The organism is Coprobacter fastidiosus (assembly GCF_982245605.1).
Genome location: NZ_CEVCIF010000027.1, coordinates 1 through 50,552, shown reverse-complemented (window position 1 = coordinate 50,552; position 50,552 = coordinate 1). Strand labels below are relative to the sequence as shown.

The 50,552-nt window shown below is 39.6% G+C and carries 45 protein-coding genes and 1 tRNA gene; 25 read left to right on the top strand and 21 right to left on the bottom strand.

Annotated elements, in window-relative coordinates:
• Positions 1-87: 87 nt before the first annotated feature.
• Together ribH and AC0UMU_RS08455 are read right to left on the bottom strand one after the other, a co-directional pair.
• Positions 88-579 carry a 6,7-dimethyl-8-ribityllumazine synthase gene (gene ribH, locus AC0UMU_RS08460; RefSeq protein ID WP_122303818.1) on the bottom strand — a complete coding sequence of 164 codons (492 nt, stop codon included), beginning with the start codon at positions 577-579 and terminating at the stop codon, positions 88-90.
• Positions 580-669: 90 nt separating this feature from the next.
• Complete coding sequence (locus AC0UMU_RS08455) at positions 670-1,356, bottom strand: tetratricopeptide repeat protein (protein ID WP_022390252.1); 687 nt, start codon at positions 1,354-1,356, stop codon at positions 670-672.
• Between the two features lie 207 nt (positions 1,357-1,563).
• Here AC0UMU_RS08455 and recF point away from each other — a divergent pair, with 207 nt between their 5' ends.
• From recF to AC0UMU_RS08440, 3 genes are read left to right on the top strand one after another with little or no spacing between them, the layout of a single operon-like run.
• On the top strand, positions 1,564-2,667 hold the full coding sequence (gene recF, locus AC0UMU_RS08450) for a DNA replication/repair protein RecF (protein ID WP_278714869.1): 1,104 nt from the start codon (positions 1,564-1,566) through the stop codon (positions 2,665-2,667).
• A 2-nt stretch (positions 2,668-2,669) separates the two neighbouring features.
• Positions 2,670-2,960: a DciA family protein gene (locus AC0UMU_RS08445; protein ID WP_009318104.1), complete on the top strand. Its 291-nt coding sequence runs from the start codon at positions 2,670-2,672 to the stop codon at positions 2,958-2,960.
• A gap of 4 nt (positions 2,961-2,964) precedes the next feature.
• Positions 2,965-3,417, top strand: a complete 453-nt coding sequence (locus AC0UMU_RS08440) for an acyl-CoA thioesterase (RefSeq protein ID WP_022603013.1) — start codon at positions 2,965-2,967, stop codon at positions 3,415-3,417.
• Between the two features lie 45 nt (positions 3,418-3,462).
• On the opposite strand, the gene AC0UMU_RS08435 is transcribed toward AC0UMU_RS08440, so the two are convergent.
• The 4 genes from AC0UMU_RS08435 to AC0UMU_RS08420 form a co-directional block, all read right to left on the bottom strand.
• Positions 3,463-4,572, bottom strand: a complete 1,110-nt coding sequence (locus AC0UMU_RS08435) for a WG repeat-containing protein (RefSeq protein WP_169721147.1) — start codon at positions 4,570-4,572, stop codon at positions 3,463-3,465.
• A 102-nt stretch (positions 4,573-4,674) separates the two neighbouring features.
• Complete coding sequence (locus AC0UMU_RS08430) at positions 4,675-5,388, bottom strand: phosphatase (protein WP_022603010.1); 714 nt, start codon at positions 5,386-5,388, stop codon at positions 4,675-4,677.
• Positions 5,389-5,465: 77 nt separating this feature from the next.
• The gene (locus AC0UMU_RS08425) at positions 5,466-6,410 is read right to left on the bottom strand and encodes a glycine N(alpha)-acyltransferase GlsB (protein WP_022603008.1); all 945 of its coding nucleotides are present in this window, start codon (positions 6,408-6,410) and stop codon (positions 5,466-5,468) included.
• A gap of 22 nt (positions 6,411-6,432) precedes the next feature.
• Positions 6,433-7,257 carry a lyso-glycine lipid O-acyltransferase GlsA gene (locus tag AC0UMU_RS08420; protein WP_278714880.1) on the bottom strand — a complete coding sequence of 275 codons (825 nt, stop codon included), beginning with the start codon at positions 7,255-7,257 and terminating at the stop codon, positions 6,433-6,435.
• Between the two features lie 312 nt (positions 7,258-7,569).
• Here AC0UMU_RS08420 and rsmH point away from each other — a divergent pair, with 312 nt between their 5' ends.
• From rsmH to serS, 14 genes are all read left to right on the top strand, one after another.
• A complete protein-coding gene (rsmH, locus tag AC0UMU_RS08415) occupies positions 7,570-8,478 on the top strand; it encodes a 16S rRNA (cytosine(1402)-N(4))-methyltransferase RsmH (protein WP_122329726.1) in 909 nt (302 codons plus the stop codon).
• Positions 8,479-8,512: 34 nt separating this feature from the next.
• Positions 8,513-8,920, top strand: coding sequence for an FtsL-like putative cell division protein (locus tag AC0UMU_RS08410; protein ID WP_022390260.1), 408 nt, complete (start codon positions 8,513-8,515; stop codon positions 8,918-8,920).
• Positions 8,907-11,030, top strand: coding sequence for a penicillin-binding protein (locus AC0UMU_RS08405; protein ID WP_278714871.1), 2,124 nt, complete (start codon positions 8,907-8,909; stop codon positions 11,028-11,030). The genes AC0UMU_RS08410 and AC0UMU_RS08405 overlap by 14 nt, the downstream gene beginning before the upstream one ends.
• A gap of 26 nt (positions 11,031-11,056) precedes the next feature.
• Positions 11,057-12,526: a UDP-N-acetylmuramoyl-L-alanyl-D-glutamate--2,6-diaminopimelate ligase gene (locus tag AC0UMU_RS08400; protein WP_009318113.1), complete on the top strand. Its 1,470-nt coding sequence runs from the start codon at positions 11,057-11,059 to the stop codon at positions 12,524-12,526.
• Between the two features lie 15 nt (positions 12,527-12,541).
• Complete coding sequence (gene mraY, locus AC0UMU_RS08395; protein ID WP_009318114.1) at positions 12,542-13,801, top strand: phospho-N-acetylmuramoyl-pentapeptide-transferase; 1,260 nt, start codon at positions 12,542-12,544, stop codon at positions 13,799-13,801.
• A gap of 26 nt (positions 13,802-13,827) precedes the next feature.
• Positions 13,828-15,165 carry a UDP-N-acetylmuramoyl-L-alanine--D-glutamate ligase gene (murD, locus tag AC0UMU_RS08390; RefSeq protein WP_278714873.1) on the top strand — a complete coding sequence of 446 codons (1,338 nt, stop codon included), beginning with the start codon at positions 13,828-13,830 and terminating at the stop codon, positions 15,163-15,165.
• A 16-nt stretch (positions 15,166-15,181) separates the two neighbouring features.
• Positions 15,182-16,414: an FtsW/RodA/SpoVE family cell cycle protein gene (locus tag AC0UMU_RS08385; protein WP_009318116.1), complete on the top strand. Its 1,233-nt coding sequence runs from the start codon at positions 15,182-15,184 to the stop codon at positions 16,412-16,414.
• A gap of 12 nt (positions 16,415-16,426) precedes the next feature.
• Complete coding sequence (gene murG / locus AC0UMU_RS08380; RefSeq protein WP_278714344.1) at positions 16,427-17,551, top strand: undecaprenyldiphospho-muramoylpentapeptide beta-N-acetylglucosaminyltransferase; 1,125 nt, start codon at positions 16,427-16,429, stop codon at positions 17,549-17,551.
• Positions 17,538-18,908, top strand: coding sequence for a UDP-N-acetylmuramate--L-alanine ligase (gene murC / locus AC0UMU_RS08375; protein ID WP_278714342.1), 1,371 nt, complete (start codon positions 17,538-17,540; stop codon positions 18,906-18,908). The genes murG and murC overlap by 14 nt, the downstream gene beginning before the upstream one ends.
• Positions 18,905-19,639, top strand: coding sequence for a cell division protein FtsQ/DivIB (locus AC0UMU_RS08370; RefSeq protein ID WP_288640441.1), 735 nt, complete (start codon positions 18,905-18,907; stop codon positions 19,637-19,639). Before murC ends, AC0UMU_RS08370 begins: the two co-directional genes overlap by 4 nt.
• 6 nt (positions 19,640-19,645) lie before the next feature.
• Complete coding sequence (gene ftsA / locus AC0UMU_RS08365; protein ID WP_278714339.1) at positions 19,646-21,007, top strand: cell division protein FtsA; 1,362 nt, start codon at positions 19,646-19,648, stop codon at positions 21,005-21,007.
• A 67-nt stretch (positions 21,008-21,074) separates the two neighbouring features.
• Complete coding sequence (gene ftsZ, locus AC0UMU_RS08360; RefSeq protein WP_423767119.1) at positions 21,075-22,424, top strand: cell division protein FtsZ; 1,350 nt, start codon at positions 21,075-21,077, stop codon at positions 22,422-22,424.
• A 29-nt stretch (positions 22,425-22,453) separates the two neighbouring features.
• Positions 22,454-22,903 (top strand): GatB/YqeY domain-containing protein, encoded by a 450-nt coding sequence (locus AC0UMU_RS08355; protein ID WP_122303809.1) that lies wholly within the window; start codon positions 22,454-22,456, stop codon positions 22,901-22,903.
• Between the two features lie 28 nt (positions 22,904-22,931).
• Positions 22,932-24,203, top strand: a complete 1,272-nt coding sequence (serS, locus tag AC0UMU_RS08350; protein ID WP_278714337.1) for a serine--tRNA ligase — start codon at positions 22,932-22,934, stop codon at positions 24,201-24,203.
• Between the two features lie 274 nt (positions 24,204-24,477).
• Here the strand turns inward: serS and trxA are convergent, their stop codons facing one another.
• From trxA to rplS, 6 genes are all read right to left on the bottom strand, one after another.
• Positions 24,478-24,963 carry a thioredoxin gene (gene trxA, locus AC0UMU_RS08345; RefSeq protein WP_022390268.1) on the bottom strand — a complete coding sequence of 162 codons (486 nt, stop codon included), beginning with the start codon at positions 24,961-24,963 and terminating at the stop codon, positions 24,478-24,480.
• A gap of 19 nt (positions 24,964-24,982) precedes the next feature.
• On the bottom strand, positions 24,983-25,348 hold the full coding sequence (locus AC0UMU_RS08340) for a MarR family transcriptional regulator (RefSeq protein WP_009318125.1): 366 nt from the start codon (positions 25,346-25,348) through the stop codon (positions 24,983-24,985).
• A 6-nt stretch (positions 25,349-25,354) separates the two neighbouring features.
• A complete protein-coding gene (locus AC0UMU_RS08335) occupies positions 25,355-27,808 on the bottom strand; it encodes an FAD-dependent oxidoreductase (RefSeq protein ID WP_278714335.1) in 2,454 nt (817 codons plus the stop codon).
• Between the two features lie 198 nt (positions 27,809-28,006).
• Positions 28,007-28,591, bottom strand: coding sequence for a DUF3109 family protein (locus AC0UMU_RS08330; protein ID WP_022390270.1), 585 nt, complete (start codon positions 28,589-28,591; stop codon positions 28,007-28,009).
• Between the two features lie 82 nt (positions 28,592-28,673).
• Positions 28,674-30,191: a 2,3-bisphosphoglycerate-independent phosphoglycerate mutase gene (gene gpmI / locus AC0UMU_RS08325; RefSeq protein WP_022390271.1), complete on the bottom strand. Its 1,518-nt coding sequence runs from the start codon at positions 30,189-30,191 to the stop codon at positions 28,674-28,676.
• A gap of 259 nt (positions 30,192-30,450) precedes the next feature.
• Positions 30,451-30,798: a 50S ribosomal protein L19 gene (gene rplS, locus AC0UMU_RS08320; RefSeq protein ID WP_009318129.1), complete on the bottom strand. Its 348-nt coding sequence runs from the start codon at positions 30,796-30,798 to the stop codon at positions 30,451-30,453.
• Positions 30,799-31,069: 271 nt separating this feature from the next.
• Between rplS and AC0UMU_RS08315 the strand changes: the two genes are divergently transcribed.
• The 5 genes from AC0UMU_RS08315 (at position 31,070) to AC0UMU_RS08295 (ending at position 37,132) form a co-directional block, all read left to right on the top strand.
• Positions 31,070-31,912, top strand: a complete 843-nt coding sequence (locus AC0UMU_RS08315) for a bifunctional metallophosphatase/5'-nucleotidase (RefSeq protein WP_022390272.1) — start codon at positions 31,070-31,072, stop codon at positions 31,910-31,912.
• Between the two features lie 9 nt (positions 31,913-31,921).
• Positions 31,922-32,683, top strand: a complete 762-nt coding sequence (locus AC0UMU_RS08310; protein ID WP_022602980.1) for a 5'-nucleotidase C-terminal domain-containing protein — start codon at positions 31,922-31,924, stop codon at positions 32,681-32,683.
• A 12-nt stretch (positions 32,684-32,695) separates the two neighbouring features.
• Positions 32,696-35,677: a serine hydrolase domain-containing protein gene (locus tag AC0UMU_RS08305; protein WP_278714334.1), complete on the top strand. Its 2,982-nt coding sequence runs from the start codon at positions 32,696-32,698 to the stop codon at positions 35,675-35,677.
• 6 nt (positions 35,678-35,683) lie between these two features.
• On the top strand, positions 35,684-36,559 hold the full coding sequence (locus AC0UMU_RS08300) for a TlpA family protein disulfide reductase (RefSeq protein ID WP_022602977.1): 876 nt from the start codon (positions 35,684-35,686) through the stop codon (positions 36,557-36,559).
• A gap of 105 nt (positions 36,560-36,664) precedes the next feature.
• Complete coding sequence (locus AC0UMU_RS08295) at positions 36,665-37,132, top strand: flavodoxin family protein (protein ID WP_022390276.1); 468 nt, start codon at positions 36,665-36,667, stop codon at positions 37,130-37,132.
• Between the two features lie 153 nt (positions 37,133-37,285).
• Here AC0UMU_RS08295 and AC0UMU_RS08290 read toward each other — a convergent pair whose 3' ends face one another.
• The 5 genes from AC0UMU_RS08290 to AC0UMU_RS08270 all read right to left on the bottom strand — a co-directional run bounded on the left by AC0UMU_RS08290 (position 37,286) and on the right by AC0UMU_RS08270 (position 44,717).
• Positions 37,286-39,058, bottom strand: a complete 1,773-nt coding sequence (locus AC0UMU_RS08290; protein ID WP_278714332.1) for a family 43 glycosylhydrolase — start codon at positions 39,056-39,058, stop codon at positions 37,286-37,288.
• Positions 39,059-39,247: 189 nt separating this feature from the next.
• Positions 39,248-41,509: a GH92 family glycosyl hydrolase gene (locus AC0UMU_RS08285; protein ID WP_278714331.1), complete on the bottom strand. Its 2,262-nt coding sequence runs from the start codon at positions 41,507-41,509 to the stop codon at positions 39,248-39,250.
• A gap of 337 nt (positions 41,510-41,846) precedes the next feature.
• On the bottom strand, positions 41,847-43,427 hold the full coding sequence (locus AC0UMU_RS08280) for a C25 family cysteine peptidase (protein ID WP_278714330.1): 1,581 nt from the start codon (positions 43,425-43,427) through the stop codon (positions 41,847-41,849).
• Positions 43,428-43,440: 13 nt separating this feature from the next.
• A complete protein-coding gene (locus AC0UMU_RS08275; protein ID WP_278714329.1) occupies positions 43,441-44,394 on the bottom strand; it encodes a hypothetical protein in 954 nt (317 codons plus the stop codon).
• 249 nt (positions 44,395-44,643) lie between these two features.
• Positions 44,644-44,717, bottom strand: a tRNA-Ile gene (locus AC0UMU_RS08270).
• A 348-nt stretch (positions 44,718-45,065) separates the two neighbouring features.
• Here AC0UMU_RS08270 and AC0UMU_RS08265 point away from each other — a divergent pair.
• Entirely contained in the window at positions 45,066-45,680 is a 615-nt protein-coding gene (locus AC0UMU_RS08265; RefSeq protein WP_122304706.1) for an HAD family hydrolase, read from the top strand.
• Positions 45,681-45,688: 8 nt separating this feature from the next.
• Positions 45,689-46,636 (top strand): bifunctional riboflavin kinase/FAD synthetase, encoded by a 948-nt coding sequence (locus AC0UMU_RS08260; protein ID WP_122304705.1) that lies wholly within the window; start codon positions 45,689-45,691, stop codon positions 46,634-46,636.
• Between the two features lie 11 nt (positions 46,637-46,647).
• Here AC0UMU_RS08260 and AC0UMU_RS08255 read toward each other — a convergent pair whose 3' ends face one another.
• From AC0UMU_RS08255 to AC0UMU_RS08240, 4 genes are all read right to left on the bottom strand, one after another.
• Positions 46,648-47,118 carry an Lrp/AsnC family transcriptional regulator gene (locus AC0UMU_RS08255; protein ID WP_278714327.1) on the bottom strand — a complete coding sequence of 157 codons (471 nt, stop codon included), beginning with the start codon at positions 47,116-47,118 and terminating at the stop codon, positions 46,648-46,650.
• Between the two features lie 125 nt (positions 47,119-47,243).
• Positions 47,244-47,990: a BamJ family beta-barrel-assembly machinery protein gene (locus AC0UMU_RS08250; RefSeq protein ID WP_278714325.1), complete on the bottom strand. Its 747-nt coding sequence runs from the start codon at positions 47,988-47,990 to the stop codon at positions 47,244-47,246.
• 101 nt (positions 47,991-48,091) lie between these two features.
• A complete protein-coding gene (locus AC0UMU_RS08245) occupies positions 48,092-48,949 on the bottom strand; it encodes an FKBP-type peptidyl-prolyl cis-trans isomerase N-terminal domain-containing protein (protein WP_278583495.1) in 858 nt (285 codons plus the stop codon).
• A gap of 17 nt (positions 48,950-48,966) precedes the next feature.
• The gene (locus tag AC0UMU_RS08240; protein WP_009318149.1) at positions 48,967-49,551 is read right to left on the bottom strand and encodes a BamJ family beta-barrel-assembly machinery protein; all 585 of its coding nucleotides are present in this window, start codon (positions 49,549-49,551) and stop codon (positions 48,967-48,969) included.
• Positions 49,552-49,798: 247 nt separating this feature from the next.
• Here AC0UMU_RS08240 and AC0UMU_RS08235 point away from each other — a divergent pair, with 247 nt between their 5' ends.
• Positions 49,799-50,488: an SIR2 family NAD-dependent protein deacylase gene (locus AC0UMU_RS08235; protein ID WP_278714322.1), complete on the top strand. Its 690-nt coding sequence runs from the start codon at positions 49,799-49,801 to the stop codon at positions 50,486-50,488.
• The last annotated feature ends 64 nt before the right edge of the window (positions 50,489-50,552 follow it).

Sequence of the window (50,552 nt, the reverse complement as noted above, 5' to 3'; positions counted from 1 at the left end):
GTCGTAAGACAGCAGATTTACAGTCTGCCCCATTTGGCCACTCTGGTATTCGCCCCTTTTCTTAATTGCGGAGCAAAGGTAGTCAAATTATTTTAATCTGCAAGCAAAAGCATGCATTTTTATTGCTGTTATTGCTGCTTCATCTCCTTTATTCCCATATTTCCCTCCTGAACGGTCTATTGCCTGCTGCATATTTCCGGTAGTTAACACTCCGAAAATCACGGGAATATCCAATATCTCATTTAAATGAGTTATACCCGATGTCACTCCCTGACACACATAATCAAAATGAGGGGTATCTCCCTGTACGACACATCCCAATACAATTACGGCATCCGGATGATAAAAAGAAGCCATACGTTGAGCACCAAAAGTCAGTTCAAATGTCCCGGGCACACGACCGACAAATATATTGTCGCTTTTCACACCATGCTTCTCAAGCGTATTACAAGCTCCCTCAAGAAGTTTCTCGGTAATATTCGCATTCCATTCAGCACAAACGATCGCTACTCGCATATTACTTGCATCAGGGACTGTAGCCGGATCATAAGAGGATAAATTTTGATAAGCTGTCGCCATATATCTTCAAAATTTTTATTTATATATTCAACTTGTTAAAAAAAGCCACCCGAAAAAGGCGGCTTTTCATTTATAATATATGATTCAGGTTTATTTTACATGAGCTTTAGCTCTTTCTATATATTTATCAATATCACGACCGATCATAGATTGTGAGTATTCATCTTTGATCTTCTGATAAAAATCCAGAGCTTTCTTATAATTTCCCATCTTTTCTGCTACGGTAGCGGCTTTTTGTAAAAATATAGGTGAAGCCATTTCATTATCCGCCTTTTTTGCAGCCTTTTCAAAGGCCTTGATTGCATCATCATATTGGTCCATATTGGCATAACAATTACCGATCATAGCTTCAATATTCGGAGACAAAAATGCATCGTCACCATCAAATTTTTTCAAATACGCCAAAGCTTCCGCATCTTTGCCCAAGTTATAATAACAAATACCGGCATATGCCGCAGCCAAATTTCCCGCTTTTGTAGAGGAATAATCATCGGCAATTGCCTCAAACCCTACAAAATCTGCACCATTTCCTTTCAAAGCTAATTCAAAAGAATCCTTAGCGAAATATATTTCACCTTTGTACATCGCAGCCTGAGCTTTCACTTCACGGGGCTGAAAATAAAAATGCCGTACCGAAAGGAAACCGGCTACCACAAGAATAATGATCAATACGGTAACCAACAAAGGCTTTTGATATTTTTCTACAAATTGTTCGGAGGACGACAAAACCTCATTTACCTTATCAAGTTCGTCGTGTTCAAGTTTTTCTTTTGACATATGATTTTAATTTTATTTCGCGTATAAATTTTTAAGCATGTGTTTTTAGGTTGACAAAAGTAATTTAATTATATTTATAAATGAAATTTCCATCTCATTTTTTTACATCTACCCCCTTAATATCTTGTTTTTTATCGGGTTTTAACCACCAAATTCCCTTTAGAATAAAAAAGTTTATGTACGTTTGCATCTCAAACGTATATACGAATGATCTTATCACGGTTATCCATTATAAATTTCAAGAATATCGCACAGGCAGACCTTTCGTTCTCCCCGAATATCAACTGCTTTTTAGGGAATAACGGTATGGGGAAAACAAATCTGCTGGATGCGATCTATTATCTTTCGTTCTGCAAAAGCTACTCTCACATAGCCGACTCGCAAATCATCCGCCATGACGAAGACTTTTTTATGTTACAAGGGTATTATGATAATAACGGAAATGAAGAAGAGGTATATTGCGGGATGAAAAAACGTCAAAAAAAACAGTTCAAAAGGAATAAGAAAGAATACGGCAGGCTATCCGACCACATCGGATTCATTCCTTTGGTTATGGTTTCGCCATCCGACTCAGATCTTATTTTGGGAGGAAGTGACGAACGACGACGCTTTTTAGACCTTGTAATTTCCCAATTCGACAAGAACTACCTCGATACGCTTATTCGTTATAACAAAGCTTTAGCTCAACGGAACGCTTTGCTTAAGCAAGAGATCAAAGATGCCGCTTTATATGAAATATGGGAAGAACAGATGTCTGTTACGGGAGAAGAGATTTTCAAACAAAGGAGATCGTTTTTATCTACGTTCATACCTGTCTTCCAAGAATTTTATACATATATATCCGATGGTAATGAAACGGTCGGATTATCTTATCGGTCACATCACGAGCATGGAGAATTGTTCACCCAATTGGCAGAAGTAAGAGAACGTGATCGCATTTTAGGTTATTCCACTCGAGGTTCACATAAAGATGAACTGGAAATGACATTGGGTGAGTATCCCATGAAACGAATCGGATCACAAGGTCAGAATAAAACTTTTCTGATCGCTTTGAAACTTGCCCAATTCGATTTTCTGAACCGGAACGGATTCACGTCTCCGATTTTACTATTGGACGACATTTTCGACAAATTAGACTCCCAACGAATGGAACGCATCATTTCTTTAGTCTCAGAAGAGCGTTTCGGGCAAATTTTCATAACGGATACCAACCGTGAATATCTCGACGAAATTATCCGTAAAACCGGACATGATTTTCATCTTTATCAGGTAATACAGGGAAATATCGAGAGTCTAAAGGAGGAGAAATAAAAATGAAAAAGCAAGATGCCCAATCTATCGGAGAAATCATCGACCGAGTACTCAAAGAACAAAATCTCGATTTGAAATTAGATGAAACCCGCCTCATAAAGGCATGGAATTCTCTGCTGGGCGAACAAGTCGCATCTTATACGACCAAACTTTATATTCAACGGGGTGTTCTGTATGTACATCTCTCATCTTCCGTATTACGCAGCGAGCTCAGTATGTGCCGAAATATGTTGATGGACAGACTAAATAAGCAAGTAGGACGTCAAATTATAACAAACATAATATTCAGATAACTCTATGCAAGACATGATTTTCAAACATACGTTACCCGTACAACTCAGATTCAACGACATCGATGCCTTAGGACATGTAAACAATTCTATTTATTTCACATTCTATGATTTGGGGAAAGCCCGTTATTTTGAAGACGTAAAACGCAGCCCCATCAACTGGAATGATGCAGATCTCGTCATCGCGAATATCAATGCCAATTTTTTACTACCGGTCTTCATGCACGAAAAAATAGCTGTGCAGACCGCCACAATATCTATCGGAAACAAAAGCCTGAAAGTTGCCCAACGAATCATAAATATCGAGACAAAAGAGATAAAAGCAACTTGTGAAACAATCTTGGTCGGATTCGACGTGAAAACATCTTCGGCAAAAGAAATTTCCGATGCATGGAGAGAGGCAATTTCGTTTTATGAAGAACGGGATTTCTCTAAAAAGCCACAAATCAGACCCGAATAAATTTAAACAAATCTTTTAAACCGGTAATTACAGACAAAAAGTTTTTTACTTTTTGCCCGTAGTAACACGTTCATAACAAGATTCTCCCCACACAGCATTCGCCTCATAGTCATGACTCAAGCCATTATATTGAGGATTTATCTCGTAACGGCCTTCTTTATTTATAAATCCTATATAATCCCCGACCCAAACTGCGGCTAAATTACCCACAAAAGGGAGAGCCCTATCGAATTGGGGTTTAATAACAACCATACCTTTTCTGTCGATATACGCCCATTTCTCCTCAAGGAGTACAGGAGCCCTGTCTCCGTCAAAAAAGCCGAATGCTTTCTCAAAACGGGGAGAGATTACTATTTCCCCGCTAAGGTCACACCAACCCCACAAGTTTTCTTCAGACTTCACCTGAAACCATTTTCCATCACTACACATCATCTCAAACTGAGGGTCAACAACATATTTACCCTTCTCATCAATGGCTCCCCACAATCTGTCCTCTCTCACCAAAGCTACACCCCGATCATTAAAAGGCATTGCTTCATCATAACGGCATTCAATAACCGCCTCCCCGCCTTTATCTATAAAACCCCATTTCCCTTTAGCATCCCGAACTGCGGCTTTACCCCGAGAAAAAGACATTGCCCCGGAAAAAACCGGTTCTATTACCGGTTCTCCTTTTTTATCGACATATCCATAACGAAGTTTCCCTTTTTCACGGATCGAATAGAGTGCCATATCTTCATGATAAGTCTCCACACTTTCTGCATCCCGAAGTGTAAATTTCAGCTCTCCCTTTTGATTAATGGCACAAGGTGCTTCTCCCGGACGAACGACAAAAGCCATTCCTTCACGAAAAACCGTTGCCTGTGTATAAACAGCCGGCAGAACAAATTCTCCGGAATTGTCGATAAACCCGATACGAGCACCACGCCCGGCCGTCTGTACCAAAGCAATATCCTCACGGAAAAGCGAAACCGAAGGATATAGTCCGTTAAACTCCATTTTATCTTCAGCGTTTATATATAAACAGCTATCTCCATGCCAAACCGGAATAAGAGTAACAGATTCGATACGTCCCGATTGTGAATTACAGGCAGAAAAAACAAACAGCGATACCAAAACCGCTCCAAGACAATACTTAACTTTCCGTGCAACCATCTGTCTACAACTTTTATGTATAACTACAAATATACGGTTTTGTTTCATATTTTTCATCGAAAAAATTCAGGCAGGCTCTTAAAACAGCAAGAATACAAAAGTCTATACCCGTTTCAACCGAGCTTTAAATTCATCTACTTTATCATTCATCACCAATGCTTCCGGAAACTCGGTTTCCCTCAATAAATCATACAGCCTGTCATAACAGGCTATATCGAATGATATATGGGCATCGCTCCCGAGAATAACAGGGACTTCATACTTTTTACACAGCCTTAAAATCTCCAAGTTATTTCTACGTGCAGCACTCTTATTACGGACAGGATTTAAAGAACTGTTGTTTATTTCAAGCAATGTACCGTATTCTTTAGATGCCAATACAATCGGTTCAAAATTCAAAAGAGCAGTTCCATCTCCGGGATGACTTATGATATCGATATGCGGATTGCTTATAGCTCCGATTACCGCATCGGTATTTTGATCTGCCGTTCCGGAAGAATAACAAAAAGAATGAATCCCTGCGATACAAATATCCAAAAAAGAAAAATATTCTTCCGGCAAATCCACATTTCCTTTATAATCAACGATATTGGTTTCCGCACCTAATAACAACTCCACTCCATACATTTTCCGGGGAACTACGTGCAAATTCCTGAAATAAATCAAATCGCACGTTCCCGGAATGCCGGGAGTATGCTCTGTTATTCCCAATAACCGCAATCGTTTTTCCGCAGCGCTTTTCACCATCTCCTGCAAAGAACTGAACGCATGACCGCTCGCAATCGTATGAGTATGTACATCCAACAATATATCCATAAACATTTTTAAATATAAAAGCAAAAAGGACATCTTGATAAGATGTCCTTTTACAGACCTATTTCATACAACTTCGATTATACTATCTTTATATTTGATTTATCATATGTTTCGATATGCCGGCTTCTTTTTTCTTCCAGAATTTCATCTACGGCAATCAATATTCCCGACTCCTCCACATCTCCGAATTCATCATTAATAGCCGTCCCGAACATCCTCATCGTAGGAGATAAACTCATATAAGCATTTACTAAAGGCGGAATATTGAATCCCAAAGATCTTACATACTGATTCAAGACTTTATAATCTTCTTTAAAATCGTCGTTTCTAAACAGTCCGGACATTTTTTCATAATCCATGTTGGTCTCCAAAGGCGTTCTCGGCCAGACTAAATGATCAGGATCCGGGAAATGCTTATTCAAGAAATAAAGAATCATATTGCGTCCCTCTGCAGAGAAAGTAGGATACATCGTCACCTTACCAAAAAAATATCTGATTTGCGGATATTCTACGGTCAAAGCACCCAAACCGTCCCAAAGATTATCTAACGCAAACAAACCCTTAGAACCCGAACGGGTAGATTGATACTCCAATGTCACAAACGATCGCCCCAGCTCCAAAGTGCTGGGCATATATTCATCAATAAATTTCTGAGAAAAATCAAACATATGAGAAGTCGCGATTATTGGATGTCCGGATTCATCATAACGGACATTTTCTCCCAATATAAACCGATAACCGCCCAATATTTCCTCAGCATCCGGATTCCATACCAAAAGCTGCTGGCACGGCTCATCCATCAGATCATACCTGTCTACATCGACCTCCTTTCCTGTCCCACCACCGGCATGACGAAATGCTATCTCCCGTAACCGTCCTATCTCTCTCATCGTATGAGGAGCATTAAAACAGTTGACGATATATATATCATTTCCCCCTTTACGAGTATGGCGAAGAAAGCGTTCCGGAGTAAGTTCGGCTTTGATCAGGTCTCTATCTATCGGCGCTATAATTTCTTCCATAATATCACTGATGAATTTCTTATCATTTTTTTAATTCGTACACCTTATCTTTCACAAACTGAGCCCATTCAAAAAGGCTTTTCGATTTATCAAAAGTTTGCCAAGGTATAGGCTTACCGATATGTATCACAAATGTTTTGTTTTTACTTTTAAACATTTCACTCGGCAAATATATCATTTCTATATTAAATTTCAATCCCAGTTTCTTACGAATACGAGCAAACCGATAAAAAAAACTGGAATTTAATCCCTCGAAATATATAGGAATCACATCCCTCTGAAACTGGATAGTCTTAGAAATAAAAGCTTTTTTCCATTCCAAATCGCAAATTCGACCTTTTTGTCGTCGGGATACCAATCCTGCAGGAAAAACGAACATTTGATCATCCGATTCATAGGCATTCTTCAATACATCGGCTGCATCTTTCGCCTGACGTCCATGCTTATTTATCGGCAAAAACACAGGAGCTAAAGGTGCTACATTCATCAACAGATCATTTACCTGAACCTTAATATGAGAATTGTATTTTTTCCCGAACACAGACACCAAAGAAACACCGTCCAAGCCCCCCAAAGGATGATTCGATGCAAACGTAAATTTACCTTCAGCAGGAATGTTCTCCTCTCCCTCCAACTTCACCTTTACATTCAACTCCGACAACAAAGCATCTGCAAAATCAACGCCTTTGCAATCGGCATATTCCCGCAGAATATAATTCATCTGCTCCTGACAAATCGTTTTTTCTAAAAAACGATATACAAATCCGGGAATTTTTTTCCCGACCTCAGGAGCTTTTTTCTTAATAACCTTTTCAATATCAATCTGTATAGGCTCTTCCTTTTCCATTTTATCCATAAAAAGAGAAACAAAAATAGCATATATTTCTTTAACTCCCTTGAGCTTCATTCTTATTTTTTTAATTTTTATTCCTTATCTCTTAAAATTTTCAATATCGAATGCCGTTTTTTCCGAAGATTTTACATCAAAAAAAACAATTTTCACATATTGTTTAACATTACAATAACCCACTATCCGACAAACCCTTGCAAAGCCATATTTTGTTGATAACTTTTGATAAAAAAATAAAGCTCCTATAAATAATTATTCATACCTTTATCGTCTAAAAACTATTTCATATTTATCGGCGATCAAAAACTTATGCAAAACACTGTATATCACATACCTGCATTACTCAATGAATGTATCGAAGGATTGAATATCCGACCAAGCGGAATATATGTCGATGTTACGTTCGGAGGAGGTGGACATTCTAAAGCGATACTAAACTGTCTGGATGATGACGGACACCTATACGGATTTGATCAAGATGCCGATGCAGAGCAGAATATCTTACACGACAGCCGATTCACTTTTGTCCGTAGCAATTTCCGTTTTCTTAAGAATTTCATGCATTATTATAATGTCGAAAAAATCGATGGACTATTAGCTGATTTAGGTGTTTCATTTCATCATTTCGATGATTCTGAGCGAGGCTTTTCTTTTCGGTTTGGCGGAAAACTGGATATGCGGATGAACAATCGGGCAGGAATTTCTGCCATTGATATTTTAAATAATTATGATGAAGAAAAATTATCGGGCATATTTTCTCTTTACGGAGAATTAAAAACCGCCCGGAAAATAGCTGCAGCAATTGTTCAAAAAAGAACAGTAGGAAAAATAACGGATATTGAAAATTTTTTAGAGATAATACATCCGTTCATAAACCGGAAACAAGAAAAAAAAGAATTGGCCCAATTATTCCAAGCTTTACGCATCGAAGTAAACCACGAAATGGACAGCCTCCGTAAAATGCTGACACAAGCAGCCGAGTTATTAAAACCCGGAGGACGTATTGCTATTCTGACTTATCATTCTCTTGAAGATAGATTGGTGAAGAATTTTTTCAAGACCGGTAATTTCGAAGGGAAAGCCGAAAAAGATTTTTTCGGAAGAATTAATACTCCTTTTAAACCGATAAACAACAAAGTGATCGCCCCGTCCGATGCAGAAATAGAACGAAATCCAAGGTCAAGAAGTGCAAAATTGCGTATTGCGGAAAAAATATAATAGATAAATTTTCTAAAGAAAATTATCCACTCAAATGGAAGAAAATATAAAAACGGAGAAAAATCAAGAAGTTCAGGAAGACAAAAAAGGATTTCGTATCGGAGATCTTTTTCAGGGACTTCATGTAAAAGATATTTTTCTGGGACGATTCATTTCCAATGACATTCTTATACGCCAATGGAAACGCATTCTGGTAATTGTCATATTACTTTTCATTTATATCAGCAACAGATATACCTGCCAGCAAAAAATCACCCAGATCGGTGAATTACAAAAACATCTGGTCGATGTCCGTTATGAGGCCCTGACATTGTCTTCTAAATTAATGGGAAGCAGCCGTCAATCGCAAGTCGAGAAATTAATAGAATCGAAAGGTCTTGATCTGCATGAGTCAAAACAGCCCCCGTTTAAACTTGTAAAGAAAAATCATGGCAACCGATAGAGGAAACATCATATTTCGATATATTATCATTACCTTATTAATCGTATTCATTTGCTGTGCAATACTTTATAAGGTAGGCCGCACTGCTTTTATCGATAGAGAGCACTGGCAACGAAAAGCAGATTCTCTCAAAATCGAAAATATAACGATTCTGCCAGAACGAGGCAATATTCTGGCAGAAGACGGACGATTAATGGCTAGTACCGTTCCTCAATACTATTTGTACATAGACTTCAAAGCCGACGGATTGAAACGGGACACCCTCATGAAATACATCACACCTTTGAGCAAAGCTCTTTCAGAAAAACTCGGGGATCGTACTCCTGCCGGATATGAAGCCCATTTATTGAAAGGATACCGTTCTAAAAGCCGCCAATATCCCGTTTATCGAAAAAGGGTTTCCTATACAGATTTGAAAGAGATAAAGCAGTTCCCGCTCTTCAGAATGGGACCTAATAAAAGCGGATTTTATACGAAGCAAATGGTCCAAAGAATAAAACCTTTCGGATCATTAGCTTCCCGTACAATCGGAGATATTTACGGAGAATATGAAAAAGGCGGAAAAAACGGGATAGAACTTGCCTATGACTCTTTATTGCGTGGGACTCCAGGTCGCGGAACAAAACAAAAAATACGCGGACGTTGGGTAAACATGACTAATATCGAACCGATAAACGGGGCAAATATCCGCACGACAATAGACATAAAAATTCAAGATATTACAGAAAAGGCTCTTGTCGAAAAACTCTCGGAAATTGAGGCTGAATCAGGCACGGCAATTGTGATGGAAGTTGCTACCGGAGAGATAAAAGCAATCACAAATATCGGACGCATGCCGGACGGGACATACGCAGAAACTCGCAACCACGCTGTTGCAGATGAAGTAGAGCCGGGGTCAACATTTAAAACCGTCTCTATGATGGTAGCCTTGGATGCCGGCATCATACAACCCGATGATACCGTAGATGTCGGAAACGGTATCTTCATGTATGCAGGCTCTCGAATGACCGACCACAATGCTCACAGAGGCGGGTATCATCGCATCAGTGCAGCTCAGACAATTTGGTACTCGTCTAATATAGGAATCGCAAAAATCATCCTGAAAGGGTTCGAAAAACATCCGCAAGATTTTGTCGACAGGCTATATGCTATGGGACTGAATACACCTGTAAACCTCAATATCCCCGGTGAAGGACGACCCAAAATCAAACATCCGATCAAAGACAAGAACCGATGGTATAAAACGACCTTACCATGGATGACATTCGGTTATGAGATACAAATACCGCCTATATACACTCTGATGTTCTATAATGCCATTGCGAACGGGGGGAAAATGATCAAACCTATTTTCGTTAAAGAAATCAGTAAAGACGGGGTTATTATCGAAACGAAAAAAACAGAAACCGTCAACCCTCAGATTTGTACACCCAAAACATTAGCACAGATACAGCAAATGCTGACCGATGTCGTTCAAAAGGGAACAGCAGGTCCTGTAAAATCGGATTACGTAAAAATTGCAGGAAAGACAGGAACGGCTCAAATAGCCCAAGGAGCAGCCGGATACCGGGGTAATGGGAAACAGCACAGGGTCTCATTCTGCGGATATTTTCCGGCAGACGGGACACCAAGATATACATGCATGGTCTTAGTAAGCAACCCTCATAAGGGTTATCCGTCGGGAGGCTCTATGTCCGGAGCTGTAGTTCGGAGTATTGCAGAACAAATATACGCTCAAGGATTATACCCTTCTGTCGTCGTACAGCATCCCGATACGCTCCACCCCCTCATCCCATATATCAAAAACGGGAATTTTCAGAAATTGACATTTGCTTGCGATTTATTGAAAATTCAATATGAGGATTATGCTAAAGAGTGTTCATGGGTAGAAACGGCAAACCATTCAAATAAAATTATTTTAAACGGGATAAAAACACCAGAAGAATCGATTCCTTCTGTCAAAGGGATGGGAGCTCGAGATGCCATATATTTGTTGGAGAAAGCCGGACTTCATGTAACAATTTCCGGAAAAGGGAAAGTCGTCGGACAATCGATTCCGGCAGGAGCTCGTTTAATTAAAGGTCAAAGAATCACGTTGACATTAAAATAGTGTCGGATAAAAAAACAGAAACAATTATGAAATTAGAATCATTGATACAAGCAATTCCGGTCAAACAAATATCAGGAAATACAAATAAAGAAATTTCCGGTTTAGATTCCGATTCAAGAAACATACAACAAGATTTCCTTTTTGTCGCCGTAAAAGGCACTGCCGTCGATGGGCACCAGTTTATCGACAAAGCAATCGAATCAGGAGCGACAGCAATAGTCTGTGAAGAAATGCCGGAAAACATAACTCCGACAACAACTTATATTCAAGTATCCGACAGTAAAGAAGCATTAGGATTATTAGCCTCCGAATGGTATGCAAATCCGTCTCGGCAATTGACATTGGTCGGAGTTACCGGCACTAACGGCAAAACAACTATTGCGACACTGTTATACGAGATGTTCCGCTTATTCGGAGAAAAAGCAGGTTTGCTCTCGACCGTTTGCAATTATATAGACGAAAAAGCCGTCCCGGCCACACATACGACACCCGATCCTATCACCCTGAACAAACTATTACGGGAAATGGTAGACGCCGGATGCAGATATGCATTTATGGAAGTAAGTTCTCATTCTGCCGATCAAAAACGTATAGCCGGATTAGATTTCGACGGCGGAATTTTTACAAACCTCACACGGGATCATCTCGACTACCATAAAACCGTAGAGGCTTATTTAAAAGCAAAAAAATCGTTTTTCGATCATCTGCCGAAAAACGCATTCGCTCTTACCAACTTGGACGATAAGTCCGGCATGGTCATGCTGCAAAACACAAAAGCCGCAAAACACACATACTCGCTAAAAACTTTGGCCGATTATAAAGGGCGCATCATAGAAAGCCGTTTGGACGGAACGACTCTCGAAATAAACGGAAGAGAAGTTGAAGTTCAATTTGTCGGCAAATTCAACGCATATAACTTATTGGCTGTATATGGAGCAACTTGCCTATTAGGAGAAAATCCGGAAAAAGCACTGATAAAACTCAGCATGCTTATACCCGTAGCCGGACGTTTCCAAACCATTCATTCCCCTGAAAAATATACGGTAATTATCGATTATGCTCACACTCCGGACGCATTAGCCAACGTGCTCGGCTCAATACGTGAGGTCGTCGGTAAAAAAGGCCGGATCATTACAGTCGTAGGAGCAGGCGGTAACCGGGATAAAGGCAAACGCCCTATAATGGCTCAAGAAGCTGTTAAAATAAGTGACCGTGTAATCTTGACATCCGATAATCCCCGATTCGAAGAACCGGAAGATATTCTTTCGGATATGCGGGCCGGACTCTCTCCTCAACAACTGCGCCAGGTTCTGTCTATCTCCGACCGAAGAGAAGCGATAAAGACGGCAACTCAATTTGCTCAGCCGGGAGATGTCATACTTATCGCAGGAAAAGGTCACGAAGACTATCAGGAGATTAAAGGTGTGAAATACCATTTCAACGACAAAGAAGAAGTAGAGAAAATTTTTAAAGAATACGATCAATCAGAAAAATAAGAAATCCGACAAACAATGCTTTATTACTTATTTCAATATCTCGACCAATTAGACTTTCCCGGAGCAGGGATGTTTAAATATATCTCCTTCCGATCCGGATTGGCGCTAATTCTATCCCTGTTCATCTCAACGATCATAGGTAAACGGATCATAGACAAATTACAATACTTACAGATCGGAGAGATCATTCGAGACCTCGGGCTCGAAGGTCAAATGAGTAAAAAAGGGACTCCGACGATGGGAGGCATTATCATTATCATCGCCATTATCATTCCATGCTTGTTAGTAGGAAAGCTCGAAAACATCTATATGATACTGATGCTGGTCACGACATTGTGGTTAGGGACACTCGGATTCCTGGACGATTACATCAAGGTATTTAAAAAAGATAAAGAGGGGTTGCATGGGAAATTCAAAATTATCGGCCAGGTAGGATTAGGGCTTATCGTCGGATTGACCCTTTACCTCAGCCCGAATGTCGTAATCAGAGAAAATGTACTTATAAAAGATGCCAATAATCAAGAAGTTGTCGGATATATGCCCGAAAATATCAAATCGACACAAACGACTATCCCATTCCTAAAAAACAATAACTTTGATTATGCCGATTTAGTTTCTTTCATGGGAGATCATGCTCAAACTGCCGGATGGATCATTTTCGTGTTAGTAACTATTTTTATTGTTACAGCAGTTTCAAACGGTGCAAATCTGACAGACGGACTCGATGGACTGGCTACCGGGAGTTCGGCAATCATAGGTGTCACATTAGGCATTCTCGCTTATCTATCAGGACATATCGCTTATGCCTCTTATTTGAACATCATGTATATCCCGGGAACGGAAGAGTTAGTGGTCTTCGCCAGTGCGTTCATCGGAGCGACGATCGGATTTCTATGGTACAACGCATATCCTGCCCAAGTTTTCATGGGAGATACGGGTAGCCTCACTTTAGGCGGTATCATAGCAGTATTCGCAATTATTATACACAAAGAACTATTAATACCCATTCTCTGCGGGATATTTCTTGTAGAAGAATTATCGGTAATGATTCAGGTCGCCTATTTCCGGTTTACAAAACGGAAATACGGAGAAGGGAAACGCATATTCAAGATGACCCCGTTACACCATCATTTCCAGAAACCGGGAAATGCAGGAATCATAGCGTTGATACAAAAACCTTTTCGTCCGGTTCCGGAATCAAAAATCGTTGTCCGGTTTTGGATCATTGGCATTATACTTGCGGTCATTACCATCGTAACTTTAAAAATGCGATAAAACATATATTAAAATAATATATATCAATGAATAAACGAATTGTAGTTTTAGGAGCCGGAGAGAGCGGTGCAGGAGCTGCCGTTTTGGCAAAAGTAAAAGGTTTTGACGTTTTTGTCTCGGACATGTCCCTGATCAAGGATGCCTACAAGGCGTTATTAAATAAATATGAAATAGAATGGGAAGACGGTCGTCACAGTATCGAAAAAATTCTCAATGCTGACGAAATAATAAAAAGTCCCGGAATACCCGATACCGCACCGGTTATTCGAGAAATACAAAAAAAAGGAATTCCTATAATTTCCGAGATCGAATTCGCAGGAAGATATACTCATGCAAAAATGATTTGTATCACCGGGAGTAACGGAAAAACGACAACAACATTATTAACATATCACATTCTTAAAAATGCAGGACTAAATGTCGGCCTTGCCGGAAATGTAGGCAAAAGTTTGGCATTGCAGGTAGCAACAGAAAATTTCGACTATTATGTAATCGAACTGAGCAGCTTCCAACTCGATAACATGTATAAATTCAAAGCCGATATCGCAGTTTTGCTAAACATTACCCCCGATCATCTTGACCGGTACGGATATGACATGCAAAATTATATCAACGCCAAATTCAGAATTACGCAAAATCAAACCCCCAATGATGCATTTATTTACTGGAATGATGATCCGATTATAACCAAAGAACTAAAGGCCCATGACCTGAAAGCTCGTCTCTACCCCTTTTCGGAAGAAAAAGAGGAAGGTGTAAAAGCTTACACGGAAAACAACCAAATTGTCATCGATGCTCCGAACGATACTTTGACAATTACTGAAGATGATTTAGCATTACAAGGACGACATAATTTATATAATTCCATGGCAGCAAGTATTTCGGCAAAAGTTCTCGATATAAAAAAAGAAGACATACGGGAAGGGCTTAAAGATTTCAAAGGGGTGGAACATCGTCTTGAAAAAGTCGCCCGTGTACGAGGTGTAGAATTTATCAATGATTCGAAAGCGACAAACGTAAATTCCTGCTGGTATGCACTCGAAAGCATGCGTACCAAAGTTATATTGATACTTGGCGGAAAAGATAAAGGTAACGACTATTCCGAAATTGAAGAGTTGGTAAAAGAAAAGGTAAATGCAATCATTTGTTTAGGTGTCGACAACAGCAAACTACACGCATTTTTTGAAGGGAAAGTTCCGCATATAGAAGATGCCTCATCAATGAAAGAAGCCGTAGATAAAGCTTTTGCTTGTGCTCAAAAAGGAGAAACCGTGCTGTTGTCCCCTTGTTGTGCAAGCTTCGACTTATTCAAAAGTTACGAGGATCGAGGAGAACAATTCAAAGAATGCGTACGCAATTTATAACTAAATAAAAAAAGTTATGGATACTGTAAAATCGATTCTGAAAGGAGATAAATATATCTGGGGGGTATACCTGATGCTCTGTATGATTTCAATAGTAGAAATGTATAGCGCCACCAGCACACTGACCTTCAAGATACAAGATTATCTAGCACCCACGATCAGACACACACTCATTCTTTTTTGCGGGACAATCGGGGTCATCATTATTCATAATTTTCACTATAAATGGTTCAAACTGATACCGGTAGTATTGTTGCCACTATCGTTCATTCTGCTCGTTTACGCTATGTTTTTCGGAGAAGAAGTAAACGGGGCACAGCGTTGGCTGACAATCTGCGGAATTCCGTTACAGCCATCCGAATTAGCTAAAATGGCGGTAGTCATCACCGTATCATTCATTTTGGCAAAAAAACAAGTACCGGGAGGGGTGCAACCCGACACATTCAAAACGATACTCATCATAGTCAGTATCTTCTGCATGTTGATCCTGCCCGAAAACTTTTCCACATCGGCGCTATTAGGACTGGTCTGTTTTTGCCTAATGCTGATCGGACGTGTAGAATTAATAAAACTATTCAAGTTAGTAGCAGTACTCGCAGGATTCGTTATCGTACTGTTCTCCATCAGTCCCTATATTCCTGAAAATACGCCCGTACTGGATCGTATTCCTACTTGGCGAGCCCGTATCCTTAATTTTTCTCATGGAAACGACGTCCCGGAATATGCAGTAAAAACAAACGACAAGAATTATCAGGTACACCATGCCCGCATGGCAATAGCCAATGGAGGAGCGATAGGGACATTTCCCGGAAACAGTCGGGAGCGCGATTTTTTACCACAGGCCTACTCCGATTTTATCTATGCGATTATCATCGAAGAAATGGGAGTTGTAGGCGGAGTTGTAGTAATGGCTCTTTATCTGTCCCTACTCATAAGAGCCGGAATGATTGCAAAAAAATGTACCCGGGCTTTTCCTGCATTCCTGATCATGGGTATTGCCATGATGATCGTATTCCAAGCTATAGTCAATATGTCGGTCGCATCGGGGCTCATTCCCGTAACCGGTCAGCCTCTTCCTTTGATAAGTCGAGGAGGAACATCGACGATCATTACTTGTGCTTATTTCGGGATCATGCTAAGTATCAGCCGATATGCGACCCAAGACGCTATTAAAGAAGAAAAAGAATTGACAGGAGAAGAAACAGAAATACCGGAAGACATTTCTGCTCCGAATCCTAATATGTTGTAAATAATGAATATAATGGATAAAAAAATAAAAGTTATTGTCAGCGGCGGAGGAACCGGAGGACACATCTTTCCGGCCATTTCTATTGCGAACGCCATTAAAAACAAATGTCCGAATGCCGATATTCTTTTTGTCGGGGCAGAAAATCGTATGGAAATGGAAAAAGTCCCCGCCGCAGGTTATCCTATTATAGGACTGCCGGTCAGCGGTTTTGACCGCAAGCATCTGCTAAAAAATATCAAAGTATTATTCAGATTATTCAAAAGCATCCGTTTAGCAGATAAAACCGTAAAATCATTTTCTCCGGATATTGCGGTAGGTGTAGGAGGGTATGCCAGCGGTCCTACCTTATGGGCTGCTGCACGAAGGGGCATTCCGACATTGATTCAAGAACAGAATTCTTATGCTGGTGTTACCAACAAATTACTTGCATCTAAAGCGAAGGCAATATGTGTGGCCTACGAAAATATGGAACGATTTTTTCCTAAAGACCGGATTATTCTCACAGGGAATCCGGTGCGGCAAGAATTACAAAACGATACGATAAGCAGGGAAGAAGCTATTCGTTTTTTCAATCTCGATCCCTCGAAAAAAACAATTCTTGTTATCGGAGGCAGCCTCGGAGCGCGTACAATCAATAACAGTATCGCTGCAGGAATAGAAAAAATCCCTCAGAATATACAATTAATCTGGCAAAGCGGGAAAGGATATGATACTCAAGCCCAAAAGGCTCTGGAAGAGAAAAAACCAGAGAATATAAAACAAATGCCGTTTATCTCTCGTATGGATATGGCTTATAAAGCTGCTGATTTGGTAATATCAAGAGCCGGAGCGAGTTCTATATCAGAACTTTGCTTATTAGGGAAACCCGTAATACTGATTCCTTCCCCAAATGTAGCCGAAGATCATCAAACAAAGAATGCTCAGGCCTTATCGACAAAGAATGCAGCTCTGATGATACGGGACTGCGATGCCCAAAATCTATTGATAGACACAGCATTAAAAACTGTTCAAGATGAAACGTCATTAAAAAACATGAGCGACAACATTTCAAAAATGGCGCAACGAGATTCTGCGACACGCATTGCCGACATTATTTTTGAACTGGTCACTAAAAACAAGAAAAATGGAAAACTATAAATCATTATACTTTATCGGAGCAGGAGGAATCGGCATGAGTGCCTTGATTCGATATTTCCTTGCCAAAGGTTATCCTGTTGCCGGATATGACAAAACTCCATCTCCCCTCACAGAAGAGCTTATAAAAGAAGGTGCGCAAATCGTATACGATGAAAATCCGAGGTTGATTCCCTCCGATTTCAAAGATCCGAAAAACACGTTGGTCGTATATACTCCGGCTGTTCCCGAATCCCATGCCGGAATGATATGGTTCAAAGAAAACGGTTTCGAAATCGTAAAACGCGCCCGGCTGCTCGGAATGATTACCCGTACAAGCAAGGGGTTATGTTTTGCCGGGACTCATGGAAAAACGACCACATCCAGCATGGCGGCACATATATTTGCACAATCTCCGATAGGATGCAACGCCTTTCTCGGCGGAATACTGAAAAATTACGGCAGCAATCTGATTCTTTCCGATCATAGCGATCTGACAGTCATCGAAGCTGACGAATATGACCGCTCTTTCCACCAACTAAGTCCGTATATGGCAGTAATTACTGCTGCCGATCCCGATCACTTAGATATATACGGAAACGAAGATGCTTATCTGGAAAGTTTCCGATATTTCACGACATTGATACGACCGGGAGGAGTCCTTATCATAAAAAAGGGGATAAAGATTCGGCCCGACGTCCAAAACGGAGTAACCGTTTATCATTATTCTATGAATGACGGAGGAGATTTTTATGCCCAAAATATCCGTATCGGAAACGGACAAATCATTTTTGATTTTGTAACTCCGAAAGAGACGATCAAAGATATAGAGCTTGGCGTCCCTGTAAAAATAAATATCGAAAACAGCATTGCGGCAATGGCCATAGCCTGGTTGAACGGTGTATCGGCAACAGATATAAAAAATGCCGTCGCATCATTCCAAGGAGCAAAACGGCGATTCGATTTTTGGATAAAACGAGATGATTTGGTAATGATCGACGATTATGCTCATCATCCAGATGAAATCAAAGCCAGCATCTCATCCGTTAAAGAACTTTATCCGGAGAAAAAAATCAGCGTCATTTTTCAACCCCACCTCTACACGCGTACCCGGGATTTTGCTCCACAATTTGCAAAAGCACTGTCTCTTGCGGACGAATTGATTCTGTTGGATATTTATCCGGCACGGGAAGAACCGATTCCGGGTGTCACGTCCGAAATAATTTTTGATAAAGTAACTTGCAGAAATAAAGAACTTTGTCACAAAGATATGTTGTTAGAAAAAATAAAACAACGTAACTTTGAAGTCTTAATTACATTGGGGGCCGGAGATATAGACCGCATGCTCCCTGAAATACGAGACACGCTGAACTCTAAATGAAAAAGCTTTTTAAATACATACTTGTTTCATTATTGCCGGCATATCTGATTGCCAGCCTTGTTTTTTATGCATCAGCACATGACGAGCAGAAATGTTCGCGCATAGAAATCACTTTGTTGGACAGCACCGATACCCATTTTACATCTGTTCAAGAAATCAAAAAACAGATCAAAGATGAAGGCATAGATCCTACGGACAAACCATTAGGAAGCATCAACACCGAAAAAATGGAAAAGATTCTCAAAAAGAATCAACTAATAGCCCGTGCCGAATGTTATAAATCTCCGTCGGGGATTATTCGCATAGACATAGAACAACGTGTACCGATTATGCGGATTATCAGCGGATTTGAATCGTATTACATCGATGAAAACGGAGATATTATGCCGACAACATCTTCGTTTACAGCATATTTGCCTTTAGCAACAGGATATATCACCCATTCCTACGCAAAATCGCAACTATATCCGATGGCCGTCTATCTGAAAAATAACCCGTTCTGGGATGCCCAGATCGAGCAAATATATGTTACGGAAAACAACGAGATAGAATTAATTCCTCGTATTGGGGATAACTTGATACTTTTGGGAAAAATTGATAACTTTGAACAGAAACTCGAGAATCTGCAATGTTTATACGAACAAGCACTTTCCAAAGTAGGATGGAACAAATATGACACAATCAACCTGAAATATAACAATCAGGTGATTTGTTCAAAAAGAGATAAATAAACCGTTATGGAAGCAGGGAAATACATAGTAGCAATAGAACTTGGGACATCAAAAATAGTCGGGATTGTCGGAGTTAAAAACGAAGACGGCAGATTAAATATTCTGGCTACGGAGAAAGAAGACTCCGCCGGCTGTATAAAGCGAGGATGTATCTTCAACGTCGAAGATACCGCCTCTAAAATACAGAAAATCATCAAAAAACTCGAAAACAGGCTTTCTCTCAAGATCACAAAAGTATATGTCGGTGTCGGCGGGCAATCGGTGCACTCGATCAGTCATTCCGTTTTCCGGCAATTGGCAGAGGATACTCCTATTACCGATATGATCATCAACTCCCTGCATGCCGAGAGCCGGAGTTTCCCGGTCGCCAATGCAGAAATTATGGACGTCATTCCCAATGAATATACAATCGACAATCATTTGGAAACTCAACCTAAAGGCACTTATGCCTCAGAAATCGAAGCCCATTTACAACTTGTAGTAGGACGTCCGTCTATAAAGAAAAATATAAACCGTTGCATCGTCGAACGGCTGAAACTTCCCATAGCCGGCTATATAATGTCGGTGCATGCAGATGCCGCCGCCTTATTAGACGATGAAGAAAAGAGTCTGGGGTGCGCCTTGATCAATTTCGGAGCAGGAACAACCACACTATCCATCTATAAAGACAATTTTCTGAGATATGTAGTGACGATTCCATTCGGCGGACGCAATATTACACAAGATATCAGCAGCCTGAATATTCTGATGTCGGAAGCCGAACGACTGAAATTGGCCTTCGGGTGCGCCATCAACAATGGAGAAGAACCCAAAGGTATCGGAATAGAAGGTATTGATTCTTCTAAAATCAATTATCAAGAATTATGCCGTGTAACAGAAGCCCGTATTGAGGAAATCGTTGCCAATATTGTCGAACAAATCAAAGAATCGGGATATAAAGACCAGTTATCGGCAGGTATCATTTTAACCGGTGGTGCATCGCTACTGAAAGAACTGCCCGAACTTCTTGCCCGAGAAACAAAAATGTCGGTACAACGGTGTAATCTTCAAAAAGGAATTACATTCTCAGGACATCAAGAAGGTGGTTTGACGGCTTATTCACAAGCGATAGGATTGCTTTTATTAGGTGAAGAGAATTGCGTAGAGAAACCTATCACCCCAAAAACAGAACCGACTGTAGAAGAACCGGAGAAGCCCGAAAATAAAGAAATCTCAGACGAAAAGGAAAAGAAAGAACATGAGAAAAAACCGAAAAAATCATGGAATATTTTCGGGGCTATTGAAAAAATGACCGATAAAGTCATCAGTTCTACTGAAAACTTTTTAACAGATGAGGAAGATGCAAACCCTCCTCGAAAAAAAAATTAATACGGAGTATTGATCTCAGACCATTCATGAAATTAAAATCACAACGGCTATGGATGAAACTATCGACATAAATAATACACTTCCCTTTGAGGGAGGGAACCCTTCTCCTTCGATCATTAAAGTGATCGGAGTCGGCGGTGGTGGCGGCAATGCCGTAAACCACATGTACAAAACCGGAATAGAGGATGTTACATTCGTTCTCTGTAATACCGACCGACAAGCTTTAGCAAATTCGGACATTCCCCGAAAATTGCAAATCGGAAAAGGCCGGGGAGCCGGATTGGGAGCTGGCGGTATTCCTCCTAAAGGAAGAGAAGCTGCAGAAGAAAGTATAGATGAAATTACCGAACTGTTCAATGACGGAACTCAAATGGCTTTTATTACGGCCGGAATGGGTGGAGGAACAGGAACAGGTGCAGCTCCGATCGTAGCCAAAGTCGCCAAAGATTTGGGTATTCTTACCGTCGGAATCGTAACGATTCCGTTCATTTTCGAAGGCCGGAAAAAGATACAACAAGCATGGGTCGGTGTCGAAGAAATGCGGAAAAACGTAGATGCACTACTCGTAATCAATAACGAACGACTCCGGGAAATTTATCCGGACTTGAACTTTATGAACGCTTTTGCCAAAGCCGATGATACATTGACTATCGCAGCAAAAAGTATCGCAGAAATCATTACGATAGAGGGGCGCATAAATCTCGACTTCGCCGATGTAAAAACCACATTGAAAAATGGTGGTGTAGCCATTATGAGCAGCGGATACGGTAAAGGGGAGAAGCGTGTAACCAAAGCGATCGAAGATGCATTGAACTCTCCTCTTCTAAACGATGACAATGTATTCGATGCTAAACGGGTACTGTTCAACCTTTATTTCAGCCCTGAAGACCAAGATCAGGTAAAAATGGAAGAGATGAACGAAGTAAACGAGTTCATGTCTAAATTTAACGATGATGTCGAAGTCATCTGGGGTGCGGCATTCGACAATTCCCTCAAGGATACGATGAAAATTACGATTCTGGCAACAGGATTCGGATCAAGTGCATTACCCGACCGACCGCAATACGCAGAGATAGAAAATCCTTGGGAGATTCCTTCGGATGAACATCCGGAAGAAAAAAACGAACAGATACCGAATAATAAAGAAAATATTATAGAGCAAATCTACGGGCAAAAGGCTGCCGATGAGATGAAACGTACCAAAGCCCGGGCTTCATTCGCCATCTTGTCGATAGACCAAATGGATAACGACACGATACTGGAAATGATCGATAAATCCCCAACTTACAACAGAACCCCGCAATTCAAATCCCAGCTGGAAAAAGCAATGGAAAATAAAACCGAAGAGCAGGAAAGCGTAATTTCGGTACAAACTTCCGAAAAGGATAATAACCCGAACGGGAGAATATTATTTTAAAATAAATTGAACTTAAATACTACAAACAAATGAGCCTATTTGATCAAATCAGCAGCGATATAAAAGCTGCTATGCTGGCAAGAGACAAACAGAGACTGGAAGCTCTGCGTGGTGTAAAAAAAGAATTTCTGGAAGCTAAAACGGCAAAAGGATCGGACGGAGATCTGCCCGATGAAACAGCAATGAAGATTTTAGTAAAAATGGTAAAACAGCGCAAGGACAGTGCACAAATATATATCGAGCAAAACCGTCCGGAATTAGCGGAAGGTGAATTAGCAGAAGCTAAAATCATAGAAGAGTATTTGCCGCAACAAATGACAGAAGAGGAACTGGAAACAGCATTAAAAGCCATCATAGCCGAAATCGGTGCTACTTCGGCAAAAGATATGGGCAAAGTCATGGGTATAGCAACCAAACAACTGGCAGGGAAAGCCGAAGGAAAAGCTATCTCGGCAAAAGTAAAAGAATTACTTGCCTAATCTATTCACGAACAAAACATTATGTTATATGTTAACACTTGCTGCTATTAAAGAAAATCCCGAAGAAATCATTCGGAAATTAGCAAAAAAACATTTCGACGCAAAAGACGCGATCGAAAAAGTGCTGGATCTGGACAAAACAAGACGGACGTCTCAAGCAGAATTGGATACTCGTCTGTCTGAATTGAAAACTCTTTCCGCCCAAGTAGGCCAGCTAATGAAAGAAGGGAAAAAAGCCGAAGCCGAAACGGTTAAAAATAAAGTTTCCGAACTAAAAGAACACAATAAAACGCTCGAAGCAAATATGAAAAATGCTGAAGCGGAAATTACGGAAATTTTGTTATCCGTACCCAATACTCCATGTGACATGGTTCCAGAAGGAAAGAGTGCGGAAGATAACGTTGTCGTACGAGAAGGCGGTCCTATGCCCGATTTAGGAGAAGACGCTCTCCCCCATTGGGAATTGGCAAAAAAATATGACTTGATCGATTTTGAATTAGGTGTAAAGATTACAGGAGCAGGTTTCCCGGTTTATAAAGGTAAAGGAGCACGTCTGCAACGGGCTCTGATCAGTTTCTTTCTGGATAATGCTCGGGAAGCCGGATATTTAGAAATACAACCGCCTTATGTCGTTAATGCGGCATCGGGATACGGGACAGGGCAATTACCCGACAAAGAGGGACAAATGTACCATTGTAACGAAGATGACTTATATTTGATTCCGACAGCAGAAGTCCCGGTTACCAATCTTTATCGAGATGTAATTTTCAACGAAGAAGATTTGCCGATAAAAAATACGGCATACTCTGCTTGCTTCCGCCGTGAAGCCGGCTCATACGGAAAAGACGTAAGAGGATTGAACCGTCTGCATCAATTCGACAAAGTCGAAATCGTACAGATACAACATCCCGACCACTCTTATGAAGCTTTAGACGAAATGATCGCTCATGTTCAAAGCCTGGTCGAAAAGCTGGAATTACCTTGGCATATCCTGCGTCTCTGCGGAGGAGATATGAGTTTTACTTCTGCCATTACTTATGACTTCGAAGTATTCTCTGCAGCCCAAAAACGATGGTTAGAGGTAAGTTCTGTTTCTAATTTTGAAAGCTATCAGGCAAACCGTCTGAAGTGCCGTTTCCGTACCAATGATAAGAAAACCCGATTGGTGCATACTCTTAACGGCAGTGCTTTGGCTTTACCTCGTATCGTAGCAGCTTTGCTCGAAAATAACCAAACTCCGGAAGGAATCCGCATTCCCAAAGCATTAGTTCCTTATACGAGCTTTGATATTATCGACTAAGAAATCAACACTCCTATTGAAAGGAGAAATCGAAAATATTTTCAAAACTGAAAATCAACAATCACAAAAGAGCCATATCAAACTCTATTTTTGAGTAAGGATATGGCTCTTTTCATTACAAAATTTCAGAGTCTTTTTACACTTCCCAATAAGAGCATTTTATCAGATTATCTTTTCGTTTTCTTTTGGACAGCTTTCCCGTTTTCACTCTCAGAAAAACATCCTTGAAAAAAGCTCTCAAACCCGATACGATCAAAATTAAACACTCTCTTAGTTATTCTTTCAAAAGAAATTCATCGATAATTTTCTTGAATTCTTCTTTCCCGATAGCTCCTTGTATCATCTGCGGTTGTCCGTTCATCGGGATAAATAACAGCGAAGGAATAGAACGAATGCCAAAATCGGCAGCCAACTCCTGCTCTTGATCTGTATCGATTTTATAAATATAAATCTGATCTTTATATTCCTTTGCCAAATCATCTAAAATCGGAGCAACAGCTTTACACGGACCGCACCAAGTGGCATAAAAATCTATGATTGCCGGCTTATCTCCACGATATACCCATGTGTCCGGATTCTTTTCATAATCCGCCACCTTATCCAAAAACTGTACTTTATTCAGGTGAACCGGAACATTTTCCGGCTCATTACTTAAAACGGATTGTGTCTCATCCGAAATATTCTCTTTTTCCGGCTTACTTTGTCCATTACAGGCCACAAATAAAGGAAACAGTAAAAATGCGAATACAAAATTTTTCATAACCAACCTTGTCTTATAATTACCTTCTGTTACAATTTTTTTCAAATATCGGCTGCAAAATATCCGGTACAGGAACACTTCCGCAAACCATTCCCTGCAAACATTCCCGACCTTTTACCGTCAAATGAAAATACATCTGACGCTTATCCCGTTCTCCTAAAACACGTTCTATCAATCCTTTTCCTTCAACCGAACCTATCATTTTCGAAGTATGGGAACAAGTCATTCCCGTACTTTCCGCAATTTCGCCGGACGATAGAGATGCATTTTCTAAACAACAAAGTACCATCGCTTCATTCAGCCCTACTCCATGTACTTTCTCAAAATCCCGTTCGAAGTCGTTTAACGCCCGGTATATATCCCGCATAATACATATATTTCTCATAACTCCTTAAATAAAAAGATTCACATTAGATTCATCCGCCTTAGCCATATATGTAGCTACTCCGCCTACAGAAACCTCATCCAACAACTCTTCGGGATGTATGCCCATAACATCCATAGACATTTGGCAAGCAATAAACTCTACTCCATTTTCCAAAGCCTGACGTCGCATAGATTCTAACGAATCCACTCCTTTCTTACTCATCAAAAAGCGCATCATGCGTCTACCCAATCCTCCCATATTCATTTTGGAAAGTTTGAGCTTCAAAGAGTCCGAAGGCAGCATAAATCCGAACATCCTGCCAAAAATATCTTTCTTAACCTTTGGTTTTATCTCCTTCTTTATAACATTCAGACCCCAGAACGTAAAAAACAAAGTCACCTTTCCTCCTGTTGCAGCCGCACCGTTTGCCAATACAAATGTAGCCAAAGCCTTATCCAAATCATCGCTAAACAGAATAAAAGTTTTCCCTTTGGGAGTACTACATACCGACTGAACGTCCACATCTTTCTTCACATTCTTTTCAATTACAGTCGAGAATCTTCCCGATGCTTCCGTTTGAGCGATAAGCTTATGCCCTGTCTGCTTACACCACGCAGCACTGTCTCTTAAGAAACCCGGATCAGAGGAAATCAACTCTACACGTTCTCCCGGCGCTATCTCATCGATACTTTTCTTCAGTTTGAGTATAGGCCCCGGACATTGCAATCCGCACGCATCCACAGTTAAGACGCCAACCGGCTTTTGCGCTTTCTGATTATCGATATCCTGAATAACCGCATCCGGTTCACACTGCGGAATTTCAGGAGAGAGAGAATGCATTACTGCGCTATAAGTTTTATATCCGCCCGAAAGATTTTTCACCTCTTGAAATCCGTTTCCTTTCAAAATACAAGAAGCCAAATACCCTCTTAAGCCGACAGCACAATATACATATACAGGCTTATTCCGAGGAATTTCATCCAAATGTTCTCTCAATTCGTCCAACGGTATATTTTTAGCCCCTTCAATAGGACACAATGCAAACTCATCTGCTGTACGGACGTCGAGCAACGTTACTTTATTTCGGTCAAGAGTCTTCAACTCTCTCCAATAAAACGGATTCATTTTTTTCTCCAAAATATTTCCGGCAACATATCCGGCAATAGCTACAGGATCTTTCGCTGAAGAAAAAGGCGGGGCATAAGCATGCTCCAGCGTCATTAAATCATACACCGTTCCATTATGCTTAATTACCTGAGCAAATTGATCTATCCGCTTATCTACACCTTGATATCCTACAATCTGAGCTCCATATAACTTTCCGGTCAGTCGGTCGAAAGTAATTTTTATCGACATAGGTGCTGCTCCGGGATAATAACCGGCATTAGACCCCGAATGGGTAATAGAAGAGCAATAATCAATGCTTTCCTGAGCTAAGCGCTTAGCCGGCAAGCCGGTAGTTGCTACCGTCATATCAAAGACTTTCGCAATTGCAGTCCCGACAGCGCCTTCATACATGACGACATTTCCTTTACTCATATTATCAGCAGCAATACGCCCCTGACGATTTGCAGGAACTGCTAAAAAATTCATCCAAGGCTTTCCGGTCAACGGATGCGGATACTCGATAACATCCCCTACGGCATACACACTCTCGTCCGAAGTCCGGAGAAATTTATCAACGACAATTCCTCCTCGTTCCCCGATTTTTAACCCGGCACTAACAGCCAACGAATTATTCGGACGAACTCCGATAGACAGAATTACCATATCGGTATCTATGACCCGCCCGCTTTTAAAATTCACTTTTAATCCGGAAGCAGTTCGTTCAAAAGAGATTACACTCTCATTCAACAACAAATCCACACCTTTTTGACGCAAATGTTCGTGTATTATAGCCGCAGTCGAATAATCGACCGGAGTCATTACCTGATCTGCCATTTCGATGACAGAAACACGTATATTATTATGCCAAAGATTCTCCGCCATTTCCAACCCGATAAATCCGCCACCGACAACAACCGCCTTTTTCACGTCTCGAGTCTGGAGAAATTTCTTAATGTCATCGGTATCATCGACATTACGCAAAGTGAATATACCCTCCGAATCGATTCCTGGAAGAGGAGGACGTACGGGTATTGCTCCCGGAGACAAAAGCAGCTTATCGTAAGATTCGGCATACTCTTCTCCTTTACCGTTACGCACCAGTACTCTCTTCTGACCGAGATCTACAGAAATGACCTCCGATTCTGTCCTGACATCCAAATTAAACCGTTTCCCGAATATTTCAGGGGTCTGCACAAATAATTTTTCTCTATCCTGTATTATGCCACCGATATAGTAAGGCAATCCGCAATTGGCATAAGATATATACTTACCTTTTTCAAACAATATAATCTCAGCCTGTTCATCATTCCGTCTAAGCCGAGCCGCTGCTGTCGCTCCACCGGCGACTCCTCCTACAATTAAATATTTCATATTATCCCTATTTATTTCCTGTAAAAATATTTTCTAAAAGAAAACAATATTGCAAAGATAGATATATTTTTCAATAAAACAAATTTCCATTGGAAAATATTTAATTCATAAGATAAATACAAGATTATAAAAATAAAAATCCCTCATGCCACTTTCTGCTCAAAACTACATGAGGTTATTTCATAAAAAATCAAAATATCACTTTCCCTTTTTCTGCCTTTCATATTCGGCAACAGTCAGGCACAACTCATCATACCATTCCTGACCGAATCTGCGAATTAAAGGTTCTCGAAGAAACTGATATACTTTCACCCCCTCTTTTCTACCTAAAACTTCAGCAGCCTTGCAAATTTTCCATCGGCTATAATTCACTGCCGTAAAAGTATCATAAGCCGTCAGACGTATAGGATAAAGGTGGCAAGATATCGGTTTATAAAAATCGGTCTTCCCTTCCCGATAAGCCTTTTCTATGGCACAATGGCACATGCCTCCCGGCTCATAACAGGTAAATACACAGTCTTTCCCATTGACAATAGAGGTAACCAAATCTCCTTCTTCGTCGATATAAGCAACTCCTTGTTCTTCTATTACCCGATGAGCAGCAGGAGTCAAGTCATTCCATACCACCGGTAATACTTCTTTTAATTTTCTCCGCTCTTCTTCATCGATCGGAGCTCCGGCATCACCCTCAATGCAACAAGCACCCCGGCAAGCTTCCAGATCGCAGATAAATTCTTTCTCGACTACATCAAAACTAACCAACGTATCTTGTATCTGCAACATAAATTTTTCTTACTAAAAGACAATGGATAACAGGGACATTCCTATTATCCATTGCATATAAAATTACGAACCTTCAAATTTTTTAATCGTTAATCAAGCACTTACCCGTCATTTCGGCAGGAGGAACAATTCCCAAAATATGACAAATCGAAGGAGCTACATCTGCCAAAATTCCGTTTTCCACTTTCGCAGACTTGTTTTCCGTCACATATACAAACGGAACAGGATTCAAGGAATGTGCCGTATTCGGCGTGCCATCACTATTCAAAGCATGGTCTGCATTTCCATGATCAGCAATAATAATAGCTTCATATCCGTTTGCCTTAGCTGCTTCGATAGCGTCTTTTACACAAGCATCTACAGCAACGACAGCTTTCTCGATAGCTTCATATACTCCGGTATGTCCTACCATATCGCCATTTGCATAATTCACGACGATAAAATCATACTTATCTTCATTTATTGCTGCTACGAGTTTATCTTTTACTTCGTAAACACTCATCTCCGGTTTTAAATCGTAAGTAGCAACTTTCGGCGAAGGTACTAAAATGCGGTCCTCGTTATCGAACGGAGTTTCACGCCCTCCGTTAAAGAAGAATGTTACATGTGCATATTTTTCCGTTTCGGCAATATGAAGCTGCTTCAGTCCCTTCGAAGCTAAAAATTCGCCTAATGTATTTACCACATTTTCTTTATCGAACAAGATATGTACACCCTTGAAAGATGCGTCATACGGAGTCATACAATAGTATTGCAGATTAGGAATCGTATGCATCCCGAATTCCGGCATATCCTGTTGAGTAAGAACAACGGTCAACTCTTTTGCCCGGTCATTCCGATAATTGAAAAATATAACCACATCTCCCTCTTTGATCGTCCCGTCAAAATTCGCATTGACAATCGGCTTAACAAACTCATCGGTTACTCCCTCATCATAAGATTCTTGCATAGCTTTCACCATACAATCGGCCTTTTTACCTACTCCGTTTACCAATAAGTCATAAGCCTCTTTAACACGTTCCCAGCGTTTATCCCGGTCCATAGCATAATAACGTCCGATAATAGACGCTATTTTTCCGGCACTCTTTTCACAATGAGCATAAAGTTGTTTTATAAAGCCTTCACCGCTTTTCGGATCGGTATCCCTGCCATCCATAAAACAATGGATAAATACATTCTCGAGATTATATTCTTTGGCTATATCACAAAGTTTAAAAAGATGATCGAGAGAACTATGTACTCCTCCATCAGAAGTCAATCCCATAAAATGAATATTCTTCCCTTTTTCTTTTGCATATGAAAAAGCAGAAATAATTTCAGGATTTTTCAAAATACTATTATCTGCACAAGCTCTATTGATCTTTACCAAATCTTGATATACGACACGTCCCGCGCCGATATTAAGATGACCGACTTCCGAATTTCCCATTTGTCCATCGGGCAAACCTACATTTTCACCGGAAGCCTGCAATTGGGAATTAGGATAAGTCGCCAATAAATAGTCCCAATAAGGTGTCGGAGTATTGAAAATAACATCATCTTTCGCATGATCGCCGATACCCCAGCCATCCAAAATCATAAGAAACGCCTTCTTTTTCATTGTGTATCTGTTTTATAATTATAACCTGTTTTCTGAATGCGACACAAAGGTACGAAAAACGAAAATATTTTTATACACAGAAAATTGTTATATGTTATTATTCCTGCTTAAAATTTTATCTAAAAACGGGACAAAAATGATTTTATGAAAATTTTGAATTACTCAAAAATCCTCAATTTTGCTCAAACCACGACTAATACAAAATAAAAACCGCCTCGTATTTCCGAAGCGGTTTTTATATAGCCTTTCTTGAGAATAATTACACTCTCTTTTCTTTGATTCTGGCTTTCTTTCCGGTAAGCGCACGCAAATAATACAATTTAGCACGACGCACTTTACCGATTTTATTTACAGTAATACTGTCGATAAACGGAGATTCGATCGGGAAAATTCTTTCCACTCCCACATTCTCAGACATTTTGCGAACTGTAAAACGCTTTTTATCACCGTGTCCTGAGATACGGATAACAACGCCACGATACAACTGTATACGTTCTTTGTTACCTTCTTTGATACGGTATGCTACGGTAATCGTATCCCCGCTCTTGAATTTCGGGTGTTGTTTTCCGGTAGCAAACGCCTCTTCTGCAACTTTAATCAGATCCATTTTTAATAGCTATTTAAAATGTTTGTATTGAAACGTAATGTAACAGGGTACTCTTCTCCTGCCAGAGATTACGAAAAGCGGTGCAAAGTAACAATTTATTTGCCAGATAACCAAATCAAAGGGATTTTTTTTGCAAACGGAAATACCGAACAAGCAAACTTCCTTAACAACAAATAAACGTTAATAACGGTATTGGGTTTCACAGCCCCGATAAAGTTTGTTATTTTCGCAATGAAAGTCATCAGAATAAAACAAAAGGAACAATAAAATCATGCGAACAAAAATTCTATCCGCTTTCTTTTTTTTGAGCTTCATCACGTTGACATTACAGGCGGAAACTAAAAAAATTGTATTTATACACACAAATGACACTCATAGTCAGATAGAGCCGACATCAAAATCAGCTTCTAAAGACCCGGACATGGGAGGAATTTTAAGAAGAAAGGCTCTTATAGATAGTGTTCGTAATGTCGAAAAAAACGTTTTTTTAGTCGATGCCGGAGATTGCGTCCAAGGTACCCCTTATTTTAATTTTTTCAAAGGGAAACCCGAGATAGAACTGATGAACGCTTTAGGCTATGAAATAGGGACGATAGGAAATCACGAATTCGACAACGGAGTAGAAGCCCTCGCACAAATGTATTCTCTTGCAAAATTCGATATTATAAATGCAAATTACGACGTCAGCAAAACGGCTCTGGCTTCTCAAATAAAACCATACGTCATCAAAGAAATAGATGGCATTACGGTCGGTTTTATAGGGTTAGGGGTAAATCCAGAAAGTCTTATCGAAGCCAAAAACTTTAAAGGCATCATCTTCCATGATCCTATCGAGACAGCCAATAAAGTAGCGGCACAATTAAAAGAAAAAGGGGTAAACGTCATTGTCATCTTGTCACATATAGGTTTTGAAGAGCCGGGAAACGTGCCTGATGACATCAAATTAGCAGAACAAAGCGAAAATATAGATGTTATTATCGGCGGACATACGCATACTTTATTGCCTGTGGCCAAAAAAGTAAAAAATAAATTAGGAAAAGATGTTATTATCGGGCAAACCGGCAAAAGCGGTCTGAACGTCGGAATCATAGAGTTAACCGTTGAAAAAGAATAAAAAGAATTTATGAATACATTGAAATATATTATCGTCGGAGTCGTTTTATACACTATCACAGCTTGTACTGCGACTCATTATACAGTCATAGAAAGCAAAGGATATACCATTCCCGTAACAGAAAGGCTCGATGCTTCCCCCGATGCGTCAGTTGCCGAAATTATAAATATTTACAAAACAAAAGTCGACAGTATCACATCCCGTGTAATCGGACAATCGGAAATAGCAATGGACGTAGAACGTCCTCAGAGCTGTCTGTCGAATTTCACTTCCGATTTGTTAGTGGAAACTGCAGAAAAAAATACCGGAAAGAAATGTGATTTCGGAGTCATGAATATAGGCGGAATACGCACATCTTTACCTGAAGGAGATATTACGGTCGGAAATATATTCAGTATTTTCCCGTTCGAAAACAGCATTTCCGTAATTACTCTGAAAGGAAAAGATGTAAAAGATCTTTTTGATATCATAGCCCGTCGCGGAGGTGAAGGAGTAAGCAAACAGGTAGAAGTAAAAATCGGGAAAGACGGGAAAGCATACGGACTAAAAATCAACGGAGAAAAAATCGATGATTCCCGATTATATACAATAGCTACAATCGATTACATAGCCAATGGCAACGATGAACTGATCCCGTTTAAAAATTCAGTGTCACGCACCGATTTGGATTTGCGGTTGAGAGACGTCATGTTGCAATATATAGCAGACAAAACGGCTAAAGGAGAAAAACTGAAAGCCTCGTTAGACAACAGGCTCATTCAAGAAAAATAAAAAAACAAATCAATGAAAGACCGAATATTGCCAATTCTTTTTATATTGTTTTTTATACTTCCCGTACAAGCAAAACGGGAACCTGATCTTTATAAAAAAGCAGATTCCCAAAGAATGGAGCATTGGGTAGATTCGGTTTTCGACTCAATGAGCGTAAAAGAACGTATCGGGCAACTTTTTGTGTTGGCAGTCGATGTCAACACATCTGCAAAGAACAAAGAACTGATACGCAAATATGTTGAAGAATACAAGGTCGGAGGTCTGTTATTTACAAGCGGGGATGTACAAAAACAAGCGGAATTAACCAATTACGCCCAATCTCTGGCAAAAATTCCGCTCATGATCACGATGGACGGTGAGTGGGGACTTGCCATGCGGTTAAAGAATACGACAAAATTCCCGATCAATATGACATTGGGGGCAATCCGCAACGACAGCCTTATTTATGCTTACGGCAAAGAAATGGGACGTCAATGTCGCAGAATGGGAATACAAGTAAATTTCGCTCCGGTACTCGATGTCAATACCAATCCGCAGAATCCGGTAATCGGAAGGCGATCATTCGGTGAAAATCCGGAACAGGTAGCCCGTAAAGCAATCGCATACGCCAAAGGTCTCGAAAGCGAAGGGATCATGGCTGTCGGAAAACATTTTCCCGGGCACGGCGATACGTCCGAAGATTCTCACCACACACTTCCGGTCGTCAATCACAGCAAAATACATCTTGAAAAAAACGAACTATTGCCTTTTAAACATTATATCGATGCCGGATTATCCGGAATGATGACCGGACATCTGCTTATTCCGGCATTAGACAGTACGACAGAGTTACCGGCCTCTCTTTCTCCGGTTATCGTCGATACCTTATTACAACAAAAACTCAGATTCCGGGGATTGACTTTTACTGACGCTTTAGAAATGAAAGGAGCATCGTCTTATCCCGATCAAGCTCTTACCGCATTGTTAGCCGGAAATGACATATTGTTAAAACCGATTATTCCGGGAACTCAAATCGAACGGTTAGAAAAAGCGTTGGAAAATAATGAAATATCTCACCAGATAATTGAGGAGAAATGTCTTAAAGTATTGCGTTACAAATATATACTCAGATTGAACCAATACCGACCGATCAAAACGGAAAACCTTATCGAAGAGCTTAACAATCCTAATGCCGAACGAATCACTCGCCAGCTCTTCGCCCGTTCAGTGACTCTATTAGAAAATAAGAATAATACGATCCCTTTTTCAGATCTCGAAAAACGGACATTCGGAGCTGTCTCGGTAGGTGTGAAAGCTAAAACCTCTTTCCAAAACATGCTTCAAAATTATGCAGAGGTCACCCCTTCACTACTATATGCAGGTATGAAACCGGCATTAACCAACGAAACAATTCAGCAACTATCAAAATATAATACGATAATCATCGGTATATATTCTGAAAAAAAGGAAAATATCGAACTCGTAAAACGAGCTTGCAAAGGGAAACGCCCGATCCTTGTCTTTTTCGTATCTCCTTATGCTTTAAATGCATATAAAGACATATTACCCGATGCAGAAGCCGTAATAATGGCTTACGAAAGCACTCCGTTAGCTCAAGAATATGCAGCCGAACTATTATTCGGAGGTATAGAAGCAAAAGGTAAATTGCCGGTTAACATACAGGGTTTATATGCTATGGGAGAAGGCTTGAAAACTCCGATAACCCGCTTAGGATATGCCACTCCTGAAGAAGCCGGAATGGACAGCCGTATCTTACAAAAAATCGATACCATAATAAAAGAAGGTATTCAACAAAAGGCTTTTCCCGGATGCCAAATTCTGGTTGCCAGAAAAGGGAAGATCGTTTATGACTGTACTTTCGGTTATTTCGACTACGCCCATACCCATCCGGTAAGGTCCGAAGATGTTTATGATGTCGCATCGATAACCAAAGCAATCGCAACAGTCCCGGCAATCATGTTGTTAAACGATAAAAACCAAATCAACATCAACAGCGGAATCAGCCGTTATATTCCGGAAATCCGGAAAACATTCTCTCCGAACATTACAATTCGCAAAGTCCTGTTCCACGAAACCGGATTACCTTCGGGTATTCCTATCGCAAAGCTGCTGACAGATACTCTTCCGGGTAAAGCCCCCCTATATAAAGGTAGCCGAGACATCAATTACCGGATTCAGGTTGAGAAAAAATTATTCGCCCATAAAGACAGCAAACTTCGTCCGGACTTATTCTCTTCGGTCAAAGAAAAAGATTTTACTATCCCTATCGCTGAAAATTTATTTGCATCTCCGGCATTAAAGGATACTATTCTAAATGCTATCTACCAAATAAAACCGTTCGAAAATAAGAAATACCGATATAGCGATCTCAATTTCGTCCTGCTTCAGAAAGCGGTGGAAAACATTACAGGAGAAAGTATTGATAAATATTTGATGACAAACTTTTTTGCACCTTTAGGAGCCAACAGAACCACTTTCCGACCATTATTGAAAATAAACAGATCAGAAATCGCACCCACCGAAAACGATGAGTTTTTACGAAAACAGATTATGATCGGATATCCTCATGACGAACTGGCTTGTTTTCTTGGAGGTGTAAGTGGAAATGCGGGATTGTTTTCCAATTCGACCGATATGGCAAAAATACTGCAAATGATGCTCAACAAAGGAGTTTACGGCGGCAAACGTATCTTAACTGAAAATTCGGTTAAACTTTTTACTCAAACCAAAAGTCCCAATAGCCGAAGAGGATTGGGCTTCGACAAGCCGGATATGCAAAACACGAAAAAAAGCCCGACCTGCGAAGAAGCTCCGGAATGTGTTTATGGACATACAGGTTATACGGGAACAGCATTTTGGGTTGATCCGGAAAATGATTTGATTTTTATATTTTTAAGCAATCGGGTCTATGCTCATCGTTGGAATACGGCTCTAATGTCCCTGAATATTCGTCCTCGCATACAATCGGTCATATATCAGTCCATAAAAGATTAACAGGATATGAAAAAGATTTCTTATGTCGGATTTTTTATCTGTTTATTTTTTTCCTTACTTGTTCCGAAAGCAAATGGAAAGAATAAAACCTCTGACAAATACTCAGTGTCTCAAGATAATATAAAAACATTCATAGATTTTTTGAATCATAAAGATTTCAATATTCCGGACTTTTCTCACCGGCTTGCATATTTCATGGATTCGGTTATTTATCAACAACCTGACACAATATTCAATGTAAGCTGTCGGTTGATAGACAACTGCTCATCCGATAAAGCAAAGCAATGGACTCTGGATTTTTTATTCTACCGGGCAATCGACAGTCAAATACCGTGGATGGAAAACGTTTGGGTAAAACTGGCAGAGCGGTATTATTTAAAACAACCGTTCGGAAATGAAGATCCGGGATGGATAGAACGGTTAAAATATACCGTAAAATTAAAAAAACACTGCCTGATCGGAGAAAAAGCCGTTCTTTTCACAGCCTTAACACCACAAGGCGATACATTAAATTTAAAAGATCTCTCCGGGAAATATATGATTATCTGTTTCTATGATCCCGACTGCACTCACTGCAAAGAAGCAATCCCTTCTCTGCATAAACTTTACAAAAAATATACACCGAAAGAACTGAGTATTGTTGCATTCAATATCTCTGATGATATAAATTTATGGCGCTCTTTCATACAGAAACATAAACTACAAGACTGGACAAATCTATGGGATCCTGATAGGGATATATCCCGATATGATAATTTTTATGACACTCCGCTCTCCCCGTCTTTCTACATTCTGGACTCCGAAAGACGCATAATATCGAAAGACATAGAGATAGAAGAAGTTAAAACATTCTTAACAGAACAGTTGTCGGCAGAAAATTAAATACTATTTTCTATAAATATTGCTACGGAAACCCGACAGAGAAAAACCTTTTGTACCGATGAGTTGTTTTGACATAAACGATAAATCAAAAAACAAATATAGTTTATGGGAAAAACTGCAATATTTTATGACTCACATATCGAAAAAAGAGGAAATACGATTAAAGAGGCTTCTGAAAAATGGGATGTCAAACAGTCCGACACTTTCCCTCTTATATCGATGACAAAGGAAAAACTAAAAAATTATGATACCCTTGTTTTCGTATCTCCCAACTGGCAAGCCGGAGAGTTGTCTGACGAATGGAAGAACGCTGTCATCTTATTAAAAAAATCAGATCTCAAATCAAAAAAGATCGCATTAGTCGGCTATGATGAGAGCCTCAATATTTGTCCGGCAAAAACATTCAGAGATAAGTTGAAAGGCAGTGGTGCAGAATATATCAACAAATGCATTGCTCCCAGTGAAAAATATGCCGGAATGGCTATAGATAAAGCAGATAACGAAAAGACAACAACTGAAGAGGTCAAAGAGGCAACCCAAGAAATGAACTATAATCCGAATGCTCATTTATAGAAAAGTCACAACATAGTTGATAAAGAGACAAACGCCGAGCCTAAACAGACACGGTGTTTATCTCTTTAAATCGGACTTTCAGAATCTCCTTTAAAATCTATTTACATTTCGCACAGGCATTTTTTATCGAAAAAAACGAACAAGTTTTCCATATCAATCCGCCACAATATTCCGTCCCTCAACCACTCCGTTTTCATTATATGCATCCACCCGATAATAGTACTTTTGTCCGGGTATGAGAATATGAATATCTAAAGACGTCTTGTCTTTATCTTTCACCCGAATCGTCTGATTCAAGAAATCCTTACGATATCCGAATTGTACGATATATCCTTCAGCATTCTGAGATTTATTCCATTTTACAGTAGCATAACGATCATCCTTTCCATCCCGTAACACAGAAACATTTCCCGGCCGCTTCGGTAACTTTCCGTTGCCCTCTCCAAAAACCCGTAAATCAGACAAGGCAAACTTTCCGTTTTTAGCACTATAAATACTTTCTATTTTGATATACGCGACTTTTACCGGTTTTTCCAATTCTATATAATCATGCGTATAAGCTTTTTCTTTACTCTTATCGATCAACAATGTCCAATTTTTCCCATCTTTCGATACATATAACTTATATAAATTATAATCATCGGCATCTTTTAAATTTTTATCGATCTCTATTTCGGTAAAATTGACCTGTATCGCCCGCACGGTCTTTACTCCTCCCAAATTCATACATAACCATTCATTCGGTTTCTTATACCGAGCAGCCCACCATGTACGAATGTCCTCATCGGCAGCTTTGGAAGGTTCTTTTCCCTTTTCAAACGAGGAAGCAGTACATTCCTTATCTTTGGACAAAAGATTCCAACCTGTCCAATTGATTTTATCAGGATCGAACTTCTTTTGCGGGATATATGAGGGATATTCTCCGAAGCGAGTATATACTTTCATTCGCCCTTCTTTATCAAACTTCACAGGAAATAAGCCGACCCGACGTTCGAATCCGGTATATTTACCTACCCACATCGTAGAAACCTGCCACCAGTTTTCATATTTATCCTGAAAGACACAACTATGCCCGGCACTTCCCATAAATCCCCCGACATTCAACGAGATAGGATTATAAGGCTGTTCTACAAAAGGTCCTTTCGGGTTATCTCCTACCAACACAAAATCACAATACCATTGGGATGCTGTCCCGGGTGTTGCATATTGGAGGTAATATTTCCCATCATGTTTTACCATCCAACTGCCTTCAGGACAGGGCTGCCGTTTGAAATTATATTTCAACTTCCCGGCCTCCAACTCCCGAGCCAATTCATGTTGTCCGAAATGATACCCGGCGCATGTATCCATATTTGTTATACGAGGACGCAATATACTTTGCGATTGAGGGATAACCTCCTTTTTCTGCATATCATATTCAAAACATTCTCCCGGGCCTCCTAAACCGTTATATACATATATTTTCCCGTTCTCTATCCAAAAATGAGGATCTGCCGACATACGGATTTTCCCGAAAGGTTCCCATTTCCCGGTAGAAGGGTCTGAAGATCGGATTATCAATCCCGGACTTCGTTTTCCGTTGAAATCGAAAAAATACACATAATTACTATCAGCAGCCACAGCGGGCGCAACATAGTGCGTTCCGTCAGCAATCGCATCTTTACGGACATTATCGCTGAACTCCATATCTTTCCAGTGAATAAGATCGTCCGACATACGATACCCTCCCCGATCTTGAGTCGTAAACAAATAATACTTCCCCTTAAACGTCACAATAACCGGGTCGGCACACTCTCTATAAGGCTTATTGGCATCTTTACCTCCGCAACCATAACTCAGATCGAGCGGATTACAAATCGTCTTCTGAGCCTCAACCAAAATAGAAAACCCCAAAAGGACAAATAGCAACAATGAAATTCTTTTCATGATATATAAATTAAAACGATTACAAGACAAAGGTAAATGCAGAATATTAACCACTCTTATAACTGGCACTTAATAATCGATTAACAAATCGATAACCTACATTTTTCGATTAAAATATAGAACAAAGGCTGCCGCAGATTTCTATTTTGCGACAGCCTTTGTTCTATATTCCTAATATTAACCGGATTTCTACTCTTTATCGAAAATTAAAGAAACAGGTCGATCTTCTTTTGCTGTTCCAAAATCATAATTCGGCTTATCTCCCATATAAAAAGTCAGTTTTCCACCTTTCATAATATCCTGATAAAGGATATAGCTACGAGAATAAGGTTTTCCATTCAATTCGACTTTTTGTATATAAATATTTTCCGGACCGTTATTTATCGCTTCTACAATAAATGTTTTATCTTCAGGCAGCGTGATCGACACCTCGTCAAACAAAGGACTTCCGAATACAAACACACCGTTACACGGATTCACTTGATAAAAACCCATAGAAGAGAGTATATACCAAGCTGACATTTGACCGCAGTCCTCATTTCCAATAATTCCGTCCGGCTGATCTGTATAGAAATGATCCATAATATAGCGTACCTTTTCAGCAGTTTTCCACTGTTGTCCAGCAAACGCATAAAGGTAAGCGACATGATGACTCGGCTCATTTCCATGCGCATACTGTCCGATCAATCCCGAAATATCAGGAGCGGCATACTCTCCGAGATCTCCCTCTGCGACATAAAATTCATCTAATTTTTTTGTAAAGCCTTCATCTCCGCCAAACAACAAGATCAACCCTTCCGGATTTTGAGGGACAAAGAAAGTATATTGCCAACCGTTTCCTTCACAGAAATCTCCCCGTCCATGAACATTAATGAACGGATCATAAGGAGTCCGCCAACTTCCGTCAGCCATTTTGGGACGAATAAACCCGATAGAACTATCAAAATAATTTTCAAAATAGTTAGCCCGTTCGGCAAAAACACGATAATCAGATTGTTTTCCCATACGTTTTGCCATTTGAGCAATACCCCAGTCACCGACAGCATATTCCATGGCAAAAGAGGGGGCTTCATGAACAGAATCACAAGGGATATAACGACGATTCATCAAGAAAGAAATACCCTTTTGATTCGGATTAGTAGCTGATTTGACACATGCATCAAAAGCCCGTTCGGGATCAAAGCCATCGAACCCTTTTAAATAGACATCTGCAATAACCGGAATAGCGCTGTAACCCGGCATACAATTCGTCTCTCCTCCTGCCAACGGCCAAATAGGAAGACGTCCTTGCTGATCGTAAATACCCAACATCGAATTTACAATATCCGGAATCATTTGCGGATGAATAATCGTAAACAACGGATTCAACGCACGATAAGTGTCCCATAAAGAAAGTGTCGAATAATTGGTATAAGGCACATTTCTGTATATTTTATCATCATGTCCCCGAAAATCTCCGTTTACATCACTGTATCTCGTAGGAGCAATAGCCGTATGATAAAGGGAGGTATAGAAAATTTTCTTATATCTTTCGTTCGACGTTTTAATCGCAATTCGTGAAAGTTCTTGTTCCCACAGTTTTTTACCGGCAATAACAACACTATCAAAATCGAAAGACGGCATCTCTGCATCCAGATTTTCCATAGCATTTGCACAACTTACCGATGAAATCCCGATTTTCCAAACAACATTTGATGGTGCTTTTTCAAAACGAGCGACACCTTTAATCAACCCATATCCTTCTTCTTCCTCAACCGGTTGATCATTATCAAAAACTGCTAACTGATCTACAGGGACATTACTTTTAATTGCAAAAAAGATTTTATGTCTGGGACTCCATCCTTTAGAAAAACGATATCCTTCTATCGTATTACGATCTACCAGCTTTATATAAGTAGAATCTGCCCGATCTCCATTACCTTCTACCAAATTAATCATAATATTTGCCTTTTGGTCGATAGGGAAAGTATAACGATGCATTGCGGCATGCGCGGTAGCCGTCAATTCAGCCTTTACGCCATTATCCATCAATAACGAATAATAAGCCGGCTCTACTTTTTCATTGCTATGACTGTAAGTAGAAGCATAAGCTCCCTCGATATTATCTTGCTCTCCCCGATCTATCTTCACATCTCCCGGATAAGGCATCAACTGTATATCCCCCATATCGGAGCAGCCTGTTCCATTCAGATGAGTTTGAGAAAATCCGATAATAATGCTGTCAGAATAGTGGTATCCAGAACACCAGTCCCAACCTTTATGAATATTATTAGGACCGGCCTGTACTGCACCGAACGGAACACTAGCTCCGACAAATACATGCCCATGACCTCCCGCACCTATATACGGGTCAACTCGGCTATAAAGCTCTTCTACGGGAGCTTTTTGCTCTTTACAAGAAAAAAAGACCGCACCGGCAAGTGCAGCAGCGAACAACATTTTTGTTTTCATGTACAACTATTTTTGTTTTTGATATACAGTTACTGTAATGTGCTTTATATGCAGACACCTTTTACACGATTACAAAAACAAAGATAGACGCACATAATTAATAATTTCGTAAAATAGACTTAACGTATCAATTAGAAAAAACATAATAGAGAATTTTTTTCCCCGGAAAAAGAAATTAAGTGGGTTACTGATACTTCCCTGTTTCAAAAAATAAAAATATTCACTTTAGATCAATTAAGCATATAATAATCAAAAATTCAAGAGCCTGCCTAAATCTTATTAGAAAGTTTAGGCAGGCTCTTGAATTTCTTATAGTCAAACAATAGCTACATCATTTTCATTCCGTTACTAAAATACGACGGACAATATATCTTCCGTCACTTTGCAAATGTAAAAAATAAGTACCCGGCTCTACATTCAAAGGAATAGAAGTATTTGGATCGACTTCGGCTTTTCTTATAAGGCTTCCGTCTAAAGAATATATTGAAATAAAAGCTGAAGAAGCAGATAATCCGTCTATACGAATTTCTCCCCGTGAAGGATTTGGATAGATCGTCACAGAAGCATCACTATCAGCAACTTCTAAACCAGAACCATCTCCGATAACAACTTGACCCATATAAGTAACCTTATCAAAAGCGGTCACCGTAACAGTCAATATCTTATCTCCGGTTACCGCCGGAAAATCAAGCATGGCTTTCCCCTTTTCAACAGTCTGCACAGCCAATAAATTATTCCCTTCTGACAAAGCTACGACAGCACCATCTTTATCACAACTGACAGATAAAGACGTAATTCCATTATCTGCCGCCTCTATATGAGAAACAACCATTTTCCCGGGAGTACGGGTGCGCAACACCATACTCGGATCTCCGAACAATATCCACTCTTTTGCAGCATCTTCTCCACTGCCTCTATATTTTTCAATCACTTTCCGATATGCTTCATTCGCAACTTCGCCAAAAGTTTTCCGGGAATCGGGAATATCCGGAGAAGTCATGATTCTGACCATTTCATCTTGTCCCAACATCGGTGGATTCCAAGTAACCTGAGCTGAAAATCCCAACATTCCAACCGCCCCTATCGGATCTCCAGCACTATTACGAGCCCGCAAAAACGATTCGGAAAAACAAGTCCCGGTAGCGAATTTTCCATTATCACATCCGGTCGAAATAATTACAGGAAATTTTCCTTCATTAGACAATGCCGCTACATCCGAAACCGAAAAGTCCGAAGTAGCCCACCCCGACATAAAGCCATGTCCCGCATAATTCACAATTCCGCAACCTGCATTCAACAAATCCGTCAGCTCTTTTTTCGTACTTGTCTCATGCGCCGTATAACCATATTGCTCCAAAATCGAATTCACTTGACGGATATGCTGAATATCCGTCTCGTCATTGTCCCCTTTATCCGTAGCTGAAGGATCTGCAATACCTACACATTGCGAAAGCCAGGATGCGTTCTCATCCACATTCTTCTCATAAAAGATAATCTTCTCGACTTGGACTTTGACATCATCTGCCGTTTCCGCAGAAAGACGCCCGACTAAAACCTCAGGGGGATATGTCCCGGAAACATATCCGTATTCAGCATCGGTATAAGGTGTAAACGGCGTTACGTCATAACCCGGAAGATAATTGATCGGTACCTGATTTGCGTCTCCAACCAACAAAAGATAACGATTATGATGCGTCTGATAATAATTTTTCACATAATCCCCTAAATCCTCATATGTTTCTCCGATCTCCGACATAGACACCATTTGCGTCGGAATTCCTTTCTGTATCTTCCATGTTACAAAAGGTTTCATCTCTTCCATATATTCCGGTGCACATACCACCAACATTTGGGCATGTAATAAACAAGACATCCCCCATAAAAATACACAACAAATCAAAAATCTTACTTGTCTCATACTCTCTCCTATTTTATTTAATGTGGAAATTTTTATAATAATCTATTTTCACATTACCTGAAGTAATTATGATTTTATATATATTCGGAGATATACCATATAAAGAAACACGGTCTCCTAAATATTCATAATGTGCAATTTCCCCTTGTTTATAGCCTCCGAGTTTTAACTTTTGAGGCCAAAAATGGATATAAAGCCGGACCGCCAAATCCGCAGTACCGACAATCTCACAACGAGTTATATTATTATGCTTACCCTCTTTTTTTATATAATCCCTCACATTTAAATACTCTTTTTCCGTTGAAATACGGGGTTCGTATTTCTCCATAACCCCCAATTGAACAGCTTTAAAATCAACCGGAGTCAGTTTCATCAGGTCTCCTTGCAAAAACATAGACAGACGAGGCATTGCAAAATCAAGATCGATGCCATAAAAAACTGTAAATTGTCTATGTGGAGCAACGTCTTCCATTGCCCGGCTCAAATAAAGATAGGGGTTTTCTACCAAAGCAAGATTATCGGCTTTTTGTGCCGCTATTTTATTAATACTATCTTGACGCAACAATCGCTCCTTGCGTTGAAGTTCCCCTAAAGCAATTCGGGCTTTTTTCAAACTATCCTGACGGGCCTTCTCCAGAACAAGCTTCTTTTTTTTCTCTGATTCCCTAACCTTTTGATATTTATCATAAGCATCTCTCTCTCGCTGATAATAAGAAATATCCCATCCGTTATCTATTATCCCCAACAAAAATAAATCGTCCGAGATATTATTAAGAGCGACATCCTTATTTTCATGATACTTTTTATTCTCAGTATCGAGCTGCAAATAACGCTGTATGAGTAAAGTTTTTTGTTTGGCGATCTTCTTTTGTTTTGATTTAGAAACAGCATTTGAAATCAACCCAAATTGTGCATAAGCACAAAAGGGGAGTATAAATAACAAAGATAAAAGCAATATCTTGCGCATATCATGTTTTATTAATACAATCGATAAAAAGGAAAAATTTCTTATCAGAAGTTCTTTACAAAAGAAAAAACGTCAGAAATATACTATTCATTTATGCAAATGAAATAAATATCAATGAAATAATAAAATATTAAAAACAAAATTACATATTGATCTAAAATATTTTTTACCAATTCACTATCAGACATCTGATATATAAAAAAATCGTCTATTAGATATAAATCTAACAGACGATTTAAACTATAAATGTGGTCCCACTTGGGCTTGAACCAAGGACCCCCTGATTATGAGTCAGATGCTCTAACCAACTGAGCTATAGGACCGATTCGGAGCATTCCCGAAAGTGATTGCAAAAGTAATTTTTTTTTTCGAATCACCAAAATTATTTTTTGTTTTTTACATCAAGTATCTGCATTCACACCCCAATTACCACCAAAAATCAGATAAACTTTACCTTCCATTCAGAAATATCCTGAGAAACACCTTCTCCTATTCACATCTTAAATTCAGACTATCAAAAAGATTGATACCCGACATGCTGACAAATGAGAAACTTCTATCATTATCCTCTCGAATATTGGAAATAAACGTTAATAGAGAAACGTTTCGTACCTCATAGACAAAGTTTGTTTATTTTTGTGCGTCATTTGATCAATAAATTTACCGGTATAATGAAAAATATCAAGACTATCATCTTTGACTTAGGCGGTGTTCTAATGGATCTCGATAAACAAAAATGTATCGAAGCATTCGAAGATCTGGGATTTTCGGATATTACTGAATATCTGGGAGAATACGAACAAAAAGGAATGTTCATGGACTTGGAAGACGGGACTATTTCTGCAACCGAATTTCGGGATGAAGTCCGGAAACATATCGGTGAGGCAATCACAGACCAACAAATCGATGAAGCATTCAACCGTTTTCTTGTAGGGATACCGGAACAAAAACTGACATTATTACGTCAACTGCATAAATCTTATCGGCTTTTTATGCTCAGCAATACAAACCCTATTATGTTCGAAAGCCGAATTCCCGAATTATTCCGGATACAAGGGCTAAATATTCCTGATTATTTCGATAAATTATATTTATCATATCAACTCGGTGTAACAAAACCCTCTCCGAAAATTTTTGAAAAGATCATTGCTGATTCCGGAATATTACCACAAGAGACGTTGTTTCTCGACGACTCGCAAAAGAATATCGATGCTGCCCGTAAATTCGGATTTCAAACCTATTTAGTTGCTCCCCGAGAAGATTTTTCATTTATTTTCGGTTTATAAAATTACAAATGCAGATCATAGAACAACCCCATACTATTATCGAAACCGGTATAGTTGCCGGAATCGGTTTTTTCGATGGAGTACACTCCGGGCACCGGTCTTTGATCTCCAATATTATTTCTACAGCTCAAAGCCGGGGCATGTCATCAGCTGTGATAACATTTCGTAACCATCCCCGAGAGGTATTACATAGCGATTACTGTCCTCAACTGATCAATACTTTCGAGGAAAAAATCAATAATCTTTCTGAAACCGGACTGGATTATTGTATTGTTCTCGACTTTACGGTTGAAATGTCTCAAATGTCCGCATTTGAATTTATTGAATTTTTAATAGATAACTATTCTTTGAAATGTCTTTTCATTGGATATGATCACCGTTTCGGTCACAATAGGAGCGAGGGATTCGATGACTATGCAAAATATGGGAAAATATTGGGAATAGATGTTCTACAGGCAAAAATGTATATGCCGGGGGAAAAACATATAAATGTAAGTTCTTCCGTAATCCGTAAATTAATTAACGAAGGAAATGTATCTGAAGCAGCTCTGTTATTAAACCATCCGTATGCACTGCAAGGATATGTCATTTCGGGATACCAAATCGGTAGAAAAATAGGTTTTCCCACTGCTAATATAGCCATCAACAACCTGCACAAAATAATCCCGGCAAACGGAGTATATGCCGTCAGAATCATAGTAAACAGGAAATATCACTATAATGGAATGGTAAATATCGGTAACCGTCCTACCGTGCATTCCGATGGAGAGATATGCATAGAAGCCCATCTATTCGACTTTTCAGGCAACCTATATGAGCAGTATATCGAAATACAATTTATAGCCCGTCTCCGTTCTGAAAAAAAAATGAACGGATTGAAAGAATTGACCGATCAATTACAAAAAGATAAGGAGCATGCTATGAACATACTCCTTAACTCTTCTATTTCGTATTAAGATATTATACCTTATTCGTCATTCCTCTTTCGAATAGGAATCTCTCGGTTCATACTTTGTTCCAAAGAAATCAACGTTTCAGTAGCCGTAACCCCCGGAATCTCCTGAATGCGACCATTCAATAATTCCATAAGATGCTCATTATCCCGAGCATAAAGTTTACACAACATCGTATATGGACCGGTCGTAAAATGGCATTCCACAACTTCGGGAATTTTCTCCAATTCAGGAACTACATCTTTATACATAGAACCTTTTTCCAATCTTACTCCGATATAAGTACATGTACGATATCCGAGTATTTTAGGGTTTACATGGTATCCAGACCCGACAATTACATTCATATCGATCATTCTCTGGATACGTTGATGAATCGCTGCTCGTGACACTCCGCATTCTGCAGCCACGTCCTTAGACGGAATACGCGCATTGCGCATAATAATTTCTAATATCTGCCTGTCAAGGTTATCTATCTTTTCCATATTAAAAGCTATAGCAAATCATTTTGACAGCAAAAGTAAGGTTTATTATTGAATAAACCTTGAAATATTATAAGAAATCAGCAAAAAGAAAGCTACATTTTTTCATTGTGTTACATTTCTCCCTTCTAATGAATTATCTCAAGCAATTCTACTTCAAATATCAACGCCGAATTTGCAGGAATATCTTTTCCTGCTCCACGTTCTCCATATCCCAACTCAGACGGAATATAAAAAATATATTTAGACCCCACCGGCATCAATTGCAAACCTTCTTGCCAACCGGCAATAACTCCTCCGACAGACAATTCGAGCGGCTGTTGACGATCATAAGAGCTATCAAATTTTTTCCCGCTTATCAATTTTCCTGTATAATGCACTTTTACTCTATCATTCAGAGTCGGCTTTTCTCCTGTTCCTTGCTTTTCTACTACATACAATAGCCCGCTCTCGGTTTTCTGCACACCGGCCTCAGAAGCCTTGGCCGCCAAAAAGGCTTTTCCCTCTGCGAGATTCTTTTCTGCTGCAATCTTCTGTTTTTCTCGGGCAATACGCTGCATCTCCGCCCCGAATTTATTCAAAATATCGGCTGCTTCCTCTTTTGTAAATACTGCAGAATCATTCAATAAAACATTATTGAACGCCTGTACGAAAATTTCCGGCTTCAACTCAAGGTCACTTCGTTCTTTAATATCTTTAAATGCAGCCTTAATTCCGTTCCCGGCATCTATACCAAAAGCATAACTGATACTATCTACCTTTGCCGGTAACTGTACCTGTTCCTTTTGCTGTTTTTTGGAAGCCTTTCGCCTTGCTTGTACAGGTACTACTGAAATTATCAACAATGCGACCAACAAAAAATTCAATGTTTTCATTCTATTTTGTGTATATTATCCTAAAGCTTGTTTCTTTCTGAAAAGAAAAAGAGAACCGAACATTTCGCTCAGTCCTCTTTTTTACCCTATATTATCAAAGCTTATTTATCAACGCTCAGTAATTCGATTTCGAAAATCAATGTAGAATTAACCGGAATACGAGGATTAGGATTCGTTCCATAAGCCAAATCTGCAGGAATATACACTTCATATTTCGAACCCGGAGTCATCAACATCAGCGCTTCGTTAAATCCCGGAACCAATTGTCCTACAGACATCGGGACTTTCTCACTGGCATCAAATTGAGTACCGTCGATCAAAGTACCTTTATAGCTTACGGTTACTTTATCATTTTCAACAGGTTTTTCACCCTTACCTTCTTTAATTACTTTATACAATAGACCTGAAGCTGTTTTTTGCACACCTGCTTCTTTTGCTTTTTTTGCCAAGAAAGCTTCCCCATCGGCTTTATTCTTTTTTGCTTCAGGAGTATTCGCTAACTTTTCAGCTTCTTCTTTTTGTTTTTTTAGTTGTATAGCTTGCATTCCGTTACGGAAAACTTCTTCAGCTTGAGCTCTTGAAATTAAAGTAGAATCTTCTTTTAATGTAGCAAATAATGCTGACAAGATTTCTTCTTTATTCATCTCGATGCCTTGTTTTCCCATCTGTTCGATCTGTTGTTTCATATTCGAACCGATAGCTGCTCCAAATTCATAAGAAAATTTCGCACTGTCCGAATTTACGGTAGACTGCATACCTCTGATAAACTGATCTATATCCACTTTTTTAGGATATTGCTTCAATCCCATAGCCAAATCCGTACCATTCAGTACACCAAAAGCATAACTGAGACTGTCCACACCGTCTGCTAAAGCAGCACCACTTTTTTTATTACAAGAAGTAAGTCCCATAGCTACTAAACCTGCAGCCAAGACTGAACATAAGACTGTTTTTTTCATTGTGTTTGTGATATTATTTATAATACTTTTAATAGTTCAACATCAAATATTAAAGTAGAATTAGGGGCAATCTTGCCTCCCGCACCATTCTCTCCATAGGCCAGATCAGAAGGTATAAATAGCCTCCATTTAGAGCCTTCCGGCATCAACTGCAAAGCCTCTACCCAACCCGGTATTACCTGACTTACACCAAAAACCGCAGGTTCTCCTCGTTCAATAGAACTATCAAACACTTCTCCATTTATCAATGTCCCATGATAATGGCATTGTACCCGATCTGTTGCAGCAGGTTTCTTTCCTTTACCTTCGGTCAACACTTCATACTGTAATCCGCTCGGTAAAACCACCACTCCGGATTTCTTTTTATTTTCAGCCAAAAATGCCTCTCCTTCTGCTCGGTTACGATCATTAACTTCTCGCTGCATCTGCGTAAAGAAATCATTAATCACCTGTTTTGCTTCGTCATAAGTCATTTCGGGTTTCTCACCTTCATATACAGCTTTTACTCCATTAGCAAAATCCGTAACCGAAAGAGTCTGGATACCTGAGCTTTTAAAATTGTTACCCATACTCAGCCCCAGTGCATAGCTTAATTTATCCATATATAATTGTTGTTTTTAACGGAAGTTTTCTTAACCTCCCGTATCTCCATCCGGTTTTTAATTACCGGGCGAAGATAGAGTTTTTATTGTATAGTTCTTTTATTTTCTATTAAAAAAAAACATAAATTTGCAACTAATAAACAGCATAATCGTTTAAAAGTAAAATGTATAACACTCAGGTGACATATTTTGTTGAACAAATATTTTAAGAAAATAAACGTTATCATGCTAAAAAGAGAGATCTAAAATGAAAAAGCTGATCGTATTAACCGGTGCCGGCATGAGTGCCGAAAGCGGATTATCAACATTTCGGAGTAGTAATGGACTTTGGGAAAACCACCGCGTCGAGGATGTCGCGACACCTGAAGGTTGGTATCGTAATCCAGAACTAGTTCTTGATTTTTATAACGGACTACGAAAAACCCTCATTAAATCCGAGCCCAATGCAGGTCATAAAAAATTAGCAGAACTGGAATCGGATTATGAAGTACATATTATCACTCAAAATGTTGATAATTTACACGAACGTGCAGGCAGTTCTCACGTAATACATTTACACGGAGAACTCATGAAAGTCCGTTCGGTACGAAATGAAAAACTAATTTACACACTCACACCTGAACAGTGTGAAATTCACCTTGGAGACAAGGCGGAGGACGGAGGACAACTACGTCCGCACATCGTATGGTTCGGAGAAGCAGTCCCCATGATAGAACCGGCAATAGAGTTAGTGTCAGAAGCCGACATTTTTGTTATCATCGGAACTTCTTTAAACGTATATCCGGCTGCAGGACTGTTGAATTATGTCCGAGCAAACGTCCCCATATACCTGATTGATCCAAATGATGTTCACGATCCTTCGGGACGAGTAAGCCATTTTATTCGAAAAGGAGCTTCCGAAGGAATGAGAGAATTGATCAAGATACTAAAAAAATAATAAAAAGTAAAAAAGAAGGTGTCTAAAAAGGATGCCTTCTTTTTTTTGTCATGCCGCCCTTTTA

Excerpts from the sequence above, each read along its gene's own strand:
- ribH (WP_122303818.1), bottom strand. The coding sequence starts at position 579 with ATGGCGACAGCTTATCAAAATTTATCCTCTTATGATCCGGCTACAGTC.
- AC0UMU_RS08455 (WP_022390252.1), bottom strand. The coding sequence starts at position 1,356 with ATGTCAAAAGAAAAACTTGAACACGACGAACTTGATAAGGTAAATGAG.
- recF (WP_278714869.1), top strand. The coding sequence starts at position 1,564 with ATGATCTTATCACGGTTATCCATTATAAATTTCAAGAATATCGCACAG.
- AC0UMU_RS08445 (WP_009318104.1), top strand. The coding sequence starts at position 2,670 with ATGAAAAAGCAAGATGCCCAATCTATCGGAGAAATCATCGACCGAGTA.
- AC0UMU_RS08440 (WP_022603013.1), top strand. The coding sequence starts at position 2,965 with ATGCAAGACATGATTTTCAAACATACGTTACCCGTACAACTCAGATTC.
- AC0UMU_RS08435 (WP_169721147.1), bottom strand. The coding sequence starts at position 4,572 with ATGGTTGCACGGAAAGTTAAGTATTGTCTTGGAGCGGTTTTGGTATCG.
- AC0UMU_RS08430 (WP_022603010.1), bottom strand. The coding sequence starts at position 5,388 with ATGGATATATTGTTGGATGTACATACTCATACGATTGCGAGCGGTCAT.
- AC0UMU_RS08425 (WP_022603008.1), bottom strand. The coding sequence starts at position 6,410 with ATGGAAGAAATTATAGCGCCGATAGATAGAGACCTGATCAAAGCCGAA.
- AC0UMU_RS08420 (WP_278714880.1), bottom strand. The coding sequence starts at position 7,257 with ATGGAAAAGGAAGAGCCTATACAGATTGATATTGAAAAGGTTATTAAG.
- rsmH (WP_122329726.1), top strand. The coding sequence starts at position 7,570 with ATGCAAAACACTGTATATCACATACCTGCATTACTCAATGAATGTATC.
- AC0UMU_RS08410 (WP_022390260.1), top strand. The coding sequence starts at position 8,513 with ATGGAAGAAAATATAAAAACGGAGAAAAATCAAGAAGTTCAGGAAGAC.
- AC0UMU_RS08405 (WP_278714871.1), top strand. The coding sequence starts at position 8,907 with ATGGCAACCGATAGAGGAAACATCATATTTCGATATATTATCATTACC.
- AC0UMU_RS08400 (WP_009318113.1), top strand. The coding sequence starts at position 11,057 with ATGAAATTAGAATCATTGATACAAGCAATTCCGGTCAAACAAATATCA.
- mraY (WP_009318114.1), top strand. The coding sequence starts at position 12,542 with ATGCTTTATTACTTATTTCAATATCTCGACCAATTAGACTTTCCCGGA.
- murD (WP_278714873.1), top strand. The coding sequence starts at position 13,828 with ATGAATAAACGAATTGTAGTTTTAGGAGCCGGAGAGAGCGGTGCAGGA.
- AC0UMU_RS08385 (WP_009318116.1), top strand. The coding sequence starts at position 15,182 with ATGGATACTGTAAAATCGATTCTGAAAGGAGATAAATATATCTGGGGG.
- murG (WP_278714344.1), top strand. The coding sequence starts at position 16,427 with ATGGATAAAAAAATAAAAGTTATTGTCAGCGGCGGAGGAACCGGAGGA.
- murC (WP_278714342.1), top strand. The coding sequence starts at position 17,538 with ATGGAAAACTATAAATCATTATACTTTATCGGAGCAGGAGGAATCGGC.
- AC0UMU_RS08370 (WP_288640441.1), top strand. The coding sequence starts at position 18,905 with ATGAAAAAGCTTTTTAAATACATACTTGTTTCATTATTGCCGGCATAT.
- ftsA (WP_278714339.1), top strand. The coding sequence starts at position 19,646 with ATGGAAGCAGGGAAATACATAGTAGCAATAGAACTTGGGACATCAAAA.
- AC0UMU_RS08355 (WP_122303809.1), top strand. The coding sequence starts at position 22,454 with ATGAGCCTATTTGATCAAATCAGCAGCGATATAAAAGCTGCTATGCTG.
- serS (WP_278714337.1), top strand. The coding sequence starts at position 22,932 with ATGTTAACACTTGCTGCTATTAAAGAAAATCCCGAAGAAATCATTCGG.
- trxA (WP_022390268.1), bottom strand. The coding sequence starts at position 24,963 with ATGAAAAATTTTGTATTCGCATTTTTACTGTTTCCTTTATTTGTGGCC.
- AC0UMU_RS08340 (WP_009318125.1), bottom strand. The coding sequence starts at position 25,348 with ATGAGAAATATATGTATTATGCGGGATATATACCGGGCGTTAAACGAC.
- AC0UMU_RS08335 (WP_278714335.1), bottom strand. The coding sequence starts at position 27,808 with ATGAAATATTTAATTGTAGGAGGAGTCGCCGGTGGAGCGACAGCAGCG.
- AC0UMU_RS08330 (WP_022390270.1), bottom strand. The coding sequence starts at position 28,591 with ATGTTGCAGATACAAGATACGTTGGTTAGTTTTGATGTAGTCGAGAAA.
- gpmI (WP_022390271.1), bottom strand. The coding sequence starts at position 30,191 with ATGAAAAAGAAGGCGTTTCTTATGATTTTGGATGGCTGGGGTATCGGC.
- rplS (WP_009318129.1), bottom strand. The coding sequence starts at position 30,798 with ATGGATCTGATTAAAGTTGCAGAAGAGGCGTTTGCTACCGGAAAACAA.
- AC0UMU_RS08315 (WP_022390272.1), top strand. The coding sequence starts at position 31,070 with ATGCGAACAAAAATTCTATCCGCTTTCTTTTTTTTGAGCTTCATCACG.
- AC0UMU_RS08310 (WP_022602980.1), top strand. The coding sequence starts at position 31,922 with ATGAATACATTGAAATATATTATCGTCGGAGTCGTTTTATACACTATC.
- AC0UMU_RS08305 (WP_278714334.1), top strand. The coding sequence starts at position 32,696 with ATGAAAGACCGAATATTGCCAATTCTTTTTATATTGTTTTTTATACTT.
- AC0UMU_RS08300 (WP_022602977.1), top strand. The coding sequence starts at position 35,684 with ATGAAAAAGATTTCTTATGTCGGATTTTTTATCTGTTTATTTTTTTCC.
- AC0UMU_RS08295 (WP_022390276.1), top strand. The coding sequence starts at position 36,665 with ATGGGAAAAACTGCAATATTTTATGACTCACATATCGAAAAAAGAGGA.
- AC0UMU_RS08290 (WP_278714332.1), bottom strand. The coding sequence starts at position 39,058 with ATGAAAAGAATTTCATTGTTGCTATTTGTCCTTTTGGGGTTTTCTATT.
- AC0UMU_RS08285 (WP_278714331.1), bottom strand. The coding sequence starts at position 41,509 with ATGAAAACAAAAATGTTGTTCGCTGCTGCACTTGCCGGTGCGGTCTTT.
- AC0UMU_RS08280 (WP_278714330.1), bottom strand. The coding sequence starts at position 43,427 with ATGAGACAAGTAAGATTTTTGATTTGTTGTGTATTTTTATGGGGGATG.
- AC0UMU_RS08275 (WP_278714329.1), bottom strand. The coding sequence starts at position 44,394 with ATGCGCAAGATATTGCTTTTATCTTTGTTATTTATACTCCCCTTTTGT.
- AC0UMU_RS08265 (WP_122304706.1), top strand. The coding sequence starts at position 45,066 with ATGAAAAATATCAAGACTATCATCTTTGACTTAGGCGGTGTTCTAATG.
- AC0UMU_RS08260 (WP_122304705.1), top strand. The coding sequence starts at position 45,689 with ATGCAGATCATAGAACAACCCCATACTATTATCGAAACCGGTATAGTT.
- AC0UMU_RS08255 (WP_278714327.1), bottom strand. The coding sequence starts at position 47,118 with ATGGAAAAGATAGATAACCTTGACAGGCAGATATTAGAAATTATTATG.
- AC0UMU_RS08250 (WP_278714325.1), bottom strand. The coding sequence starts at position 47,990 with ATGAAAACATTGAATTTTTTGTTGGTCGCATTGTTGATAATTTCAGTA.
- AC0UMU_RS08245 (WP_278583495.1), bottom strand. The coding sequence starts at position 48,949 with ATGAAAAAAACAGTCTTATGTTCAGTCTTGGCTGCAGGTTTAGTAGCT.
- AC0UMU_RS08240 (WP_009318149.1), bottom strand. The coding sequence starts at position 49,551 with ATGGATAAATTAAGCTATGCACTGGGGCTGAGTATGGGTAACAATTTT.
- AC0UMU_RS08235 (WP_278714322.1), top strand. The coding sequence starts at position 49,799 with ATGAAAAAGCTGATCGTATTAACCGGTGCCGGCATGAGTGCCGAAAGC.